Source organism: Actinoplanes couchii (assembly GCF_016862075.1).
In the GTDB taxonomy this organism is placed as follows: domain Bacteria; phylum Actinomycetota; class Actinomycetes; order Mycobacteriales; family Micromonosporaceae; genus Actinoplanes; species Actinoplanes couchii.
In genome coordinates this window covers 1-56735 of the sequence record NZ_BOMG01000089.1, presented here as the reverse complement: position 1 = coordinate 56735, position 56735 = coordinate 1, and the positions used below count along the sequence as shown (strand labels likewise).

Annotated in this window: 51 protein-coding genes and 1 tRNA gene; 24 read left to right on the top strand and 28 right to left on the bottom strand. The window is 70.6% G+C overall.

The features are described 5' to 3' along the window. Nucleotides 1–202: 202 nt before the first annotated feature. A tRNA-Gly gene (locus Aco03nite_RS35645) sits at nt 203–273 on the bottom strand. Nucleotides 274–456: 183 nt separating this feature from the next. Beyond that, entirely contained in the window at nt 457–963 is a 507-nt protein-coding gene (locus Aco03nite_RS35640; RefSeq protein WP_203803868.1) for a pyridoxamine 5'-phosphate oxidase family protein, read from the bottom strand. Nucleotides 964–1049: 86 nt separating this feature from the next. Here Aco03nite_RS35640 and dcd point away from each other — a divergent pair, with 86 nt between their 5' ends. After that, nucleotides 1050–1628 carry a dCTP deaminase gene (gene dcd, locus Aco03nite_RS35635; protein ID WP_203803854.1) on the top strand — a complete coding sequence of 193 codons (579 nt, stop codon included), beginning with the start codon at nt 1050–1052 and terminating at the stop codon, nt 1626–1628. Here the strand turns inward: dcd and Aco03nite_RS35630 are convergent. Then, complete coding sequence (locus Aco03nite_RS35630) at nt 1568–2095, bottom strand: YcxB family protein (protein WP_203803851.1); 528 nt, start codon at nt 2093–2095, stop codon at nt 1568–1570. The two genes, dcd and Aco03nite_RS35630, sit on opposite strands and share 61 nt — an antisense overlap. Nucleotides 2096–2153: 58 nt before the next feature. Between Aco03nite_RS35630 and Aco03nite_RS35625 the strand changes: the two genes are divergently transcribed. Next, the gene (locus Aco03nite_RS35625; RefSeq protein WP_203803841.1) at nt 2154–2459 is read left to right on the top strand and encodes a YciI family protein; all 306 of its coding nucleotides are present in this window, start codon (nt 2154–2156) and stop codon (nt 2457–2459) included. 14 nt (nt 2460–2473) lie between these two features. Here Aco03nite_RS35625 and Aco03nite_RS35620 read toward each other — a convergent pair whose 3' ends face one another. Beyond that, nucleotides 2474–3010 (bottom strand): phosphoribosyltransferase, encoded by a 537-nt coding sequence (locus tag Aco03nite_RS35620; protein WP_203803838.1) that lies wholly within the window; start codon nt 3008–3010, stop codon nt 2474–2476. Between the two features lie 140 nt (nt 3011–3150). On the opposite strand from Aco03nite_RS35620, the gene Aco03nite_RS35615 reads away from it, so the two are divergent. Beyond that, the gene (locus tag Aco03nite_RS35615) at nt 3151–4266 is read left to right on the top strand and encodes a PP2C family protein-serine/threonine phosphatase (RefSeq protein ID WP_203803835.1); all 1116 of its coding nucleotides are present in this window, start codon (nt 3151–3153) and stop codon (nt 4264–4266) included. On the opposite strand, the gene Aco03nite_RS35610 is transcribed toward Aco03nite_RS35615, so the two are convergent. Then, entirely contained in the window at nt 4263–4439 is a 177-nt protein-coding gene (locus Aco03nite_RS35610) for a hypothetical protein (protein ID WP_203803830.1), read from the bottom strand. The genes Aco03nite_RS35615 and Aco03nite_RS35610 overlap by 4 nt on opposite strands. Nucleotides 4440–4686: 247 nt before the next feature. Here Aco03nite_RS35610 and Aco03nite_RS35605 point away from each other — a divergent pair, with 247 nt between their 5' ends. Next, nucleotides 4687–6543, top strand: coding sequence for an acyl-CoA dehydrogenase (locus tag Aco03nite_RS35605; RefSeq protein WP_203803826.1), 1857 nt, complete (start codon nt 4687–4689; stop codon nt 6541–6543). A 153-nt stretch (nt 6544–6696) separates the two neighbouring features. Beyond that, on the top strand, nt 6697–8946 hold the full coding sequence (locus tag Aco03nite_RS35600; protein WP_203803822.1) for a S8 family serine peptidase: 2250 nt from the start codon (nt 6697–6699) through the stop codon (nt 8944–8946). Here Aco03nite_RS35600 and Aco03nite_RS35595 read toward each other — a convergent pair. Continuing rightward, the gene (locus tag Aco03nite_RS35595; protein WP_203803813.1) at nt 8918–9436 is read right to left on the bottom strand and encodes a SixA phosphatase family protein; all 519 of its coding nucleotides are present in this window, start codon (nt 9434–9436) and stop codon (nt 8918–8920) included. The genes Aco03nite_RS35600 and Aco03nite_RS35595 overlap by 29 nt on opposite strands. 116 nt (nt 9437–9552) lie before the next feature. On the opposite strand from Aco03nite_RS35595, the gene Aco03nite_RS35590 reads away from it, so the two are divergent. Continuing rightward, complete coding sequence (locus Aco03nite_RS35590; protein ID WP_203803799.1) at nt 9553–9837, top strand: DUF6458 family protein; 285 nt, start codon at nt 9553–9555, stop codon at nt 9835–9837. 43 nt (nt 9838–9880) lie between these two features. Here Aco03nite_RS35590 and trhA read toward each other — a convergent pair whose 3' ends face one another. Next, the gene (gene trhA / locus Aco03nite_RS35585) at nt 9881–10558 is read right to left on the bottom strand and encodes a PAQR family membrane homeostasis protein TrhA (RefSeq protein WP_203803797.1); all 678 of its coding nucleotides are present in this window, start codon (nt 10556–10558) and stop codon (nt 9881–9883) included. Between the two features lie 78 nt (nt 10559–10636). On the opposite strand from trhA, the gene Aco03nite_RS35580 reads away from it, so the two are divergent. The 3 genes from Aco03nite_RS35580 to Aco03nite_RS35570 are packed head-to-tail and all read left to right on the top strand — an operon-like array spanning nt 10637 to nt 12826. Further along, nucleotides 10637–11242, top strand: a complete 606-nt coding sequence (locus Aco03nite_RS35580) for a 5-oxoprolinase subunit B family protein (RefSeq protein ID WP_203803786.1) — start codon at nt 10637–10639, stop codon at nt 11240–11242. After that, nucleotides 11239–12075, top strand: a complete 837-nt coding sequence (locus Aco03nite_RS35575; protein ID WP_203803784.1) for a 5-oxoprolinase subunit C family protein — start codon at nt 11239–11241, stop codon at nt 12073–12075. Before Aco03nite_RS35580 ends, Aco03nite_RS35575 begins: the two co-directional genes overlap by 4 nt. Before the next feature lie 7 nt (nt 12076–12082). Then, nucleotides 12083–12826 carry a LamB/YcsF family protein gene (locus Aco03nite_RS35570; RefSeq protein WP_203803879.1) on the top strand — a complete coding sequence of 248 codons (744 nt, stop codon included), beginning with the start codon at nt 12083–12085 and terminating at the stop codon, nt 12824–12826. On the opposite strand, the gene Aco03nite_RS35565 is transcribed toward Aco03nite_RS35570, so the two are convergent. The 7 genes from Aco03nite_RS35565 to Aco03nite_RS35535 all read right to left on the bottom strand — a co-directional run bounded on the left by Aco03nite_RS35565 (nt 12814) and on the right by Aco03nite_RS35535 (nt 24144). Beyond that, nucleotides 12814–14628 carry an NHL domain-containing thioredoxin family protein gene (locus Aco03nite_RS35565; RefSeq protein WP_203803782.1) on the bottom strand — a complete coding sequence of 605 codons (1815 nt, stop codon included), beginning with the start codon at nt 14626–14628 and terminating at the stop codon, nt 12814–12816. The two genes, Aco03nite_RS35570 and Aco03nite_RS35565, sit on opposite strands and share 13 nt — an antisense overlap. A gap of 121 nt (nt 14629–14749) precedes the next feature. Beyond that, a complete protein-coding gene (locus Aco03nite_RS55075) occupies nt 14750–18832 on the bottom strand; it encodes an LppU/SCO3897 family protein (protein ID WP_275415934.1) in 4083 nt (1360 codons plus the stop codon). Nucleotides 18833–19176: 344 nt separating this feature from the next. After that, a complete protein-coding gene (locus Aco03nite_RS35555; protein ID WP_203803780.1) occupies nt 19177–19329 on the bottom strand; it encodes a hypothetical protein in 153 nt (50 codons plus the stop codon). A gap of 190 nt (nt 19330–19519) precedes the next feature. Next, a complete protein-coding gene (locus Aco03nite_RS35550) occupies nt 19520–20977 on the bottom strand; it encodes a dihydrolipoamide acetyltransferase family protein (RefSeq protein WP_203803877.1) in 1458 nt (485 codons plus the stop codon). Nucleotides 20978–20982: 5 nt separating this feature from the next. Continuing rightward, the gene (locus Aco03nite_RS35545; protein WP_203803778.1) at nt 20983–21960 is read right to left on the bottom strand and encodes an alpha-ketoacid dehydrogenase subunit beta; all 978 of its coding nucleotides are present in this window, start codon (nt 21958–21960) and stop codon (nt 20983–20985) included. Beyond that, a complete protein-coding gene (gene pdhA / locus Aco03nite_RS35540; protein WP_203803776.1) occupies nt 21960–23099 on the bottom strand; it encodes a pyruvate dehydrogenase (acetyl-transferring) E1 component subunit alpha in 1140 nt (379 codons plus the stop codon). Before pdhA ends, Aco03nite_RS35545 begins: the two co-directional genes overlap by 1 nt. 517 nt (nt 23100–23616) lie before the next feature. Beyond that, complete coding sequence (locus Aco03nite_RS35535) at nt 23617–24144, bottom strand: hypothetical protein (protein ID WP_203803773.1); 528 nt, start codon at nt 24142–24144, stop codon at nt 23617–23619. A gap of 601 nt (nt 24145–24745) precedes the next feature. On the opposite strand from Aco03nite_RS35535, the gene Aco03nite_RS35530 reads away from it, so the two are divergent. After that, nucleotides 24746–25000, top strand: coding sequence for a hypothetical protein (locus tag Aco03nite_RS35530; RefSeq protein ID WP_203803770.1), 255 nt, complete (start codon nt 24746–24748; stop codon nt 24998–25000). 26 nt (nt 25001–25026) lie between these two features. Here Aco03nite_RS35530 and Aco03nite_RS35525 read toward each other — a convergent pair whose 3' ends face one another. The 3 genes from Aco03nite_RS35525 to Aco03nite_RS35515 are packed head-to-tail and all read right to left on the bottom strand — an operon-like array spanning nt 25027 to nt 29789. Beyond that, nucleotides 25027–26229 carry a hypothetical protein gene (locus Aco03nite_RS35525; protein ID WP_203803767.1) on the bottom strand — a complete coding sequence of 401 codons (1203 nt, stop codon included), beginning with the start codon at nt 26227–26229 and terminating at the stop codon, nt 25027–25029. Nucleotides 26230–26262: 33 nt separating this feature from the next. Continuing rightward, nucleotides 26263–27921 (bottom strand): GTPase, encoded by a 1659-nt coding sequence (locus Aco03nite_RS35520; RefSeq protein ID WP_373872660.1) that lies wholly within the window; start codon nt 27919–27921, stop codon nt 26263–26265. Between the two features lie 2 nt (nt 27922–27923). After that, nucleotides 27924–29789 (bottom strand): P-loop NTPase family protein, encoded by a 1866-nt coding sequence (locus Aco03nite_RS35515; protein WP_373872659.1) that lies wholly within the window; start codon nt 29787–29789, stop codon nt 27924–27926. A 212-nt stretch (nt 29790–30001) separates the two neighbouring features. On the opposite strand from Aco03nite_RS35515, the gene dnaK reads away from it, so the two are divergent. The 4 genes from dnaK (at nt 30002) to Aco03nite_RS35495 (ending at nt 34238) form a co-directional block, all read left to right on the top strand. Beyond that, nucleotides 30002–31873 (top strand): molecular chaperone DnaK, encoded by a 1872-nt coding sequence (dnaK, locus tag Aco03nite_RS35510; RefSeq protein ID WP_203803753.1) that lies wholly within the window; start codon nt 30002–30004, stop codon nt 31871–31873. Beyond that, a complete protein-coding gene (grpE, locus tag Aco03nite_RS35505; RefSeq protein ID WP_203803742.1) occupies nt 31870–32508 on the top strand; it encodes a nucleotide exchange factor GrpE in 639 nt (212 codons plus the stop codon). The genes dnaK and grpE overlap by 4 nt, the downstream gene beginning before the upstream one ends. 72 nt (nt 32509–32580) lie before the next feature. Further along, nucleotides 32581–33777: a molecular chaperone DnaJ gene (dnaJ, locus tag Aco03nite_RS35500; protein WP_203803739.1), complete on the top strand. Its 1197-nt coding sequence runs from the start codon at nt 32581–32583 to the stop codon at nt 33775–33777. Between the two features lie 20 nt (nt 33778–33797). Then, a complete protein-coding gene (locus Aco03nite_RS35495) occupies nt 33798–34238 on the top strand; it encodes a heat shock protein transcriptional repressor HspR (RefSeq protein WP_203803736.1) in 441 nt (146 codons plus the stop codon). A gap of 78 nt (nt 34239–34316) precedes the next feature. Here the strand turns inward: Aco03nite_RS35495 and Aco03nite_RS35490 are convergent, their stop codons facing one another. From Aco03nite_RS35490 to Aco03nite_RS35475, 4 genes are all read right to left on the bottom strand, one after another. After that, complete coding sequence (locus tag Aco03nite_RS35490; RefSeq protein ID WP_203803734.1) at nt 34317–34763, bottom strand: hypothetical protein; 447 nt, start codon at nt 34761–34763, stop codon at nt 34317–34319. Between the two features lie 186 nt (nt 34764–34949). After that, the gene (locus tag Aco03nite_RS35485; RefSeq protein WP_239145717.1) at nt 34950–36101 is read right to left on the bottom strand and encodes a cation:proton antiporter; all 1152 of its coding nucleotides are present in this window, start codon (nt 36099–36101) and stop codon (nt 34950–34952) included. A gap of 64 nt (nt 36102–36165) precedes the next feature. Then, on the bottom strand, nt 36166–36663 hold the full coding sequence (locus tag Aco03nite_RS35480; protein WP_203803730.1) for a cation:proton antiporter regulatory subunit: 498 nt from the start codon (nt 36661–36663) through the stop codon (nt 36166–36168). A 10-nt stretch (nt 36664–36673) separates the two neighbouring features. After that, nucleotides 36674–37885 (bottom strand): sugar efflux transporter, encoded by a 1212-nt coding sequence (locus Aco03nite_RS35475; protein ID WP_239145714.1) that lies wholly within the window; start codon nt 37883–37885, stop codon nt 36674–36676. A 109-nt stretch (nt 37886–37994) separates the two neighbouring features. Between Aco03nite_RS35475 and clpB the strand changes: the two genes are divergently transcribed. After that, nucleotides 37995–40583, top strand: coding sequence for an ATP-dependent chaperone ClpB (gene clpB / locus Aco03nite_RS35470; RefSeq protein WP_203803728.1), 2589 nt, complete (start codon nt 37995–37997; stop codon nt 40581–40583). A gap of 47 nt (nt 40584–40630) precedes the next feature. Here the strand turns inward: clpB and Aco03nite_RS35465 are convergent, their stop codons facing one another. After that, nucleotides 40631–40807, bottom strand: coding sequence for a hypothetical protein (locus Aco03nite_RS35465; RefSeq protein ID WP_203803712.1), 177 nt, complete (start codon nt 40805–40807; stop codon nt 40631–40633). 347 nt (nt 40808–41154) lie between these two features. On the opposite strand from Aco03nite_RS35465, the gene Aco03nite_RS35460 reads away from it, so the two are divergent. The 5 genes from Aco03nite_RS35460 (at nt 41155) to Aco03nite_RS35440 (ending at nt 46126) form a co-directional block, all read left to right on the top strand. Beyond that, nucleotides 41155–42909 (top strand): hypothetical protein, encoded by a 1755-nt coding sequence (locus tag Aco03nite_RS35460; protein WP_203803710.1) that lies wholly within the window; start codon nt 41155–41157, stop codon nt 42907–42909. A 630-nt stretch (nt 42910–43539) separates the two neighbouring features. Continuing rightward, a complete protein-coding gene (locus Aco03nite_RS35455) occupies nt 43540–44175 on the top strand; it encodes a hypothetical protein (RefSeq protein WP_203803707.1) in 636 nt (211 codons plus the stop codon). A gap of 372 nt (nt 44176–44547) precedes the next feature. Further along, nucleotides 44548–44922, top strand: a complete 375-nt coding sequence (locus Aco03nite_RS35450; protein WP_203803704.1) for a hypothetical protein — start codon at nt 44548–44550, stop codon at nt 44920–44922. Nucleotides 44923–44972: 50 nt separating this feature from the next. Next, the gene (locus Aco03nite_RS35445; protein ID WP_014440216.1) at nt 44973–45350 is read left to right on the top strand and encodes an ArsR/SmtB family transcription factor; all 378 of its coding nucleotides are present in this window, start codon (nt 44973–44975) and stop codon (nt 45348–45350) included. A gap of 101 nt (nt 45351–45451) precedes the next feature. Then, nucleotides 45452–46126 carry a class II aldolase/adducin family protein gene (locus tag Aco03nite_RS35440; RefSeq protein WP_203803701.1) on the top strand — a complete coding sequence of 225 codons (675 nt, stop codon included), beginning with the start codon at nt 45452–45454 and terminating at the stop codon, nt 46124–46126. A gap of 158 nt (nt 46127–46284) precedes the next feature. On the opposite strand, the gene Aco03nite_RS35435 is transcribed toward Aco03nite_RS35440, so the two are convergent. The 4 genes from Aco03nite_RS35435 to Aco03nite_RS35420 all read right to left on the bottom strand — a co-directional run bounded on the left by Aco03nite_RS35435 (nt 46285) and on the right by Aco03nite_RS35420 (nt 51509). Then, nucleotides 46285–47382: a DedA family protein gene (locus Aco03nite_RS35435; protein ID WP_203803698.1), complete on the bottom strand. Its 1098-nt coding sequence runs from the start codon at nt 47380–47382 to the stop codon at nt 46285–46287. Between the two features lie 75 nt (nt 47383–47457). After that, a complete protein-coding gene (locus tag Aco03nite_RS35430; protein WP_203803687.1) occupies nt 47458–49956 on the bottom strand; it encodes a polynucleotide kinase-phosphatase in 2499 nt (832 codons plus the stop codon). Further along, entirely contained in the window at nt 49953–51311 is a 1359-nt protein-coding gene (locus tag Aco03nite_RS35425; protein ID WP_203803673.1) for a 3' terminal RNA ribose 2'-O-methyltransferase Hen1, read from the bottom strand. Before Aco03nite_RS35425 ends, Aco03nite_RS35430 begins: the two co-directional genes overlap by 4 nt. Nucleotides 51312–51359: 48 nt before the next feature. Then, nucleotides 51360–51509 carry a hypothetical protein gene (locus Aco03nite_RS35420; RefSeq protein ID WP_203803663.1) on the bottom strand — a complete coding sequence of 50 codons (150 nt, stop codon included), beginning with the start codon at nt 51507–51509 and terminating at the stop codon, nt 51360–51362. A 221-nt stretch (nt 51510–51730) separates the two neighbouring features. Between Aco03nite_RS35420 and fbaA the strand changes: the two genes are divergently transcribed. Then, complete coding sequence (fbaA, locus tag Aco03nite_RS35415) at nt 51731–52756, top strand: class II fructose-bisphosphate aldolase (RefSeq protein WP_203803660.1); 1026 nt, start codon at nt 51731–51733, stop codon at nt 52754–52756. 62 nt (nt 52757–52818) lie between these two features. Further along, complete coding sequence (locus Aco03nite_RS35410; protein WP_239145713.1) at nt 52819–53388, top strand: hypothetical protein; 570 nt, start codon at nt 52819–52821, stop codon at nt 53386–53388. Here the strand turns inward: Aco03nite_RS35410 and Aco03nite_RS54270 are convergent. Next, nucleotides 53385–53687, bottom strand: coding sequence for a hypothetical protein (locus tag Aco03nite_RS54270; RefSeq protein WP_275415933.1), 303 nt, complete (start codon nt 53685–53687; stop codon nt 53385–53387). The two genes, Aco03nite_RS35410 and Aco03nite_RS54270, sit on opposite strands and share 4 nt — an antisense overlap. A gap of 26 nt (nt 53688–53713) precedes the next feature. Beyond that, nucleotides 53714–54901 (bottom strand): LOG family protein, encoded by a 1188-nt coding sequence (locus Aco03nite_RS35400; protein ID WP_203803658.1) that lies wholly within the window; start codon nt 54899–54901, stop codon nt 53714–53716. Between the two features lie 57 nt (nt 54902–54958). Here Aco03nite_RS35400 and Aco03nite_RS35395 point away from each other — a divergent pair, with 57 nt between their 5' ends. Beyond that, the gene (locus Aco03nite_RS35395) at nt 54959–55948 is read left to right on the top strand and encodes an ADP-ribosylglycohydrolase family protein (RefSeq protein WP_203803656.1); all 990 of its coding nucleotides are present in this window, start codon (nt 54959–54961) and stop codon (nt 55946–55948) included. A 276-nt stretch (nt 55949–56224) separates the two neighbouring features. Continuing rightward, entirely contained in the window at nt 56225–56647 is a 423-nt protein-coding gene (locus Aco03nite_RS35390) for a DUF3151 domain-containing protein (protein ID WP_203803654.1), read from the top strand. Nucleotides 56648–56735 lie beyond the last annotated feature (88 nt).

The window sequence follows — 56735 nt, the reverse complement described above, 5'->3', positions numbered from 1 at the left end:
CCGACCAAGGTGCAAACCGCAACCCGACCAAGGTGCAAACCGCAACCCGACCAAGGTGCAAACCGCAACCCGACCAAGGTGCAAACCGCAACCGCTCCACAAACCGGTCTACCGTGACGCGGGGTCTGGGGGCTCGGCCCCCAGTAGAAATGCGAGGAGCCCCCGGTCCGCGGTCTACGCGGACAGAGGGCTCCCGGCTCCGAGCGGGTGACGGGAATCGAACCCGCGCTGTCAGCTTGGGAAGCTGATGTTCTGCCATTGAACTACACCCGCAAGCTGCCTCACTGTACCCGATTATCCGTCTCGTTGGCGGCACGGCCCCCGGGGTTCGCTGTGTTGCTCCGGTGCGGAGTGAACGATGCTGGTGGCTGGGGGTGTCGCCGGGACGGGGAGTGCCGGGGTGGGGGCGGCTCAGACAGGCGATCCGGTGGTCGGTGGATCAGGCGAAGGCTGGGATCAGCTGGCTACCGCCAACGGGCGGTGGGTGTGGCGTGGGGCCTTCCACGTGCGGGCGTACGCCGGCAGGAACGGGGTCGCCGCCAATGGGAGGGCTCCGGCTGGGCCGTGGTTGCGGAGCATGGCTGTCGCTATCGTCAGCTCGAAGAGGCGCCAGTCGACGTCGGGGGAGGCGTGCAGGGTGCCGGCCAGGTGGGCGATGGTGCGGGGGTCGCGGACCGGGACGGCTCGGCCGGTCACTGTCGCCTCGTCGTCGTTGTCCTCCGGTGGGTAGGCGTGCAGGGCGTAGCGGCCGTCGCGTTCCAGGTCGCGGCGCTTCGGGGAGTCGACGACGAAGCAGTAGAGGCCGGTCTCGGTGAAGACCGGCGACACCGGATGGACTCGGGGGCCGCCGTCGGGGCGGATCGTCGCGAGGTAGCCCATGCCGGGGCCGTACTGCTGCAGGAGCGCACGGATGCCGTCAGCGAGCGCCGGCTCGGCTGCGGCGAAATCGGACCAGGAAGCCATGGAGGCATTCTATCGAACATACGTTCGAGGCAGCCAGCGAACACGCCGATTCGGGCAGCTCCGGCCCGGGTCGGTATGGTGATCGGATGCTCCTCTCCGACCGTGACCTGGTCTCAGAGATCAAATCCGGTGGCTTCGCCCTGGAGCCCTACGAACCGTCGCTGATGCAGCCGTCCAGCGTCGACGTCCGGCTGGATCGATTCTTCCGGGTTTTCAACAACCATCTCTACACCCACATCGATCCGGCCGAGCAGCAGGACGAGCTGACCGCCCCGGTCGAGGTCGAGGATGGTCAGCCGTTCGTGTTGCACCCGGGCGAGTTCGTGCTGGCGTCGACGCTCGAGGTGGTCACTCTCGGGCAGGCGCTGGCCGCCCGTCTGGAGGGCAAGAGCAGCCTGGGGCGTCTGGGCCTGCTCACCCATTCGACGGCCGGCTTCATCGACCCGGGCTTCTCCGGCCACGTGACGCTGGAACTCTCCAACGTGGCCAATCTACCGATCAAGCTCTGGCCGGGGATGAAGATCGGGCAGCTGTGTGTCTTCAGGCTGTCCAGCCCGGCCGAGCACGCCTACGGGTCGAGCGTCTACGGCTCCCGCTATCAGAATCAGCGGGGCCCGACGCCGAGCCGGTCGGCACTGAATTTCCGGACCTGGCCGACCATCTGACGGCGCACGGGCCGGCCCCGGGTTGCAGCGACATCGAGGATCTGCTCGATCTCGGCGGCACTGAGCCCGCCCGTCGGCACCGGCAGCAGACGGGCGCCGCGCAGCCGGAAGAGCAACTGCCCGGAGAGTTCGTCAACAGAACGGACAGCCTGCCAGGCGTACGCGTGCCGGCTCTCGGGGTCAGCGCTGGCGATCCCGCCTTCGCTGATCTCGTAGCTGGTCACCCGCCCGGAGCGCAGCCCGCGCGCGGTGTGGTTGAGCAGGATCACCGGGACGGCCACGGCGAGCAGAGCCCCGCCGGCCAGCAGCACCGGGTCGAGTTCCCCGGTGACGGCCTGTGCGAGCAGGGCGTACAGCAGCAGCGCCCAACCGCCGAGCCGGGCGGCGAGCACCGGCCGTCGCAGGCCGTGCCGGGTGGCGGCCGCGTTCAGCGCCGCGTCCGGAACCGCGGTGATCTGGATCTGCATCCCGGAAAAGTAGCCCCGACCAGGGCAAATCGTCAGGGGCCGGATGGTCGGTTCTAGGATGGCGAACGTGTATCTGATGATCTCGACGTACCTGAAGCCGCTCGCTGAAGTCGATGCGGCCCGTGCCGATCACCTGACCTTCCTCGCGGGGCTGGAGGAGGCCGGTTACTCGGTCACCGCCGGGCGGATCGACCCGCCGACCGGCGGCATCATCCTGCTGGACGTGGACACCGAGGCCGAGGCCCACGCGCTGATCGCCGAGGACCCGTATGTCAAGCAGGGCCTCGCCGCCTACACCGCCACCGGCTGGCACCCGGCCCGCGGTGCGCTGGCCGGTTACCAGCGCATCCGGAAAGAAAGCTAGGGCCGGAAAGACAGCTAAAGATCCATCCCGGTCAGCAGGCTGCGGATGGACAGCTCGGTAGCGACCGGCGGTGGGCACTCGGCGACGATGACAGCCGTGCCCAGGTACCGATCGCCGAGCAGTTTCCGCAGACCGCGGGCCTGAGCCCCGGTGGCCGCCCAGTCGTCGACGACCAGGACGCGGTCATCGGGGCCGATCAGCCTCTCCCGTACGCCCAGGCGCTGCACGTCGCCGCGGTGGTCGCTGGGGACGTCGGCCCAGATCATCGGCTCGGCGATGGCCCGGCGGGCCCCGGCCCGGTACGCCTCGACGAAGCCCACCCCGAGCGCCCGTGCCACCAGCGGCCCGACCATGAATCCGGTGACCTCGGGCGACACCACGACGGTCGGCGCGGAGTCCGCGAACAGCCCGGCCAGGCCGTCGCCGAGTCCGTCGAGGATCCGCGGGTCACGCCACCAGCCGGAGCGGTCGCTGACGAGGTAGTCGCTTCCGGGGCCGAGGTCGGTCCAGCGGAAGGCCGTTCGGAGAAGATCACGGAGATCGTCGGTCACGGAGCCATCCTGTCACCGGCTGTCGCCCTGGTTGGACCGACCGAATGACGCCGGTACCTACGGCAGGTCAGAATGCGCTCAGCCTACGGGTCAAGTTGATACCCGACGTGCGGCTGATCGGGCATGCTGGTCGGCGAACCATGTCTACTTTCCTGGCGGGACGACGCCCGCTGAGCCCTGGGAACCGCGCCGGTGTCGGCGCGGCGCTCGTGCTGCTCGCCGTCGTGTCCGCCGTGGAGCTGGCCGAGGAGCCCCGGCAGGCGGATTTTGTCGGCCTGCTGGCGGCGGTGCCGTTCCTGGCCGCGGTTTTCGCGGTCTGGCAGATGGTGCTGGCGTCCGGTGTGCTCGCGACTGTGGTCGGTGCGGTCTTCGTCGGGATGGCCGGCCTGCAGACCGGCATGGTCGGCCTGGTCAATCTGATGGGCATCGTGCTGGCGACGGGGGTGGCGGCGGCCGGCGCGACGATCCGGGAGCGGCAGTCCGACCGGATCGCCGAGCTGTTGCGGCTGGCGGCGGTGGCCCAGCAGGCGGTGCTGCGGCCGATCGGTCCGCAGGTGGGCGCGCTGGCGATCTCCGGGCGCTACATCTCCGCGACCGCCGCCGCCGACATCGGTGGTGACCTCTACGAGGCGCTGAACACGCCGTACGGCGTGCGGATCATCATCGGCGACGTGCGCGGCAAGGGCCTGGACGCGGTACGCCTGGCGAGCATCGTGCTGGGTTCGTACCGGCACGTGGCGTACGAGCGGGCCGATCTGCGCACGATCGTGCAGGACCTGGACCGCGCGGTGGCCCGCAGTGTCGGTGACGAGGACTTCGTGACGGCGGCTCTGGTCGAGGAGCGCGGCGGCACGCTGACCATCGTCAACTGTGGACACCCGGCCCCGTTGCTGTTGCGCCGGGGCCAGGTGATCCCGCTGGAGCCGCCGGCGCCGGCGCCTCCGCTGGGTTTCATGCCGGAGGTGAAGGCCCGGGTGGAGCGTCTGGAGCCGGGCGACCGGCTGCTGCTCTTCACCGACGGGCTGGGCGAGGCGCGCCGGGAGGGCGAGTTCTTCCCGACCGCCGACCGCGCGTGGCGCCTCCTGGGCCACGGCACGGTCGGCGACGGGCTGGCGTCGCTGGAGACGGCGCTGGTGGATTGGGTGTACGGCCGTCTCGAGGACGACATCGCACTGGTGTTGCTGGAGTACGCCGGCCCGGACGGCGGCACTGCCGTCTCGGTACCGAGCTGGGAAGTCGGCGCGGCCGGTAGTTAGGCCGCGGCCTTGTCCTGAGCGTCCGGCGCCGGCGAGACGACCGGAACGGGCGCCGAGGCGACCGTGGCCGACTGGTTCGGCGTGTGCTCGGGCTGACGGTGCCGCCCGACGTAGTTGCGCGGCTGGTTCGCCTGGCGAGGTTCCGGGATCAGGCTTTTGATCGTGGCGAACATGGCATCCCCCTGCTCGTGGCTGTCTATCCATGGAAACGACCCGTGCGGGCCCGCGATACGCCGGCCGCGTGTCGAAGTAGGCAAATGGCCGAACGGCTGTATCGGTCGCCATCTGATCGGACGGACAACCGCCCCGTCCTGGTGGGCCCATCGGTAAACCCTGGCCGGGTTGTCGGTACCTACCGATCAGTAATACAGTGGGGTTACTGACGGGTAACTCGCGTCCGGGAGAGCGGGGCCAAGCACCATGACGCACTACAAGAGCAACCTTCGGGACCTCCGGTTCAACCTGTTCGAGGTCTTCGGGGCAGATCAGTCACTCGGCCGGGCGCCGTTCGACGAGATCGACGTGGAGACCGCCAACGACGTGCTCTCCGAGGTCGACCGGCTGGCCCGCGAGGACCTCGCCGCCAGCTACGTCGACGGTGACCGCAACCCACCGGTCTTCGACCCGGCCACGCACACCGCGCCGCTGCCGGAGTCGTTCAAGAAGTCCTTCGCGACGTTCATGGCGTCCGAGTTCTGGCGGCTCGACCTGCCGACCGGTCTCGGTGGCAACCAGGCGCCGCGCAGCCTGGTGTGGGCGGTCGCCGAGCAGATCCTGGGGGCCAACGCCCCGATCTGGATGTATTCGTCCGGTCCGTCCTTCGCGCACGTGACCTGGATCGAGGGCACGCCGGAGCAGAAGGAGTGGGCCAAGCTCTTCGTCGAGAAGCAGTGGGGCTCGACGATGGTCCTCACCGAGCCGGACGCCGGGTCGGACGTCGGTGCCGGTCGCGCCCGCGCCATCCCGCAGGCCGACGGCTCGTGGCACATCGAGGGCGTCAAGCGCTTCATCACCTCGGGTGAGCACGACCTGAGCGACAACATCATCCACTACGTGCTGGCGCGCCCGGTGGGTGTCGAGGGCGCCGGCGGCCCGGGCACCAAGGGCCTGTCGCTGTTCATCGTGCCGAAGTACCACTTCGACCCGGCCACCGGCGACCTGGGCGAGCGCAACGGCGTCTACGCGACGAACGTCGAGCACAAGATGGGCATCAAGGTCTCCAACACGTGTGAGATGACCTTCGGTGAGCACGGCACCCCGGCCAAGGGCTGGCTGCTCGGCGAGGTGCACCAGGGCATCCGGCAGATGTTCATGATCATTGAGAACGCCCGGATGATGGTCGGCACCAAGGCGATCGCCACCCTGTCCAGCGGCTACCTGAACGCGCTGGAGTACGCGAAGAATCGTGTCCAGGGCGCCGACCTGGTGCAGAACACCGACAAGGCGGCTCCCCGGGTCACCATCACCCACCACCCGGACGTACGCCGGTCGCTGATGCTCCAGAAGTCGTACGCCGAGGCGCTCCGGGCCCTGGTCATCTATACGGCGACCTGGCAGGACAAGGTCTTCATCGCGCAGGCCGCCGGTGACGAGAAGGCTGCCAAGATCGCCAGCAGCGTCAACGACTTCCTGCTTCCCCTGGTCAAGGGCGTCGGATCCGAGCGGGCGTACGAGTTGCTGGGCGCCGAGTCGCTGCAGGTCTTCGGCGGGTCCGGCTTCCTGCAGGACTACCCGCTGGAGCAGTACGTCCGGGACGCGAAGATCGACACCCTGTACGAGGGTACGACCGCGATCCAGAGCCTCGACCTGATCTTCCGCAAGATCGTCAAGGACGGCGGCCGGACGCTCGGCACCATCGCCGCCGAGATCCAGGGCTTCGTCGAGAGCGAGGCCGGCAACGGTCAGCTCAAGGACGAGCGGCTCGCCCTGGGCAAGGCGCTCGGCGAGATGCAGACCATCCTCACCGTGGTCCTGGGCTGGCTCGGCGCCGTGCAGAACGGGGAGGCCCGCGAGCTGTACAAGGTCGGCCTGACCTCCCGCCGGATTCTGCTGGCCCTCGGCGACGTGGTCCTGGCCTGGCTGCTGCTGCGGCAGGCCGAGGTGGCGCTGAACGCGCTGAACACCGAGGTCTCCGAGGCGGACCGGAAGTTCTACACCGGCAAGGTGGCCGCGGCCCGCTTCTTCACCCGCGAGGTCCTGCCCCGGATCGGTTCCGACCGCCGGATCATCGAGAACACCACCCTCGACCTGATGGACCTGGACGAGGACGCGTTCTGACCAGACTTTTCCCACTCTCCTGAAAAAGGGCGAGGCCCCGGCGGACAACGGCGTCCACCGGGGCCTCGTCTTTTCGGATGATACGGAGGCGTACCGGCGAGTCCTAAGATCGTCCTCGATCTCCTCAGTGGACTGATGTACGGGGGCCTGCTGGTGCGTCTTCTTTCCTCCTCGCTGGCCGCCGCCCTGATGGTGGGTCTCGCGGTGGGTCCGGCCTCGGCCGCGCCGATCGAGGACCTGCTGTGGCCGGGGCGCCTGGTGGTGGGCATGCTGCCGACCACCGATCCGGCGGCGGTCGTGAACCGGATCGGTGACCTGGCGCTGGGCAGCCGCCCGGTGCCGGGAATGGACGCGATCGTGGTCGACGTGCCGCCGGAGAGCCGCCTCGAAGCGGGCGAGCGGGCCAGGGCGGGCGCCGGGATCCGGTTCGCCCAGCCGGACGTCCGGGTGACCACCGGTGTCGTGCCCGGTGACGCCGCCACCGCCGGGTCGCTCGACACGAGCCGGGTGACCGCGGCCCGTACCTGGGGCGCCGGCAGTCCGGACACCGTCGTCGCGGTGCTCGGTACCGGGGTCAGCCCGGCTCAGGGACTTCCCGCCGAGCGGATCCTGCCGGGGCGCGACTTCGTGGACGGTGACACCGACGCCTCCGACGAGGACGGGCACGGCACGCTGGTCGCCGGCATCATCGCCGGCGGTGGTGACAGCGGGGTCTGCGGCGGGTGCCGGGTCCTGCCGGTCCGGGTGCAGGACGATCCCGGCAGCGGGACCGGCGTGGACCTCTCGGCCGGCATCGTGTGGGCGGCCGACCAGGGCGCCCGGGTCATCATGGTCGCCGGCACCGCCGATTTCTTCAGTTACCTGATGCGGGACGCCGTCCAGTACGCCCAGAAGAAGGGCGCCCTGATCATCGACGCGGCCGGCAACACCGGCACCTCGCAGCCGCAGCACCCGGGCACCTTCCCCGGTGTGCTCACGGTGGCCTCGGTGGACGGCGCCGGCCGCAAGAGCAGCAACACCAACGTGAACAACGGCTTCTACATCGAGGTGGCCGCCGCCGACAACCTGCGGGTGCCCGGCGCCGCGGGAGCCGACCGCTACCTGGCCGGTTCGCCCGCGTCGGCCGCGGTCGTCGCCGGAGCCGCCGCGCTGGCCTTCTCCGCCCGGCCCGGCGCGACCGCGGCCCAGGTGAGCGACGCGATCGTGGCGGGCGCGGTGCCCAGCCCGGAACGGCACTACGACCCGCCGATCCTGGACGCGGCCGACCTGATGAGCCGGTTCGGGGCCGCGGACACGGTGAACCCGGTCGTGGTGTCGACCGGGCTCACCGAGGGCCGGATCTCCGCGGAGCCGATCACGGTGGATCCGATGGTGACCGACGACCACGGGGTGGCCCGGGTCGCGGTCCTGGTCGACGGGGTCGTCGTGGGTGAGCGGAAGACCCCATGGGACCAGCCGATCCGGGTGGACGCCCCGGCGGACTGGAGCGGATCGCGGGAGATCACCGTCCGGGCGTACGACCACGCCGGCAACGTCGCCGAGAAGAGCACGACGGTCCGTTTCGACACCGTCGCGCCCACGGTCTCGATCGTCTCTCCGGTGCGGGGTTCGATCGTGCGCAATCCGGTCGACGTGGTCGTCACGGCGAGCCCCGACACGACGAGGGTGCTGGCTTCCGGCGTGGCGATGACCCGTGCGCCGGGCACCGACACCTGGACCGCGACGATCCGGGTCCCCCCGGGCGGGGGCGGGCTGTTCTCGGTCGACGCCTACGACGAGGCCGGCAACATCGGCAGCGCGAACTTCGAGGGCTGGGCCGACGAGCAGGCGCCGACCGCCACCGGGATCAGCCCGGCCGCGAACACCCGGGTCCGGGGCGCTGTCACGACGACGATCTCCGGGGTCACCGACGACGTCACCGGAGTCGCGTTTGCCGAGCTCTGGGCCAACGGGAAGCGCGTGGGCCGGGACACCACCGCGCCCTACTCGCTGAAGACCGCCGGCGGGGCGTACTCCGGCCGTCTCGATCTGCTCTGGAAGTTGACCGACAAGGCCGGGAACGTCCGCGCCTACACCCGGACGGTGATCGCGGACAACGCCGGGCCGACTGTCTCGATCACCAAGGCACCGAAGAACAGGGCCAGGGTCGAGGGGACCGTCGCGGTCTCGGTCAAGGCGTCCGACGCCGCCGGGGTCGCGCGGGTCGAGCTGCTGGTGAACGGCAAGGTGGTGGCGAAGGACGCGACGGCCGGTTACCTGTTGAAGGTCCAGGTGAACAAGCAGAGCAAGACCATGAAGGTCCAGGTCCGGGCGTACGACAAACTGGGGAACGTGAAGTCCACGACCACCCGGACCCTGGTACCGGAAGTAGGTTTCAGCCGCGGGCGGTGTGGGACCGGGTGAGGCGCATCGAGCCCGGTTCCGCCGAGGACCACGGCTTCTCCCCGGTGTGCACGGCCAGCCCGGCGGTCTTCATCTCCAGGACCGTGCCGGTGTACTGGTCGTCCGGCAGTAGCAGAGCGGACACTTCGGACATGGTCGGGTTGTGGCCGACCACCAGAACCGTGCGGATCGTGTCCGGAACCGCCTTCAGCAGTTCGAAGACCTCACCGCCCCGGCCCAGGTACATCGAGTCCTCGTAGTGCACCTCGGGCCCCGGGCGGGCCGACGGCGCCTGCCCCAGGGCGATGGCGACGCCCTGCCAGGTCTGCCGGGTGCGCTTGGCCGGGGAGCAGATCACCAACTCCGGGTGCAGTCGCTCGTCGGTCAGCCAGGCGCCGGCCGCGTCGGCGTCGGCGTTCCCGCGTTCGGTGAGCGCGCGGTCGTAGTCGTCGAAGTCGCCAGGGGTCTCGGCCTTGGCATGGCGCAGCAGAATGAGCGTCCGCGTGGTCATCCGAACAGCTTGCCTGATTGGGATTCGGCACGTGCGGGTAAACGCTGCTTCGACGCATTCATCACGGTCGAGCGATCGGCGCCCGGCCGAGCGGACACCCACCCGAGGAGGGTCCGATGGGCATCGGTGCGAGCATTTTTCTGATCGCTCTGGGCGCGATCCTGGCGTTCGCTGTGGAGGCGGACATCAGTGGCCTGGACATCGGTGTGATCGGCTGGATCCTGATGCTGGCCGGTTTCGCCGGTCTGCTGATCACACTGTTCTTCTGGAGCAACCGTCGCCGCACGACCGTGGTCACCCGGCAGCAGCAACAGCCCGTCGCCGGTCCTGGTTACACCTCCGAGTACCGCGAGGTTCGTCGCGACGACGTTCCCCCGCCGCCGCCTCCCGCGTACTCCTGACGAAGCCATGAGGTCCGGGCCCCTGATCGCAGGGGCCCGGACCTCATGCGTACAGAGCGAAGTAGACCGCGATGTGGTGGCAGATCGCCGCGACCAGCGTGCAGGCGTGGAAGAACTCGTGGTGGCCGAAGACGGTCGGCCACGGGTTGGGGCGGCGCAGCGCGTAGAAGACCGCGCCGATCGTGTAGATGGCGCCACCGACGAGCAGCAGCACCAGGCAGGTGACCCCGCCGACGTGCAGCACCTCGGGGATGATCGCGACCGCGACCCAGCCGAGTGCCACGTAGAGCGGGGCGCCGACCCAGCGCGGCAGGTGCGGCCAGATCATCTTCAGCGCGACACCGCCGAGAGCGCCGCCCCAGACCAGGCTGAGCAGCACGACCTGGGTGGTGCCCTCGAGCAGCAGCACACAGAACGGCGTATAGCTGCCGGCGATGAAGATGAAGATCATCGAGTGGTCGGCGCGGCGCATGATCTGGTAGCCACGCTCGCTCCACACCCGGCGGTGATAGAGGGCGCTGGTGCCGAACAGGCCGCACACCGTGATGCTGTAGATCAGGCAGCTGAGGAACGGGGAGATGCCTGGCCTGCTCAGCGCGATCGAACTGAGCACGGCGCCGCAGACCAGTGCGACGAAGAACGCGTACTGATGCAACCGACCGCGTAGTCGCGGCTTGCCGAGGTCGGTCGGCTTCATCCGGAACGGGGCTGAGGTCGTCACGGGATCCAGGTTACGGCACCGTAGGTTACTAGTGGGTAGTGATGCCGGATACGGTTGACTCCACCGGATGATTTCCCCATGAAGATACGACGGGTGGGGGCCTCCGGACTGCTTATCGAATGTCCGGACGCCGACCGGGTGGAAGACTGGCGGGCCGAGCTGTGGCGCCGCCGGGAGACCGGCGAACTGCGGGTCACCGAGATCGTCCCGGGCGCCCTGACGGTCCTCCTCGACGGCGTCGCCCCGGGCACGGAAGCGCTGCTCACGGCGTGGGAACCGGCTCCCGGCGAACGTCGTACCGGCGGGCCGGTGGTGAAGATCCCGACGGTTTTCGACGGCGCTGATCTGGACTCGGTCGCCGCACTCTGGCGGGTCACTCCGGACGAGACCGTGCGACGGCTGACCGAGACCCGGCTCACCGTCGCCTTCTCCGGCTTCGCGCCCGGTTTCGCCTATCTGCGTGGTTTCCCGGATGACTGGGCGGTCCCCCGGCTCGACGCTCCACGTCCTCGCGTGCCGGTCGGATCGGTCGCCCTCGCCGGTGGCTGGGCGGGCATCTACCCCACGGCGTCGCCCGGCGGGTGGCGGCTGGTCGGCACCACCGATCAAACCCTTTTCGACGTACGCCGGGAGCAGCCCGCCCTCCTCACCCCCGGCACACGGGTCCGGTTGGTGGCGAAGTGATCACCGTGCTGCGGGCCGGCCCGCTCACCACCGTGCAGGACCTCGGCCGTCCCGGCTGGGCCCACCTGGGCGTGCCCCGCTCCGGCGCCCTCGACGCGCCCGCCCTGGGGCTCGCCAACCGCTTCGTCGGCAACCCCGACGACGCGGCCGGGCTGGAGACCACGCTGCTCGGGTGCACCCTGCGGTTCGCCGCGCCGGCCCTGGTCGCGGTGACCGGGGCGCTCGCCGCGATCGACGTGGACCAGCGGCCGGTGGAACGGCCGGGCGGATGTCAGCTGTTCGAGGTACCGGCCGGTGGCGTCGTCGACATCGGGCCGGCGATCCGGGGCGTGCGGTCCTACCTCGCCGTGGCCGGGGGCATCGTCGTCGAACCGGTGCTGGGCAGCCGCTCCACCGACACCCTCTCCGGGCTGGGGCCGGACCGGCTCACCGACGGGGCCGTGCTGCCCGTCGGGACGGCCACCGGGGCGCCGGCGGTGGGGGAACCGGCCCGGATCGGCGGGGAGTTCGTGCTCGGACTGCGGCGCGGACCGCGGGACGACTGGTGTGATCTCACCGGGCTGTTCGGTACCCCGTACACCATCGGGCCGTTGAGCAACCGGATCGGCACCCGGCTGGCCGGCACCGCCCTGACCCGCGCGAAGGCCGGCGAACTTCCCTCCGAGGGCGTGGTGCTCGGCGCGGTGCAGGTGCCCGCCGACGGCCGGCCGATCGTCTTCCTCGCCGACCACCCCACCACCGGCGGCTACCCGGTGATCGGCGTGGTCGACGACGTGACCCCCCTTGCCCAGGCCCGTCCGGGGACTACCGTGAGATTCCGTGAGCTCGACTGACCACTGGATCGACCTGAACGCCGACCTCGGCGAGGGCTTCGGCGCCTGGCGCCTCGGCGACGACGACGCCCTGCTCGACGTGGTGACCTCGGCGAACGTGGCCTGCGGCTTCCACGCCGGCGATCCGTCCACGATGTACCGGGTGTGCCGGCGCGCCGCCGAGAAGCGTGTCGCGGTCGGCGCCCAGGTCGGCTACCGCGACCTGGCCGGCTTCGGGCGGCGGCGGATCGACTACGACCGGCACGAGCTGCGCGACGACATCCTGTACCAGATCGGTGCCCTGGAAGCGTTCTGCAAGGCCGCCGGCGACCGGGTGCGGTACGTGAAACCGCACGGCGCCCTCTACAACACCGCCGCCGTCGACGTGGTCCAGTCGTCCGCGGTGATCGACGCGGTGCTCGCCTACGACGCCGGCCTGCCGGTGCTCTGCCAGCCCGGATCGGTGCTGGCCGCGCGCGCCCTGGAGGCCGGGCTCACGGTGATCGGCGAGGGCTTCGCCGACCGCGGTTACCTGCCCGACGGCCGTCTCGTGCCCCGCAACCGGCCGGACGCGATCGTGCACGACCCGGACGACGTGGTGGCCCGGGTGGTGCGGATGGCCGTCGACGGCGAGGTGATCGCCGTCGACGGTACCGTCACGCCCTGCCCGGTCCGCTCGATCTGCGTACACGGCGACACCCCGGGCGCGGTCGACCTGGCCCGCGCGGTTCGCACCGCCCTGGCCGACCACCTACCGGTTCAGTCCTTCTGATCGCTTCCGGTCTCGTCGATGCCGCGCAGGATCAACGGCAGGCGCTGCGGGCCCTCGCGGTCGATCACGATCGGCACGCCCCAGTCCTGCCGGGTCAGGTGACAGGCGCCGAACTCGGCGTCCACGTCGCACGTCGCGGCCTGCGCGACAACCTGCAGGACCCCTTTCGGTACGTCCGGGTTGAGCACGAGTCTGCGCGACAGGTCGGTGGTGACACCCTCGCCCTCCAGCAACAGCTCGGCCGGTGACGCCGACACCGTCAGGCGCAGCGGCGAACCGAACTGGCTGTCCAGCTTCTGCCCCGGCGCCGGCGTGAAGATCACGTCCAGGGTGACCTCGCCGGGCGCCAGGTGCGACGGCGGGCGCTCGGTCCGGTGCCGCTCCCCGGTCACCGTCTTGACGACGCCGGGCGCCAGCCGGGTCAGCCGGTGCGCGGCCGACTCCACCACGATCACCGTCCCGTCCCCGGTGACCAGGACGTCGCTCGGCTCGGCCAGCCCGGAATCCACCGTGGAGACCTCGCCGGACGCCGGATCGAAACGCCGGACCGCGCCGTTGTACGTGTCCGCCACCAACACCGAACCGTCGGCCAGAGCGGTCACCCCGAGCGGATGCTGGAACAACGCCTCGGCTGCCGGGCCGTCCACGTGACCGAAATCGAACAGTCCCTGACCCACCGCGGTGTGCATCACCCCGGCCTCGACATAGCGCACCGCCGAGGTCTCACTGTCGGCGATCCACAACCGTTTCTGATCAGCGCTCACCGACAGGCCGGACGGCTGGGCCATCCACACGTCCGGGATCGGGCCGTCGCGCAGCGCCTCCACCGTCGTACCGGCCCAGACGCCCACCGTGCGTTTGATCGGGTCGAACCACCACAGCTGGTGGATGCCCGCCATCGCGATCACGATCTTGTCCTCGAACCACGCCACGTCCCACGGCGACGACAGATCCGCCGCCAGGGCGTCGTGCGCATGATCGTCGACCGTCGACCGCCACGGCCGGCCCGAACCCGCCACCAGGGTGATCTCCCCGGTCGTCAGGTTGATGCCGCGCAGCTGGTGGTGGACGGTGTCGGCGACCACCACGTCGTAACCGGCCGTGGACGCCACCGCCGGCGGCAACAGGGTCAGGCCCTGCGGCTCGCTGAACGGCTCACCCCGGGTGCCGGACCCGAACCGGCGGACCAGCGTCTCCCCGTCCGCGGACAGCTCCACCACCGAGTGCCGGGCCGAATCCGAGACCAGCAGGTTGCCGGTCGGCAGCTCGATCACCTTGCCCGGGAAGCGCAGCAGACCCTCCGGCGCGGGCGGCGGAACGTACGGCCCGTCGCCGCGGTGCAGGGTGCCACTCGCCTCGTGCTTGGTGATCAGCTCGCCGATCAGGCGGGACAGCCCCTCGGCATGCCCCTCGCCCGCCATCGACGAGACCAGGTAGCCCTCCGGGTCGACCACGGCCAGCGTCGGCCAGGCCTTCGCCGCGTACTGCTGCCACAGGTGCATGTCACCGTCGTCCACCACCGGGTGGTGCACGCCGTACCGCTCCACCGCGGCGGCCAGCGCCTGCGGGTCACGCTCGTGCTCGAACTTCGGCGAATGCACGCCGATCACCCCGAGCGCGTCGCCGTACTTCTCCTCCAGCGGGCGAAGCTCGTCCAGGACGTGCAGACAGTTGATGCAACAGAACGTCCAGAAATCCAGGACCAGGATCTTTCCGCGCAGATCGGCCAGAGTGAGAGCCTTACCGCCGGTGTTCAGCCAACCGCGACCCTTGAGTTCGGGCGCACGCACGCGAAATTCCATCCCGCCATGGTGCCCTACCCGCATGAACGAACCAGGCCCCGGCTCTGCCGAGCGGGACCTGGTTCACGTTCTACTGCCGGTCGGTTGTTCCTCTTCGGTCTCAGATGTTCTCCGTCAGGCCTCAGGTGTTCTTCTTCAGGCAGAGCACCTGGTCACCGCTGTCCTTCGGGATCACGATGTACGGCTGGGTGGCGTCACCGCACTGGTCCTTGGACGCGACGATGCTCGTCACCTGGAAGGTGTCCGGGTCGGTGCACGCCGCCACCACCGGAGTGGTGCCGTTGCGCTTCACACACTGCCCCTGGGACACCTTGAACTCGTCGTCACCGGAGATCAGGTAGACCAGGCCGAACACCACCGCCAGCAGGATGCCGGCACCGAGCACGACGGCCAGGGCCACCGGGATCGTCCGTACGTTCGTCTTCGCCGGAGGCGGCGCCGGGGTCTCCGACTTGAACTGGTCGAACTTGTCCTGCTCGTCGGACGGGCCGGGCCAGCTCGTGGTGTCCTCCGGGCCGGGCGGCGTCACCGTGGCCCGGGCCGCCGGGCTCCCCGGAAAGGCGTTGGTCTGGTCACCGGGCATCGGCGGCAGCGCGGGCGCCGGGACGTACGGCGAGTCACCGCGGCCGGACACGTCGGTGGTGTGCTCGCTGTACTGGTCCGCCGGAGCGCCACGACCCGCGTCGAACGGCGGGCCGATCGGCGAACCGAACTGGTCGTTGCCACCACCGAACGGCGGGGCCGAACCGGGGAACTGCGGCGAGCCAGGCATCGCCGAACCCGCACCCGGCGCCGGGAACTGCGGCGAACCCGGCATCGCGAACGGCGAATCGGCCTCCGGCGGGGTCACCCGGGCGCTCGCGCTGGCGCGGGCGGACGCCCGGGCCGGGGACTGCGGGGCCACGCCCGGAAGAGTGCCGTCACCGGGCTGCGGGAACCCGCCGGACTGCTGCTCACCGTCGTTCTGCGGCGTCCCGAAGACACCACCCTGCGGTGCACCGAACCCGCCGTCCTGCTGCGGCGTGCCGAACCCACCGTCGTTCTGCGAGCCGCCGAAGCCGCCGCCCTGGGGTGATCCGAAACCGCCGTCGTTCGGGGGCGGGGTGAAGCCGCCGGACGGCTCCTCACCGCGCTGGCCGAAGCCGTTGTCGTTCGAACCGCCGAAACCACCGGGCTGAGCCTGGCCACGCTGCGGCAGACCGAAGCCACCGGACGGGTTCTCACCCTGCGGCGCTCCGAAACCACCGCCCTGCGGCGTGCCGAACCCGCCGGACGGACTCTCGCTCTGCTGCCCGCCGAAACCGCCCTGCGGAGAGCCGAAGCCGCCGTCGCCCTTCGGAGAACCGAAGCCGCCGTCGCTCTGCGGAGCGCCGAAACCGCCATCGTTCTGCGGGGCTCCGAAGCCGCCGGACGGCTTCTCGCTCTGCGGGGTGCCGAAGCCGCCACCCTGCGGCGAGCCGAAGCCGCTGTCGTTCTGGGGTGATCCGAAACCGCCGGACGGGCCCTCGTTCTGGGCGCCGAAACCGTCGTTCTGCGGCACACCGAAGCTACCGACCGAAGCCGCGCCACGCTGCGGCAGGCCGGACTGGTTCTCAGCCGGCTGGCCACCGAAAGGAGTCTCTTCGGAACGGGAAGAGCTCGCCGAATCTCCCTCCGAGTCGTCGGGGGCGGACGCGGCGGGACGGCCGTAGACACGAGCCTGCGGCGCGGACGCGGCGGGCGGCGGCATCTCGGCGGCCTCGGTCGGGCTGACCCGGCCGGGCACCGAGGCGCTGGCCGTCACCGGACGGGCCGAGCCGACCGCGGGCTTGGCGCCGGGCTCACGCGGCTGCGGAACCGACGACGCGCCCTGCTGGTCACTGCCCGGCGTGCCGGACTGCTCGCCACCCAGAGACGCGGAGGCCGCACCGGGGAAAGCCCCGGAGCCTCCGGAACCCGCGGCACCGGAGAAAGCCCCGGAGCCCGCAGTACCGGAGAAGGAGCCGGCGGCACCGGGGAAGGCCCCGGACGAGCCGGAGAAGGAGTTGGAGTCGGCCGAGCCGCCGAAGGAGTCCGAACCGCCGAACGACGAGCCGGCCGAGGATCCGGAGGAGTCACCGTAGGGCGAACCGGCCGACTCACCGTAGGGCGAGGAGGCCGCGGGGGCACCGTAGGCGCCACTGACCGGAGCGGCTCCGGCGGAGCCGAACGTCGAGGCGCCCGGGTTGCCGCTGACCGGCGAGGACCCGGCAGAGCCGAAGGTCGAGGACCCGGACGTGCCGTTGAACGCGGAGGCGTCCGGCGAACCGCTGAAGTCCGAGGAGGCGCCGAACGAGGACCCGGGCGTGCCACTGACCGAGGCGGACCCGCCGAACTGCGGCGTTCCCGGCGTGCCACTGACCGGCGCGGATCCCCCGAACGGTGAGGCGCCGGCCGAGGAGTCACCGAACGGCGAGGTGCCGGGCGAGGAACCGGACGGCCCGAACGACGAGGAGCCCGGGGTGGTCGCACCGAACTGTGCGGAATCGGACGAGCCGCCGGCCGCAGCGGAGTTACCGAAGGGCGACCCGCTGGCCGGTGAGGACCCGAACTGTGACGAGCCGGGTGCACTGCCGAAGGGCGAACCCGTGGCGGGCGAAGAACCGGACGGCCCGAACGACGAGGAACCCGGGGTGGTCGCGCCGAACGGCGACGAACCCGGATCGGCCGGGGCTGGAGCGTTGGACGACAGACTTCCCCCAGAGGCAAGGGCCGCACCGGGCACACGCTGCGGGTATCCGGCAGCGGAAGCGGGCGGCTGGTCCGCGGCGGACGAGGCGGAAGTGGACGATCCGGCCGCATGTGAGCCGGAGGTGGGCGAACCGGCCGCATGGGAGCCCGATGCGGACGAGTCGGCCGAGTGGGAGCCGGTTGCGGGCGAGCCGGGTGCGGAGGACGCGAACGGCGAGGTCCCGAACGGCTGCTGGCTACGAATCGGCAGGTCCAGGCTGGGCTGAGCCCCGGACGGCGTGCCGAAGGCCGGCTGCGAGGCCGCCCCGAAGCCAGGAGTGGCAGACCCGGACTGCGTCCCGAAACCGGGCGTGGCAGAACCAGGCGTCCCGAAACCCGGCGTGGCAGAACCAGGCGCGCCGAAGCCGGGCGCGGCAGAACCGGGCGTGGCAGAACCAGGTGTGGCGAAACCAGGCGTGGCAGAACCGGACGGGGTGCCGAACTCGAGCCCGGTGGGCCCGGACGGGGTGCCGAACGCGGGCTGCGAAGAGCCCGGCGACCCGGCCGGGTCGGTGCCCGGACCGGCGGGTGCGCGCAGCGGGAACCCGCCACCGTCGCCACGCCGGGACGGGAACGAGTCGGCGGCCGGCCGGGAGGCGTCAGCCGACGAGTCGGAGGACTTGGCGGTCTGCTGCATCCAGCTGTTCTGTGCGGGCCCGGCGGTGAACCCGCTCTGCCCGGTGGAACCGGTGGACGTGTCCGGCAGATCGGAGAGGCTGGCGCCGGGAACCCGCACCGGCTGGTCACCGAAGGCCGAGAAGGAGCGGCCGAGACCGCCGTCCTCGGGGGCGGTGGCGCCGGGCGTGCGGGTCGGCAGCCCGTTGGCCGTGGTCTTGGGCGCCGCGAAGCTGGACGGAGTCTCGGCGGGCGAACCACCGAAGGAGGAACCGGGCGGGCTGGCAGCCGGGGTCCGCGTGGGCAGACCGGAGGCCCCGAACGGAGACGGCGCCTGCTCACCGGCACCCTGCGGGGCGGCCGGTGGCGAGAAAGAAGCAGCCGGCGGCGGGAAGGACGCGGCCGAGTCGGAACCCGAAGGCGCCCAGGCGGGCTGCGCTCCGGACGACGGCGCGGGCGTGGACCCGTACGGCGGAGGTGGTGTCCCGGGTTGTCCGTTGGAGGGCGAGACCGTGCCGTAGGGCGAGGCCGCCTCGGGAGCCCCGTAGGGCGAGGCGTTCCGCTGCGGCAGGTCACTCTCCGGTGCGGGCACACGGGCCGACCCGTACGACGTGCCGCCGGTGGGGTTGGGCCCCGCGCCGAACGAGGAGACCGTCGGAACCACGAACGGCGAACCCCCACCGGGGGCGCTGGCCGGCGGTGGCCCGTAGGAATTGGGGAAGCCCTCAGCGGGTGACGGGGCCGATGCGCGGCCCGCGGTGCGCTGGTCGGGCCCACCCGACGTCGGTCCGCCCGACGTGGCCTCGGCCGGCTGACCGGCGTGCTGCCCCTCGGACGTCATATGCGCCTCCTCATCGATGCGGCCGTGCCAGCTTTGCACGGACGCGACCCCAGCGGCGACTTTCCGCCGTTGGGTCGTGCCAGCTTCCGGTACCCGCCGTGTCGGGCTGAATGCCCGCCGTGCCGGACCGGAATGCTGCGGCCACCGATGGCCCCGGTTTCCCCGGGCCGACCGGCCGAGCCGGATCAGGGACCGTGCCCACGGTACCGGGCGCTCGCGGCGGGAGGAATCCCGGTATACGCCCCGGAGGGACCGTAGGCGGATCTTCGAAAGTGTGATTTGACACGAAACGGCCCGCCCGAGTCACCCGGGCGGGCCGTTTCGAGAGGTGGAAGCGGGGCGGGTCAGGAGACCCAACGCCGCTGGGCGATGACGGCGATCTCGTCGCGCATCGCCTGGGTCGGAGCGCCGGCGAGAGCGCGGTCGATCGCGCGGTTCTGGCGGCTGATCATCCGACGCTGACGGAAGCGGTCGATCATGGTCTGGGCGGTGCTCATGACGTGCTCTTTCCTCCGGCGGTGACCGGTTTCGCTTTGACGAGCGTCGCCGACCGCTTGTGGCGGTGGCGCGCGTCCCGCTGTTGAGTCCATTATGCGCGGACGAGCGGGACGCCGCCACCGATTTAGGGGGTGAGCTGGGTCATGTACCTAAGGATCGAAGGCCTCTGGCTGAAAGAGCCGAATGAACCTAGGTCCAACTCAGGATTGCCGTCGACGGGTCCTCCAGGAACGTGCCGATGTCGCGCAGGAACCGGGAGCCCAGTTCGCCGTCGATGATCCGATGGTCGAAGGACAGCCCCAGGGTGGTCACCTGACGGGGGCGGATCCGGCCCTTGTGCACCCAGGGCATCGGCCGGATCGCACCGAACGCCAGGATCGCCGACTCACCCGGGGGCAGGATCGGGGTGCCGGAGTCGATGCCGAACACGCCCACGTTCGTTATCGAGAGCGTGCCGCCGGTCATGTCCGCGGGCGGGGTCTTCCCCGACTTGGCGACCTGGACCAGCGTGTTCAGTGCCTCGGCGAGTTCCCGCAGACCGAGCCGGCCGGCGTCCTTGATGTTCGGGACGATCAGCCCGCGGTCGGTGGCGGCGGCGATACCCAGGTTCACGTAGTCCTTGACCACGATCTCGCCGGTCTCGCCCGACCAGGTCGAGTTGACCATCGGATGGCGGGCCGCGGCGAGCAGCACCGCCTTCGCCACCAGCAGCAGCGGCGAGATCCGGACGTCGGCGAACTCGCGCCCGGCCTTCAGCTTCGCCAGCGTCTTCATCGACCGGGTCACGTCCACGGTCAGGAACTCGGTGACGTGCGGCGCGGTGAACGCCGACGCCACCATGTTCTGCGCGGTCAGCTTCCGCACCCCCTTGACCGGGATGCGTCGTTCCCGAGACCCAAGGTCAAGAGCTTCAGGCCCGCTTGCCGGTACGACCGGAGCAGCCGCCCGCCGCACGTCGTCCCGGGTCACCGAGCCCAGCGGCCCGGTCCCGTCGACACCGGTGAGGTCGACCCCGAGGTCCCGGGCGAGTTTCCGCACCGGCGGCTTGGCCAGCACCGCACCGGCCCGTCCGCCTACGACGACCGGAGCCGCGACGACCGGTTCCGGGCTGACCGGCGCGGGAGTGGAAACGACAGGCGCGGGAGCAGGAACGACGGGAGTGGGAGCGGGCGCCACCGGGGCGTGACCGTTCTCGTTCCCCGTACCGACGCGGGGTCGTCTCTTGGCGCTCGTGGTGCGCGGACCGTAACCGACCAGGACCGCCGTGCGCCCGCCCGGCGCCGGTCCACCGATCAACCCGGCCCCGGCCTCCTCGGACGAAGCCGCCGAAGCCGACGAAGCCGGAGAGGCCGGAGAGGCCGAAGAGTCCGGAGAAGAAGGTCCGGGAACGGGAGGAGCGGTGGGATCGGTGTCGATCGCGATGATCGGTTGGCCGACCTCGCACACCGCCCCGGCCTCGTGGAAGATCCGGGTGACCACCCCACCCCATTTCGCCGGGATCTCGACGGCGGCCTTGGCCGTCTCCACCTCGACGATCGGCTGGTTCAGTTCGATGGTGTCGCCGACCTTGACGAGCCAGGCCAGGATCTCGCCCTCGGTCAGTCCCTCGCCGAGGTCGGGCAGGTTGAACTCCTTGATCCGGGACATCGCGGTCACCAGCCGAACGAACGGTCGACGGCGTCCAGCACCCGGTCCAGGTCCGGCAGGTACTCCTCTTCCACCCGGGCCGCCGGGTACGGGATGTCGTACCCGGTCACCCGCAGCACCGGCGCCTCCAGTGAGTAGAAGCACTCCTCGGTGATCCGGGCGGCGATCTCGGCGCCCAGGCCCACGTTGCCGGGCGCCTCGTGCACGACGACCGCGCGCCCGGTCCGCCGGACCGATTCGAAGATCACCGGGTAGTCGATCGGGGAGAGCGAGCGCAGGTCGATGACCTCCAGCTCCCGCCCGTCCTCGGCGGCCGCCGAGGCGGCGTCGAGCGCGACCCGGACCATCGGCCCGTAGGCGAGCAGGGTCGCGGCCGTCCCGGGCCGGACGATCCGGGCCGAGTGCAGCGGCGTCGCCGCCGGCAGAGCGGAGGAGAGGTCGACCTCACCCTTCTCCCAGTACCGCCGCTTCGGTTCGAAGAAGATCACCGGGTCGTCCGAGGCGATCGCCTGCTGGATCATCGAGTACGCGTCGGCCGGGTTGGAGCAGCTCACGACCTTGAGGCCGGGCGTGTGCGCGAAGTAGGCCTCGGGTGATTCGGAGTGGTGCTCGACCGCCCCGATGCCACCACCGAACGGGATCCGGATGACGATCGGCAGCCGCACCTTGCCCTGGGACCGGTAGTGCATCTTCGCGACCTGGGCGACGATCTGGTTGTACGCCGGGAAGACGAACCCGTCGAACTGGATCTCGCAGACCGGCCGGTACCCGCGGATGGCCAGCCCGACCGCGGTGCCGATGATGCCGGCCTCGGCCAGCGGAGTGTCGATCACCCGGTTCTCGCCGAAGTCCTTCTGCAGGCCGTCGGTGATCCGGAAGACGCCGCCGAGCTTGCCGACGTCCTCTCCCATGATCACGACCTTGGGGTCGTCCTCCAGCGCACGCCGGAGCCCGTGGTTGAGTGCCTTGCCCAGAGTGATCATCAGTGCCCGCTCCCCTCGAAGGAGGCCTGGTACTCGGTGAACACGGCGCGCTGCCTGTCGAGTTCGGGCGAGCCGTTCGGATAGACGTGGTCGAAGAGCGTGACCGGTTGCGGGTCGGGCATCGCCAGCACCCGCTCGCGCAGATCCAGGGCCTTGGTGGTGGCCTCGTCGTCGACCTGGGCGAAGAAGTCCTTCTTGACGATCTTCTGTTTGGTGAGGAACGCCCGGAGCCGGCTGATCGGGTCCTTGGCCTTCCACGCCTCGACCTCGCTCGCGATGCGGTAGCGGGTCGGATCGTCGGAGCTGGTGTGCGCGCCCATCCGGTAGGTGTAGGCCTCGATCAGGGTCGGCCCCTGGCCGGTGCGGGCGTTGTCCAGCGCCTGCCGGGTGACCGCGTAACTGGCCAGCACGTCGTTGCCGTCCACCCGGATGCCGGGGAAGCCGTACCCGCCGGCCCGCTGGTAGAGCGGAACCCGGGTCTGGCGCTCCAGGGGCTCGGAGATCGCGTACTGGTTGTTCTGACAGAAGAAGACGATCGGCGCGTTGAAGACCCCGGACCAGACGAACGCCTCGTTGACCTCGCCCTGACTGGTCGCGCCGTCCCCGAAGTAGGCGATCACGGCCTCGCCGTCGGCGGAGCCGGTCTTGCCGTCCATGGTGACGCCCATGGCGTAGCCGGTCGCGTGCAGCGTCTGCGAGCCGATGACGATCGTGTACTGGTTGAACCGGAATTCGTTGGGATCCCAGCCGCCCTGGTCGACGCCGCGGAACAGGCCGAACGGCATGATCGGGTCGATCCCGCGGGTGTAGAGGACCCCGTGCTCGCGGTAGGTGGGGAACGCCATGTCCTGCGGCCGCAACGCCCGCCCCGAGCCGACCTGGGCCGCCTCCTGACCGAGCAGACTGGCCCAGATGCCCAGTTCACCCTGTCGTTGCAGGGCGACCGCCTCGGTGTCGAGGCGGCGGACCGTGACCAGATCCCGGTAGAGCTCGCGGTACTCCTCGTCGGTGAAGTCGACGGAGTACGTGGTGCCGTCAGCGGTGGTGACGCTGTCGAAACGCTCGCCGTCGGGGGTCAGCAGTTGGACGAAGCCGCCGGCCGGTATGTCGGTCCCGGCAACGCTCTCGCCTTTCGCCATCCGTTTCTCCTGTTTCCTCTTGCGCCCGCGGCGGGTGTTGCCCGGCCACGCGGCTGACCTCTGGAAAACCGCGCCTGGCCCGGGTGGGGCGACCGCGCGGCGGTCCGGCACGGTGACTTATCGGTGCCGGGACGGGCCGCTTGACCTTGCTGGTAGGCGAAAGGTGGCGGCGGCGTGCCGTCGAACCCATCCTGACAGAGAGAGTGAGCGTGATCACAGAGCAGATAGAGATTTTTTGATGACTGATTGTTAAGAGTATTTGTCCGTTTTAATAGTTTTTGTGCATGCACTTTGGTACGAATGCCCCTTGCGTGCCGCTCCCCGACGCCCCATCGGTCGTTTCTCCCCAGTGACCGGAACGGATCCAAGACGATCTTTGTCACCGTCTTTGTCTCTGGGGGGACACCCGCGTGCCGCAGCAGCCCGACGACGACTTCGCGCCGCCGCCCAAGGTGCTGCGCAAGCGCCGGAACGGGGTGTATCGCGAGGATCTCGGCTTCTCCGGCCCGACCCGCCGCTACGTGCTGATGGTCGCGCTCCTGGTCGGGCTCGCCTCGCTGCCGACCCTCGCGGTGATCACCGCCGGGTCGCGGGAACTCACCGGCCAGGACCGGCCCGGCGCGATGGACGTCCCGTTCCTCCCGCCCCCGGCGACCGGGCCGGTCATCCCGTCGTCGATCGGCCCACCGGGCCCGGTGTCCCCGGCCGGTCCAGCGTCCGGTTCCTCCCACAGCGGGCCCGTTCCCACCGGGCCCGTGATGCCGTCTTCCCCCGGTCTGTCCGGCCCCTCCGGTTCTCCCGGCTCTCCCACGGATCCCTCCGCCGGCCTCCCGGCCAGTCCCGGGTCGTCGTCCGGCGTCCTGCCCGGTTCCTCCACGGGGCCGGTCACCGGGCCGTCCGGATCCCCCGGCTCCTCGTCCCACTCCTCCGGCGGGTCTTCTACCGGGCCGGTTCCCCTCGACCCGGTGCCGACGTCGTCGTCCCCACCGCCGGGGTCCGCGATGCCACCGGGTTCCGGCGCGACCCAGGGCCCGTCGATCGCCATGCCGAAAGATCAACCGCCGCTCGGGTACGACGGGAGCACCGCCGCCCCGGCCCCCGGCACCCGAAAGGCGGATCCACCCAAGAGTTCGAGCCGACGCGACACCCACGCGGACCGTCCCCTGCGAGCCCAGCCCCGCCGAGAGCAGCCCCGAGGTGACCGGTCCGGCCCGCGCATCGCGCCTCGTCATGCGTCCAGCGGCCACCCGCCGGCGCGGACCCGCCCCGCGAAGCCATCCGACGGGGACCGGACCCGCCCCGCGAAGCCATCCGACGGGGACCGGACCCGCCTCGCGAAGCCGGCTCGCGACGGGGACCGGAGCCGGCCCGCGAAGCCGGCCCGGCCCGGGCGACAGTCCCGGCTGGTGGACTTCCCGTCCGTTTCTGATCTGCCACCGGTGCCCGCCGGCCGGGATCGCCCGAAACATCCGCGCTCCGGCGATCGCCACGGGGATCGGTCCGATTCCGATCACCCCGGACCGGATCCCGGCGTTGATCCGCGAGGCAGACCACGCCACTACCGGGAAGATCCGCCCGACCCCGCCTGTGACCAAGCCCACGAAAGCCGGTCCACCGACCGGACCCGATCCCGCCGGAGGTCAGCCGTGCCCGAACGTCCGAACAACATCCGCTCGTCCCGGGTGCTCGAACAGAGTTACTCCGGCGGAGACCTCAACGTGGTCCGCCGTCTGCTCGCCGAGTCGAACACCGAGGAGACCCGGCTCAACAACAGCCCGTACCGGGGCCAGCACCGGGCCGAACACGCCGGCCACCCGGAGGCGTCCTCCCGCGACCGCAGCTCCCGGGTGGGCCGGCACCACGCCGACCCGGCCGAGGACCACCACACCAACCGCCGCTGAGTCCTCCCGCTGAGCCCGCCGCGGGGTCACTCGTCGCGGTTGGCCTCCAGCCAGGCGTCGATGGCGGCACTGTCGTTGGGGTCGACACCCTCGGAGATCAGCTGGGCCACCGCCGCCGTGGCCGGGCTGCGGCGCTCACCCGTCGTGTAGAGCCGGGCGAACTCCGGGATCAGCTCCTCCACCGCGGTCTGGATCTCCTCGACCGCGGCGGCCGGCAGCAGGCGGCGGCGTGACGTGTACGCCGACCAGGCCCGCACCACCCGGGGCATCATCGCCGCGTCGTCCAGGTCGAGAACCGCCCGCCGGTGCACCCAGTCGAGCAGGAACAGGCCGGCCACCGCGGGACTCCAGCGCAACGGGTCACCGTCGGGCAGGCCGCGGGCGTGGTCGAACACCAGGCTCAGGCAGAACTCCATCGACGCCACGTCGGCCGACGTCGGCGGACCGTCCGGCAGCTCGAAGCGGGCCGCCTCCGGCGAGGACAGGAAGTCCCGCAACAGGTCACCGCCGGAGGGCCGGGCCGGTTCGTCGAGCGGGGGCGTGGTGACGGCGGGCAGCAGGGCGAGCCGGGCGGCGGCCAGCGCCCGGTCGGTGGCGAGCGAACCGTCCGACGGCAGGTCGCCCAGCTCGTCGGTGACCCGCAGGTGCCGGCCCACCTCGTCGCGCAGTCGCCCCGGGTCCTCACTGCGGAACCAGCACAGCTCGTCGTCGTCGCAGATCTGCCGCACCTGGGCGAGCAGGGCCCCGGCCGAGGTGGCGACGAAGACGTCCTTGGTGATGCCGATGTTGTGGTCGACCAGGGCCACCACCGCGTGCTCCGGGCCACCGCCGACGGTGTCCTCGTAGGCGTACGTGACGAGGTAGGAGGTCTGGTCGCCGTAGATGTCCCCGTACGCCCAGCAGCCTGTGGGTCTGACCCGCCCGAGCTGCGTCACCCAGGACGGGGCGCGGCTGCCGTGACCGACCTGGGACGCGCCCTCCGCATCGGGGACCAGGGCGGCGAAGACCTCGCGGATGGTGGCCGCGGCGGCGCTGTCCGGGTCGGTGGTCGCGGTCAGGAAACGCCCGACGAAGTCACGGACGGCCTCGGCCCGGTCCTCCTCGGCGACCGAGTAGACACTGCCGAGCAGCGCGGTGCCGAGCATCTCGGCATCGAGCGCGCAGCCCAGTTTCGTGACGTCGCGGGCCGCGTGCAGCACGGCGTCGTACGCGGTCCGGGGTGCGGGCATGCCGCGAGCCTACGCCCGCGGCGGCCACATGAACTACTCCGAGCGCACGACGCCGAGCGCTTCCCTCGCCTGGGCGTACGCGTGGAGAACCTCACGCACCGGCCCGACCACGTGACCACGCCCGACCTCGGTGATCGCCGATCGCAACCGCTGTTCGGCCCGGCGGCGGGCCCGGCGCGCGCCGGCCTCGATGACCGGCCGCAGCAGCAGCCACAGCAGGAACCCGCCGGCCAGCCCGGTGAGCAGCAGCAGCGTCGGCAGCGGGACCGTGCCCACCTCGACACCGTCGATTTCCGGCAGGCCGAGGGCGGCCATCGCGTACCCGGCGATCAGCCAGACCAGGCCGGCTCCGGCCATCGCCAGCAGCACCCACTGCAGGACTCCGACGGCCCGCCACCACGCCGGCGGTTTCTCCAGGCCCAGGTCGGTCTGCGCGACCGCACGATCCAGCGCGTCCGGCAGATCGGCCGCCCGGGAGCGGGCGGCGCTGTTCAGCGCGGGCGTCCAGACCTCCGGCAGCGGCGCCGCGGCCCGGGCCGCGACGGCGCGCACCGACAGACCGACCGCGGACTTCTGCGCGGCGTCGGCCTCCGGCACCGAGGTACGCGGCACGACGTCGGTGGAGACCGAGTCGGTCTTGACCGGCTCGGCCAGGTGCAGTTTGCGCAGCGGGTCCGGGCGCAGCCGGCGCAGGCCGCGGACCAGTGGCCAGCCGGTGGCCGCCGCGGCCCGGTGCCGATAGGCCCCCGCGGTCGCGTCCGCCACCCCGGGCACCCCGGCCGACGCGGACAGCGAGTCGCACAGCTGCCGGACGGTCGTCCGGTCCACCTCGTCCTCGGCGGCCGGCGGGCCGATCATCGAGCCCAGCTGGTCGCCGATCGCGTCCAGGTCGGCGGCCAGCCGGCGCAGCGCGGCCTGCCGGTTGGCGACCGTGACCTCCAGCGCGGCGCGCAGGTCGCTGAGCATGCCCGGCTGTTTCGCCGAGGAGGCGATCACCGGGGTGTCGTCCAGGCCGTCCTCACCGAGGAGCCGTTTCAGGTCGCCGAGCACCACCTCGGTGTCGGCGGGGCTGAGCCGGTCGGCCTGGTTCAGCACCACGATCGTGACGCCGGAGTGGGTGGCGAACTGGGAGAGGTAGGCCTGGTGCAGGACCCGGTCGCCGTACTTCTGCGGGTCGACCACCCAGACGATCTGGTCGACCAGGCCGAGCAGCCGGTCCACCTCGAGCTGGTGGCCGCGCTCGATCGAGTCGAAGTCGGGCAGGTCGAGCAGGATCAGCCCGCGCATCGAGGCCTCGTCGTCGCCGTCCAGCGCGCTCTCCCGGACGAACCGCTGCCGGGGCAGCACGCCGACCCAGTCGAGCAGCCGGTTCGCCGGCTCGAGCGGGCCCCAGACGACGGCGTGCGCGTTGCCGGTGGTCGGGCGGCGCACGCCGACCGGCGAGAGCTTGAACCGGGCCAGCGCATTGAACAGGCTCGACTTGCCGCTGCCGGTGCTGCCGGCCAGCGCCACCACGGTGTGGTCGAGGGAGAGCGTGAGCCGGCCGCTGGCCCGCTCCACCAGGGTGTGCGCCGTGACCAGCTCACCGTCCGGCAGGTACGGGTCGACGATCCGCAGGAACCGGGACAGCGCCTCGAGCCGGCGGGTCAGGTCATCGGTGTCGATCTGGTCGTTCCGAACCGTCTGTGCCACGTTCACGACCCCGACCCGGTCAAAGCAAGTTCCTCTCTGGCTTTCTCCACCTCGGCGGCGGTCTCCCGGAGCAGTCTGCTCCGTGCCGCCTCCAGGTGCACCGGCGCGGTCAGCTCGGTGAACCGGGCGGCATCCTCGGCGAGGAGTTTCTCCATCCGGGTCAGCAGCTCGGCCCGGGCCCGGGTGGCGAGGGTGCGGATGGCCTGGTCGCCGAAGATCGCCTCGAGCACCTTCTGCCCGGCCACCGCGCTGCCGGCGCCCGCCGCGACCTCCAGGCCGGTGGGGATGAAGGCGGTCGCGGTGAACACCGTGATCATGACGGCCAGCCCGGCCCCGTTCACCGCGTAGGCGGCGCCCCGGGCCACCGCCCGTTTGTCGCCGCCCTCCTCGCGGACCAGGTCCAGGACCCACTGCTGCCAGTCGCGGACCAGGCGATCGGCGCGCTCCGGCAGGTCGGCGGAGGCGTGCTGGAGATCCGGGTTGAGCAGGGCCTCGCCGGCCGGGTGGGCCTGCCAGGCGGCGTACGCCTGCTCGGCCGCGTCCGTCGCCACCCCGCGCATCAGGGTGACCAGCTGGGACTCCATCGCGACCCGCAGGTTCTGACCGGGGGTGGGCCGGCCGCTGACCGCGGCGACGAGTTTGTCCCGCAGGTGACCGACCCGGGACTCCAGCCCGCGCACCAGGTCACCGGTGCCGACGAACTCCTGCCAGCGGGCCATCACCTCGCCGCGCAGCAGCCGGCCGTCACGCAGACCGTCCTCGGCGACCCGCCGGGCGGTCCGGTAGGCCGCATCGACCCGCTCGTCCAGGGCCTGCGCCGTCCGGATCTGGTCGTCGACGGCGTCGGCCAGGCCGGTCACCGCCGGGGCGAGCGCGGCGAGAGCCCCGTTCAGGGTCTGCCGGACCACCGTGAAGCGGGCGTTCGCGTCCTCGGCGAGCTGGGCGAACCAGACCCGCATCGGGCCGATCGCCGAGTCCGGGAGCAGGCCGCGCTGGTCCAGGGCGGTCTCCGGCAGCACGAACAGCGGCGCCGAGCCCAGCTCGTTGGCGGTCAGCATCTCGCCCAGGTGGGCGGCGATGTCCCCGACCGCTTCCGGTGGCACCCGGTCCAGGACCAGGGCGATCACCGTGCCGCGCAACCGGGCTGTGGTGAGCATCTCCCACGGGACGGCGTCGGCGTACCGCGCGGCGGTGGTGACGAACAGCCACAGATCGGCGGCGGCCAGGAGCTGAGCGGCGAGTTTGCGGTTGTGGTCGACCACCGAGTCGATGTCCGGCGCGTCCAGCAGGGCCAGCCCCGGGCCGATGGTCGGGGCGGCGACCACCTGGATCGCGTCCGGCGCGCTGCTCGACTGGCCGGTCCGGGTCAGGCCGGGCAGGATCCCGCCCGGACCCGGCGCGTAGTACTGCAGGTCGTCCGGGTGGGTCACCAGGACCGGGGACCGGGTCGTCGGCCGGAGCACGCCGGCGGTGCTCACCGGGGCCTGCACCAGGCTGTTGACCAGGGTGGACTTGCCGGCGCCGGTGGAACCGCCGACGACCACCAGCAACGGGGCGTCGAGCCGGGCCAGCCGGGGCAGCAGGTAGTCGTCGAGCTGGGCGGTCAGCGCCTTGCCGACCCGCCGTGCCTCGTCCGCGGCGGGCAGCTCCAGTGGGTACGACACATCGCCGAGCGCCGCCCGCAGCCGGCTCAGCCCGGTCGCCAGGCGTGCCAGCTGGGGTGGGACTTCCAGGTTCGCCGGACGAACCTGGCCACCGCCCGTACGATCTGATGGGTCTATGGCCGCCTTCACCTGCTGCTTCTCATCCGTTTCGGCGGGGACGGCGGATTGGGCCGACGGACCGACCGCGTCTCCGTGCGTCGTCACGGGTCAAGCGTGCACGATCTATGCATCCAGGACAACCGGGTCCGGGAATGCCGTGACCTGACAGGTATGTGCCGGTGCCACTCCGGAGCACCGACTTGCGCCCGTCGGACTCAACTTCGATTTGACGATGCGTGGCACCGTGGCATCATTGAGTCGGTTCCACTCAACCTTTGTAATCATGTGAACCCCAGCGGTGAGAAGCGAGGAACACCATGGCACGTGCGGTCGGCATCGACCTCGGCACCACGAACTCCTGCGTCAGCGTTCTGGAAGGAGGCGAGCCCACCGTCATCGCCAATGCGGAGGGCTCACGGACGACCCCGTCGATCGTCGCCTTCGCCCGCAACGGCGAGGTGCTGGTGGGCGAGGTCGCCAAGCGCCAGGCGGTGACCAACCCGGACCGGACCATCCGTTCGGTCAAGCGGGAGATCGGCACCACCTGGTCGATCGACATCGACGGCAAGCAGTACACGCCGCAGGAGATCTCCGCGCGTGTGCTGATGAAGCTGAAGCGGGACGCCGAGGCCTACCTGGGTGAGCAGATCACCGACGCGGTCATCACCGTCCCGGCGTACTTCAACGACGCGCAGCGCACCGCGACCAAGGAGGCCGGTGAGATCGCGGGCCTGAACGTCCTGCGCATCGTCAACGAGCCCACCGCGGCCGCGCTGGCCTACGGCCTGGACAAGGGCACCAAGGAACAGACCGTCCTGGTCTTCGACCTCGGCGGCGGCACCTTCGACGTCTCGCTGCTCGAGCTCGGCGAGGGCGTCATCGAGGTCAAGTCGACCTCCGGCGACAACCTGCTCGGCGGCGACGACTGGGACCAGCGGATCATCGATCACCTGGTCAAGACCTTCCGCGGCGAGCACGGCATCGACCTCTCCCAGGACAAGATGGCGCTCCAGCGTCTGCGCGAGGCGGCCGAGAAGGCCAAGATCGAGCTGTCCGCGGCGACCACCACCAGCATCAACCTGCCGTACATCACGGCCGGCGCCAACGGCCCGCTGCACCTGGACACCACGCTCAGCCGGGCCGAGTTCCAGCGCATGACGCAGGACCTGCTGGACCGCTGCAAGGGCCCGTTCGAGGCCGCGATCCGCGACGCCGACATCAAGCTCTCCAACATCGACCACGTCATCCTGGTCGGTGGCTCGACCCGGATGCCCGCCGTCACCGAGCTGGTCAACGGCCTGATCGGCCGCGAGCCGAACAAGGGCGTCAACCCGGACGAGGTCGTCGCCGTCGGCGCCGCGCTCCAGGCCGGCGTGCTCAAGGGCGAGGTCAAGGACGTCCTGCTGCTCGATGTCACCCCGCTGTCGCTGGGCATCGAGACCAAGGGCGGCATCATGCATAAGCTGGTGGAGCGCAACACCACCATCCCGGCGCACCGCTCCGAGGTCTACACCACGGCCGACGACAACCAGCCGTCCGTGCTGATCCAGGTGTACCAGGGCGAGCGCGAGATGGCGTCGAACAACAAGAAGCTCGGCACCTTCGAGCTCAGCGGCATCGCGCCGGCCCCGCGTGGCGTTCCGCAGATCGAGGTCTCCTTCGACATCGACGCGAACGGCATCGTGCACGTGTCCGCCAAGGACCTGGGCACCGGCAAGGAGCAGAAGATGACGATCACCGGTGGCTCCGCGCTGCCGAAGGACGACATCGAGCGCATGATGCGCGACGCTCAGGACCACGCGGACGACGACAAGAAGCGCCGCGAGGACGCCGAGGCCCGCAACCTGGCCGAGCAGCTCCAGTGGCAGACCGAGAAGTTCCTGGCGGAGAGCGGCGACAAGCTCCCCGAGGAGGGCAAGACCAAGATCGGTGAGGCGCTCGGCGAGCTGCGTGGCGCGCTCGGCGGCACCGACATCGAGAAGATCAAGTCGGCCCACGAGCGGCTGTCCCAGGTCTCCCAGGAGGCCGGTTCGCTGCTCTACTCGCAGGGTGAGGCCCCGCAGGCCGGTCCCGGTGCCGCCGGCGCGGGCGCGCCCGGTGGCGCCACCGGGCGCGGCACCCCCGGCGGCCAGCAGGCCGGCGGCGACGACGTGGTCGACGCCGAGATCGTGGAGGACGACAAGAAGTGAGTGCCAAGGACGACGACAACGACGGTCAGACGGCCGAGCGGGAAGTCATCCAGGGCGAGATCGACGAGCCGGCCGAGGAGACCACCGCCGACGAGAAGGACACGAAGGCGGCCAAGCCGGCCGGCGCACACCGCGCCCCGGACGAGGACGAGGACGACGACGTGGCCGAGGAACCGGTCGAGGAGTCGAAGCCCGCTTTCACCGCCGAGTTGGAGGCGGTGCGGAGCGAGCTCAAGGAGCGGACCCACGACCTCCAGCGTGTGTCCGCGGAGTACGCCAACTACCGCAAGCGGGTCGACCGCGACCGGGGTGCGGCGGCCGAGCAGACGACCGGCAAGGTCCTCACCGACCTGCTGCCGGTCCTGGACGACATCGACCGGGCCCGTGAGCACGGTGACCTGGTCGGCCCGTTCGCCTCGGTGGCCGAGCAGCTCACCGCGGTGACCGGGAAGCTGGGCCTGGTGGCGTTCGGCGAGAAGGGTGATCCCTTCGACCCGAACCTGCACGAGGCGGTCGCGCACCTGACGTCCGCCGACGTCACCGAGCCGACCTGCGTCGAGGTGATGCGCCGGGGCTACACGCTGGGCGAGCGGCTGCTCCGCGCGGCGTTGGTCGCGGTCGCCGATCCGGAGTGAAATCAGTGATCGTGTCCCGCTCGCCGGTTCGCCGGCGGGCGGGACGTCGCCAAGTCGAGGAGGTGGACTGAGATGAGCTCGAAGGACTGGCTCGAGAAGGACTTCTACGCCGTGCTCGGTGTGACGAGGTCTGCCTCCCCCGACGAGATCAAGAAGGCGTACCGGAAGCTCGCCCGCGATCTGCACCCCGACCGCAACCCTGGCAACAAGGAAGCGGAGGAGAAGTTCAAGGCGGCCTCCGAGGCGTACGACGTGCTCGCCGACGACAAGAAGCGCAAAGAGTACGACGAGATGCGCTCCCTGTTCGGCTCGGGCGCGTTCCGGCGCGGTGCCCAGCGCGGTGGTGGCACCCAGTTCGACCCGTCGGATCTCTTCGGCGGCTTCTCCGGCGGTGCCGGGGCGGCGGGTGCCGACCGGAGGTTCGGTGGCAGCGGCTTCTCCGACATCTTCAGCTCGATCTTCTCCGGCGGCCAGGCCCAGGGCGGCCCCGGCCCGGCACGTCGCGGGCCGCAGCGCGGGCGGGACGTGGAGACCGAGGTGACTCTCGACTTCGCCCAGGCGGTTCAGGGCACCACCCTGCCGCTGACGCTGCGGACCCCCGGTGCCTGTGACACCTGCCGGGGCAGTGGGGCCAAGCCGGGGACCACGCCGCGATCGTGCGCGAAGTGCCACGGGACCGGCCTGATCTCCAGCAACCAGGGGTCGTTCAGCTTCTCCGAGCCGTGCCGGGACTGTCAGGGTTCGGGCAGCATCGTGGACGAGAAGTGCCCGGAGTGCCACGGATCCGGCGGGGTCACCAAGACCCGCACGATCAACGTCCGGTTCCCGGCGGGTGTCGCCGACGGGCAGCGGATCCGGCTCAGCGGCCGGGGCGAGCCGGGTGACCGCGGCGGTTCGGCCGGCGACCTGTACGTGCAGGTCAAAGTTCGTCCCGACGACCTGTTCGGACGCAACGGCGACGACCTCACGCTCGTCGTTCCGATCACCATCGCCGAGGCCGTGCTCGGCACCGACCTGAAAGTGCCCACCCTGGACGGTCCGGTCACGCTGCGGGTGCCACCCGGCACACCGAGCGGCCGGAAACTGCGGGCCCGGGGCAAGGGCGTCGTCCGTAAGGAAGGTCAGGCCGGCGACCTGATCGTCACGGTCGAGGTGCAGATCCCCTCGGGGGTCTCCGACGAGGCCAAGGACGCTCTGGAGAGTTTCGCCAAGCTCACCCCGCCGCCCGCGCGGGACCGGCTCGACGCCCGTCTGCGCCGAGCTGGTTAGACCCTCACGGGAGGTGGCACATGCATGAAGAGATCAGCATCTCGGTGGAGCAGGCCTCCGACGCGAAGGTTCTGATCATCTCGGTGGCCGCGCGGCTGGCCGGGATGCACCCGCAGACCCTCCGGCAGTACGACCGGCTCGGGCTGGTTCAGCCCGGCCGGGCCGGTGGCGGCGGCCGACGGTACAGCGCGCGTGACGTGGCGCTGCTTCGCGAGGTCCAACGGCTCAGCCAGGACGACGGTGTCAACCTGGCCGGGATCAAACGCATCATCGGCTTGGAGCAGTTGGTCGGCGATCTGCAGCAGCGGGTCGCCGAGCTGGAACAGGAACTACAGGCGGCGTACGACCGGGCGGCCCGGATCGAGGCGATGAACCCGTACGGGAGTCGCGATCTGGTCCGTCAGGAGAACCACTCGACGGCGCTGGTGGTCTGGCGGCCCCGGCGATCCCCGGACAGGTAAAAAGAAATAACGGCGGCCCCTCTCTCGGAAGGGGCCGCCGTTACTGCTCGTAGTGGCAGTTGTTATCACTCAGCGCCATCAGCGCCGGTTGAACAGGCCCAGTCTGCGCGGGTAGCGCACCAGGCCGCCCTCCATCCAGTCGTGGTGGTCGAAGAGCTCCGGCCGGGTCATCAGTACCCGGCAGTTGTGCGCCCAGATCTGCATCGGTTCGTCGCCGATCTGCTCCGCACGCTCGGTGAACTTCTTGAGCCGGCGCTTGCGCTGCCCGCTCGCGTTCTGCCGCACCCCGTCCGCGGCGTAGATGTACATGCAGTGCTGCGCGAACCGCCGGGCCGGGCACTGCCGGTCCATGGCCAGTTCGAACAGTGTCGGGCCGAGCACATCGCCGGAGATCAGCAGATCCCAGTCCTTCGGCATGCTGTGCAACGGCACCGTGTCGGGGCTGTACGCCCAGGCCTGCAGCTCGTCAGGCCGTGGATCGACAGGATTACCGAAACCGAGGAATGTAGCTTCACGCACGCTCACGCCGCCGCCTCACTCAACCGTTCGCGTCACGGCCGGCGTTCCCGCGCCGGCCATGGTGTCGAACGTCCCAATACTCAGAGTCGTCGCCGCGCAACGGTAGCGTGTGGAGTCCAGTGACGGAAGTGTCAAGGCTTCACATTCGGATACTTGACAGTAACTTAGGGCGTTCGTCGCGGGAGATGCACGTCACTCCGGCGACGGCAGCGGTTTCTGGGCCGCCCGCTGCGCCGCCATCCGCTTGCGCAGCATCTCCTTGAACCAGGCGTAGTCGGTCAGACGGGCCAGCATCGGGCCGGTGACCACGGTGATCAGCACGTAGGCGGTGGCCAGCGGCGCCAGCTGCGGATCCGCTCCGTAGACCACCGCGAGACCCGCGATGACCACCGAGAACTCACCGCGCGGCATCAGCGCCAGCCCGGTCCGCCACCGGCCGGGCAGCGCGATCCCGGCCCGCCGGGCCGCCAGATAGCCGGTCAGCACCTTGGTGGCCATGGTCAGCACGGCCAGCCCGAGCGCCGGGAGGATCACCTTCGGCATGTCCGACGGGGTGGTGGAGAGTCCGAAGAAGACGAAGAACACCGCGGCGAACAGGTCCCGCAGCGGGGACAGGATCTCGGTCGCGTGGTGCGCCACCGGCCCGGAGATGGCGATGCCGACCAGGAACGCGCCGACCGCCTCGGAGACCTTCAGCTCACCGGCCACCCCGGCGATGAACAGCGTCAGGCCCAGCACGCTGAGCAGTAGCGCCTCCGGATCCTTCACCGACATGAACCGGCTGATCTCCCCGCCGTACCGGATCGCCACGACCAGGACCGCGACCACCGTGACCACCGCGACGCTCAGCGTGCTGAGCCCGCCGGCCAGCCCCAGCCCGGCCAGCACCGCGGTCACCAACGGCAGGTAGAACGCCATCGCCAGGTCCTCGATGACCAGCACCGAGAGGATCACCGGGGTCTCCCGGTTGCCGACCCGGCCCAGGTCGCCGAGCACCTTCGCGATCACGCCGGACGACGAGACCCAGGTGATGCCGGCCAGCACCAGCGCGGCTTTCCAGTCCCAGCCGAGCAGCAGCGCGAACGCCGCCCCGGGCAGAGCGTTGAGCAGCATGTCGATCAGACCGGCCGGGGCCGCCGACCGGAGGTTGCCGACCAGCTCGTCGGCCGAGTACTCCAGGCCCAGCATCACCAGCAGCAGGATCACGCCGATCTGGGCGCCGATCGCGATGAACTCCTCGCTCGCCGAGAGCGGGATCAGCCCGCCCTGCCCGAACGCCAGACCGGCCAGCAGATAGAGCGGGATCGGTGAGAGACCGAAACGACGGCCCAGACGACCGAGCATGCCGAGACCGAAAAGAAGCGCGCCGATCTCGATGAGCAGGATCGTCGTGTGGTGTTGCACGTGCTCAGTTGTCGTCGTCGCCGGCCAGGATGGCGGTCACGCCGTCCAGACCCTGGCGGGTGCCGACCGCCACCACCACGTCGTTCGCCTCGAACCGGAACTCCGGCTTGGGCGAGGCGATCACCTCCCGGTCGCGGAGCACGGCCACGATGGAGGACGTGGTGCGACTGCGGGCCTGGGTGTCGCCCAGCCGCCGGCCCACGAACGGGGAGCCGGCCGGGAGCGCGATCTGCTCGGTCAGCAGCCCGGCGGCCTGCTGGCGCAGACCGGCCAGCTGTCCCAGCATCAGCGAGGCGCCGAGCACGTCGGCCAGAGCCTCCGCCTCGTCGTCGGTGAGCGGGATCGAGGCCAGGCTGGAGTCGGGATCGTCCACGTCGTACAGCACCAGGTCGCGGCGGCCGTTGCGGTGGGACACCACCCCGACGGTCCGGCCCGATGAGGTCACCAGGTCATGGCGGACGCCGATTCCCGGCAGCGGAGTCTGTTCCACCCGTACGCGCACGATCTCTACGTTAGCCCTCAGTGGGGCGGCTCACGTCGGCAACCGGACGAACCGCCGGATTCATCGGCGTCACCCGGGGTCGCGCCAGAACCAGCAGGAGCAGTCCGAGCGCGCTGAGCCCCAGGTTGAGGCCGAAGGCGAGGCGGAAACCGTACTCCTGGGCGAGCCCGAACAGCGGCGCTGCCATCACCAGCCCGATCGGGAAGCAGTTGGTGAACATCGTGGTGGCACGGCCCGGCGAACGCGGCATCATGTCCTGCACGTAGGAGATGCCGAGCCCGGACGTCGCGGCGATGAAGAGCGCGTTGAGGATCTGGCCCACCGCCAGCACCCACACCGAAGACGCGGTGAACGCGACCAGGTAGTAGGCGACCGAGCAGAGCGCGCCGGCCAGGATGATCGGCCGGAGCGGGATCCGGGTGGAGAGCATGCCGAAGGCGAGCATCAGCGGGATCTCCAGGAACGCGCACAACCCGAAGAGCAGCCCGGCGTCGCGGACCGTGCCGCCCAGCTCGGTGCTCAGATACAGCGGCAGCGCCTGACCGCTCAGGTTCATCGTGGTCTGCAGCAGGGCGAAACCGGCCAGGATCAGCCAGAGGATCCGGGGCACCCGCTCGGCCTTCTCCGGCTCCGCCGTCTCCCGGGGCTCGCGCGCCGGAGCGTCCAGGGCGGGCAGGAACTTGGCGGTGCCCAGAGCGGCGAGCAGGTAGAGGATCGCGGCCGTGCCGTAGACGTGGCGGAAGTCACCGACGTCCAGCAGGAACGCCGCGAGTGACGGGCCACCGACCCAGGCCACCGAGAAGACGGTGCGCAGCGTGCTGATCCCCATCGCCGCGTGCTTGGGATCCTCGTTCTGCAGCGCCTGCCGGGCGTACGCGAAGGATTGTGGGTAGAGCGCCCCGGCGGCGGCCGTGACCGTCGCGGTGACCGCGAGAAGGACCCAGTAGTCCCGGATGAAGGCGGTCAGGCCGCTGGCGGCGAAACCGGCCAGCGCGGCGGCGATGAGCAGGGTGCGGCGGATCGGCCAGCGGTCCGAGATCCGCCCGATGTACGACGACACGGTGACCCCGGACACCGCCGCGACGACCATGAAGAGCGTGGTCTGGATCGGGTCGGCGTGCACCGCTGTGCTGAGGAACAGCCCGAGGAACGGCCCGACGACCGCGGTGGCCACACCCGAGGTGAGGAACACCAGGCCGAGGGGAAGAAGGCGACGGGACAAGGCAAAGGACACCTTCACGATGCGTACGTTACGGCGACTCGACCCCGCGCGCTAAAGTTGAGCGCGCTACGCTCAAGTCTGCACATCAGTTGGCCTCACAGGGGAGTCCATGAGCACCGAACGCCTGACCACCAAGAGCCGCGAAGTGATCACCTCCGCGGTCGCCGACGCCGGCCGCCGTGGCCACGCCACCGTCGAGCCATGGCACATGCTTCAGTCACTTCTCGACACCGGCGGATCGACCGCCACCGCCCTGCTGCGTGCGGTCGGCGCCAACCCGGCCGACATCCGCCGCGCCGCGGTCCGCGCGATCGAGCAGCTGCCCTCCGCGCGGGGCGCCAGCACCGTCGAGCCGAGCCTGTCCCGTGAGTTCGTCAACGCGATCGGCTCCGCCGACCTGATCGCCAAGCCCCTCGGCGACGAGTATGTGTCGACCGAGCACCTGCTGGCCGGTCTGGCCCGGGTCGGCGGCGCGGTCTCGCAGACCCTGAAGGACGCGGGCGCCACCGAGGAGGCCCTGGTCGGCGCGTTCCCGCAGGTCCGCGGTGGGGAGCGGCGGGTCACCACGGCCGACCCCGAGCAGACCTACAAGGCGCTGGAGAAGTACAGCGTCGACCTCACCGCCCTGGCCCGGGACGGCAAGATCGACCCGGTCATCGGCCGGGACACCGAGATCCGCCGCGTGGTCCAGGTCCTTTCCCGGCGTACGAAGAACAACCCGGTCCTGATCGGTGAACCGGGTGTCGGCAAGACCGCGATCGTCGAGGGCCTGGCCCAGCGGATCGTGGCCGGCGACGTGCCGGAGACCCTGCGCGACAAGAAACTGGTCTCGCTGGACCTCGGCGCGATGGTCGCCGGCGCGCAGTACCGGGGGCAGTTCGAGGAGCGGCTCAAGAGCGTGCTGGAGGAGATCCGCGGCTCCAACGGCCAGGTCGTGACGTTCCTCGACGAGTTGCACACCGTCGTCGGCGCCGGCAAGGGCGAGGGCTCGATGGATGCCGGCAACATGCTCAAGCCGATGCTGGCCCGCGGTGAGCTGCGGATGGTCGGCGCGACCACGCTCGACGAGTACCGCGAGCACATCGAGAAGGACCCGGCCCTGGAGCGCCGCTTCCAGCCGGTCGTCGTCGGCGAGCCGACGGTCGAGGACACCATCGGCATCCTGCGCGGGCTCAAGGGCCGTTACGAGGCGCACCACCGGGTGCAGATCACCGACGCGGCGCTGGTCGCGGCGGCCAGCCTGTCGGACCGCTACATCAGCGACCGGTTCCTGCCGGACAAGGCGATCGACCTGATCGACGAGGCGGCGTCCCGGCTGCGCATGGAGATCGACTCCCGCCCGGTCGAGCTGGACCAGCTGCAGCGCCAGGTCGACCGGATGCGGGTCGAGCGGCTCGCGCTGGAGAAGGAGACCGACCCGGCGTCCCGGGCCCGGCTGGAGCGCCTGATCGCCGACCTGGCCGACCGCGAGGAGGCGCTGACCGCGCTGAACGCCCGGTGGGAGCGTGAGCGCGGCGGACTGAACCGGGTCGGTGAGCTGAAGAAGCAGCTCGACGAGGCGCGTGCCGCTCAGGAGCGGGCCCAGCGCGACGGCGACCTGCTACAAGCTTCCCGGCTTCTGTACGAGGTGATCCCGGCTCTCGAGAAAGAGGTCGAGGCAGCCGCCGAGACCGAGGAGGAGCACGCCGAGCCGCCGATGGTGAAGGAGGAGGTGGCCGCCGACGACATCGCCGAGGTGGTCTCCTCGTGGACCGGCATCCCGGCCGGCCGGATGATGGAGGGCGAGACCGCCAAGCTCCTGCGCATGGAGGAGTCCCTGGCCGGCAAGGTGATCGGCCAGCGGGAGGCGATCGCCGCGGTCTCCGGCGCGGTCCGCCGGGCCCGGGCCGGCATCGCCGACCCGGACCGCCCGACCGGCAGCTTCCTGTTCCTCGGCCCGACCGGTGTCGGCAAGACCGAGCTGGTGAAAGCGCTCGCCGGGTTCCTCTTCGACGACGAGCGGGCGATGGTCCGGATCGACATGAGTGAGTACGGCGAGAAGCACTCGGTGTCCCGGCTGGTCGGCGCCCCGCCCGGCTACGTCGGTTACGAGGAGGGCGGCCAGCTGACCGAGGCGGTGCGCCGCCGGCCGTACAGCGTGGTGCTCCTGGACGAGGTGGAGAAAGCCCACCCGGACGTCTTCGACGTGCTGCTCCAGGTGCTCGACGACGGGCGGCTCACCGACGGCCAGGGGCGCACTGTCGACTTCCGCAACGCGATCCTGGTCCTCACGTCGAACCTGGGCTCGTCGACAGCCGACTTCACGATGAGTGACGAGGAGCGGCACGACGAGGTGCTGGCCGCGGTCCGGGCGCACTTCAAGCCGGAGTTCCTGAACCGGCTCGACGACATCGTGGTCTTCCACGCCCTCACCAAGGAGGACCTGACCGCGATCGTCGACATCCAGCTGGCCCGGCTGCGGGACCGGCTCGCCGAGCGGCGGCTGATCCTGGAGGTGGCGCCGCCCGCGGTGGAGTGGCTGGGCGAGCACGGGTACGACCCGATCTACGGCGCCCGGCCGCTGCGCCGGCTGGTCCAGTCGTCGATCGGCGACCTGCTGGCCAAGGCGCTGCTCGGTGGCGAGATCCAGGACGGGGACACGGTGGTCGCCGACCTGAACGAGACCAAGGACGGACTGACGGTCTCCAGACGCTTCTGACAGAAAGAAGGCCCCCTGCTCGTGCAGGGGGCCTTCTTTTACAAGTTTTACTTGTCCGCGTCTCTGTGCCGGTAGGCCTGTGTCATCAGCACATCCGTGAAGGCGTGCTCGCCCTCCGCGGACCAGATCCGGATGCCGTTGCGGTGCAGTTCGTACCGGACGTCGGTGAAGCGCGTCCTGGTGTCGTCGTGGTGCACGACGTCGAGAGTGTCGGCGTGGGGCATGGGGACTCACCGGTCCTTGTCAGGTCTGGGGCGGCCGCGGTGTGGTCACGCGGCCTGCGTGATCGGCGTGGCGCCGTCCGCTGGTCTGCCTCGGCCCCGGAACGGTGTGCGCGGGGCGGGCGACTCGTGCGGGCACGGCGTGCCACTGGAGCTGGCTGCTTCCAGGTAGGCGCCACACATCGAAGTTTAGGGGCCGTCGTCCAGCGTGACGCCACCCGAACGGGCGACGTTTTGCGGGCATTTGGGGTCATCGTCGCCCGATGTTTCCACATCGTCGCCAACCGTGAGGCGCGGTCGCGGGATCTGGCGTGCGACAGATACCGTGAATTGATCCATTGGAGGGCACTGTGACCGTACCGACATATCAGGTCCCCGACTCGGCCCCGAGACGGCCGCTGACGGTGACCTTCTCGACCATATTGCTGTTCGTGATCGCCGGTGTGCAGCTGGTGAACGCTGTCCTGGTGCTGCAGATCATGGACCCGATGACCGACGCGTACATGCAGATGGGTGGCGCCGACGCCGACGAGCTCGGCGACGACCTGCACTCGGTCATCAGTTTCGTGCTGGTCGGTACCGCGATCGTCTACGCGCTGATCGCGATCGTGCTCGTCGTGCTGGCGATCTTCAACAACCTGGGCAAGAACGGATCCCGGGTCACCACCTGGGTCTTCGGCGGCCTGGGCCTGTGCTGCAACTCGCTCGGACTGGGCGGCACCGCGGCCGGCACCCTCGCCGGGAACACCACGTCGAGCGGCTTCGACGAGGCACAGCTCGAATCCTCCCTTCCCGGGTGGTACGACGCCGCCGGCACCGCCACCTCGGTGATCGTCGTGCTGGCCCTGCTCGGCGCGATCATCCTGCTGGCGCTGCCGGCGTCGAACGCATACTTCCGCCGGCCGGTGGCGTGGAACCCGGCGATGCCCTACCCGCAGTACCCGGGCCAGCCCGGCTACCCGGGGCAGCCCGGATACGGCGCACAGCCCTACCCGGGTCAGCCCGGGTACCCGGGGCAGCCCGGCAATCCCGCGCAGTCCGGCTATCCGGGGCAGCCCGGTAACCCCGCGCAGCCTGGTTACCCGGGGCAGCCCGGTAACCCCGCGCAGCCTGGTTACCCAGGGCAGCCCGGCTACCCGGGACAGCCCGGCGATCCCGCGCAGCCGGGGTACCCGGGGGCGCAGGGCCAGCCGGGGTATCCGCAGGCCGCCTACCCGCCCTACCCGGGGCAGCCCGGTGCGACCAGCCACCTCGGTACACCCGATCAGTACGGACGTCCCGGCGAGCCCGCTCCCGGACTGCCGCCGTACCCGGGTCAGGCCGGCACTCCGGCTCCGGGAAGCGGCACGCTGCCCTACGGCGTGACCGGTAACCAGCCCTACGGCGCCACCGGCACCCCGCCGCACGGCATTCCGGTCTCCGGGGCGCCGCAGTCCGCTCCGGAACCGACCAGCGACCCGTGGGCGGCGCAGCCGGACCCCACTCCGGCGCCGGTTCCGCCGGTGTCGTCGGTGCCACCCGCACCGCCGTCATCCGAGCCGACCAGCGACCCGTGGGCGTCCACGCCGCCGTCGACCGAGCCGACAAGTGACCCGTGGGCATCCGCGCAGCAGCCGTTCCCGGCCTCGCCGTCACCGTTCGCCCCGCCGGCGCCCATCTCGCCGTCCGGGCCGTCCGCACCGGCCTCTCCGGCCGGCCCGTCCGGGTTCTCGTCCCCGGCCGCGCAGTCCGGGTTCTCCTCGCCGGCCGCGCAGTCCGGGCTGTCCTCGCCGGCCTCACCGTCGGGGCTGTCCTCGCCGGCCTCACCCTCTTCGCCGTCTTCGTCGGCGGATGCGGTCAGGGCTGCCGAAGCGGCCGCGCCCACCTCTCCCGCGGGGCCCTCCTCTCCGGAGCCGGCCAGTGACCCGTGGGCGGCCCAGCCTCCCGCGGCTCCGCCCACCACTCATCCCGCGGCTCCGCCCGCCACTCATCCCGCGGCTCCGGCCGACCCGCCCGCCACTCCCTCCGTGGATTCGTCCGGGCCATCCGCGACTCCTGCCGCGGACCCGGCCGGACCGTCCACTCCTCCCGCTGACCCGCCAGTGACGCCACCGGCCGATCGGTGACACTGCCAGCCGATAGGCAGGCGGGACGCCCCGCCTGATCGATTCGCGGACCCGCCGGTGGTGCCGCTCGCCAATCGGTGTTGTCGGCCGATCGGTGACGCTGCCAGCCGGTGGGCAGGCGGGAGGTCCCGCCTGATCGATTCGCGGACCCGCCGGTGGTGCCGCTCGGCAATCGGTGAGGCCGTCGGCCGGTAGGCAGGCAGGGCGTTCCGCTTGATCGATTTGCGGACGCGCCGCTCGCCGATCGGTGATGCCCTCGGCGATGGGGAGTCGGGGCGTTCCGCCTGATCGACTTGTGGACCCGCTGGCCGTTAGGTGATGCCGTCGGTCGGTGGGGAGCCAGGGTGCCCCGCCTGATCGACTTGCGGGCGTGCCAATGGTGCCGCTGGCCGGTCGATGATGTTGTCGGTCGGTGGGGAGTCGGGGCGTCCTGGCTGATCGATTTCGGACCGGTCCATTCGTGAGGTGGGCCGGTCCGGCCACTTCCGCAGCCGGTACGCGATAGGTTCTTGCCAGCCGAACCCGCGGGAGCCATCGATGTCGTACGCCGTCCAGCAGCCGCCTGTCGCAGCGCCGATCGCGGCCCGCCGCCCGGCTGCCGTCACGACCGCGGTTGCCCTGCTCTGGGCCATGGCCGCCGCCGGTCTGACCTACGCGATCAGCATGGTCGCGGTCACTCCGGGTGTAGTGAGCCGGTTTCGGGACGCCACTTCGGGTTCGACCGCGGCGGAGAATTACGTCACGGTGATCTGGCTGGTCGGGGCGCTGGCCCCGGTTCTGGCCCTGCTGTTCGTAGCCCTTTTCGTCGTCCTCGGCGCCGCTCTGCGCCGGGGCAGCCGCTCGGCCCGCCTGATCGCGGTGGGCGTGTGCGCGCTCGGTCTGGTGACCGGGTTGGGGACGTTGGGCATTCTGGCCGTTCAGCGGGCCGGTGACCCGGTGTCCGGCTCGATCGCGGAGGCGCTTGATCAGGCGTACCCGTCCGGCTGGATCACGCTGAACTTCGCGGTGGCGATTGCTCAGGTGGTGGGTTACCTCGTGGTGGGAGCGCTTCTCATGGTGGCGCCGCGAGAATATTTCGCGAGCGCGCCGGCCTTTTTGGCACCCGGCCAATTCGTGGCACCGCCGAGCCAGTCGGAGTGGGCTGCCCCACAAACGAAGCCTTTTGTTACCGGCGGGTCCGAACCCGATCAGTTCTCACATCCGGCGGTTCTGCCGAAGTCGGCGCCCGGCCAGGAAGACGAGTACTGGTCACGACCGCACGAGTGAGCGGTTCCGTATCGACGACTGTGGGTCACTCGAACGGGTACGGTCCGTTTCTGGCGGTGTCACTCGATCGGCTGTCCGGATAGATCGAGATCGGCCGTACGGTGCGTGTTTCCACCCCGTACGGACAAAGGTCATTCCGTCGGTTCACAGCCTCTTCACAGCGCACCTACCAGGTGATCCCGAGCATGGCGCGGGTAACCTTCGGGCATTACCTGCTTTGAGCAGCGTCTATGGTCCGAGGATGGGGCGAGACCGACCGGGGGATCGGTAAAGGTTCTTTACAGAGCCGGGCAAAGCCGTGCGTCAATAGTTCCGTTCCGCCCTGGCGGGGCGAAAGATTCCGGTTTTTGTACAGCCAGTACGCTCGATGTCATGGAAGCACGGCACGACCTGGGTAAATTCATCACTGAATTGTCCGTCGCGCAGCGTGGCGTCGTGCTTTCATCGGGTCGTGGGGTGTGCGGCGAACTGATGATCGCGCAGTGTGGCGTGATGGTCTCGACGCGTTCCGTGCTGAGCCATCGTCCGAGATCGGTGGCTCGAAAGAATCGACGAATTCGCAATGTGGCCGTGCTCACCCCGAGAGCGGGGATCGAGACCTCGACACGGATGGGTAGCGACCAGATGGCGACTGAGGCGTTGCAGGAGGCAGAGACCGAAGTCGTCGTTGCACGATCGGTGGACCCGATGAGGGTGTCGGGTTGGCCGTCTCGGCGATCGATGTCGGCCTTACGGCCTGAAAGTTAGCCGGTTCGTTCCTGCTGACATGCAGGAGAATCGATGCAGTTGGTGGAAGGATGGAGATCGTGGGAACTGCGTTGGCGGAAATGACGATGCCTCAGATCTCGCCGCTTGCCGGCGAGCCAATTGAACGCGCTGACGCTGAGCGCCTGGCGGGAGTGCTGAAGGCGCTCGCCGACCCGGCCCGGCTAAGGCTGCTCAGCCTCATTCAGTCCGCAACGGACGGTGAGGCGTGCGTCTGCGACCTGACGGCCCCCCTGGGCCTTTCGCAGCCCACTGTTAGTCACCACCTTCGGATCCTCACCGAGGCTGGTCTGCTCGAGCGGGAGAAGCGGGGTGTGTGGGCGTACTACCGGCTGGTGCCGACCGCAATCGCCACCATCGCCGACCTGCTCACCCCGCCGCGGAAGCGGGCCACGAAGAAGGCCCGCTGAAGCGCGACCGGGTAATGCCTGGCGTCACTGAATTTATGGGGGCGTGACGCCAGGCGGAGGACCCCGGCCCCGCGACGGCCGGCGGACCTGAGGAGGAACGGGTGAACTACGTCCCCGGTGACCTGCGTGACCAGCTCGCTCATGTGGGTTACGACGTGGTGCAGGCGGGCCTCGTGTGTGGATCGGGCGGCAATCTCTCCGCCCGCATTCCCGGCGAGGACGCCATCTGGGTGACCGCGAGCGGATCATGGCTGGATCGGCTCAGCCGCAACACCTTCGCACCGGTCCGGATCGCCGACGGGGGCCCGGCCGTGGTCGGGAGTGTCCTGCCGCCACGGATCGAGCCGACCAGTGAAGTGGCACTGCACCTCGCGCTCTACCGGGCGAGGGCGGACGTGAACGCCGTGGTGCATCTGCACCCGCAGACAGCGTTGTTGCTGGACGCGCTCGGCGAACGCATCCGGATCGTGACCACCGATCACGCCTTCTACCTGCGGCGGGTGTCCACCGTGCCGTTCCGGCTGCCGGGCACCACCGAGCTGGCCGCCCTGACCGCCGCGATGGCCGCCGACGGCACCAACTGCCTGGTGCTCAGTCAGCACGGCTGCGTGGTGATGGGTGACTCCGTCGAACTCGCCCACAAGCGGGCCCGCAACCTGGAGGAAGCGGCTTCGCTGACGTACCGGGCGCTGTCGGCGGGCCGGCTGGACGACCTGCGGGAGTGCCCGGAGGAGTTCCTGGAGAGACTGTCCGGGTCCACCAGCGTCACGGTGTAGACGAAAGCCGAGAAGCCGGCACGGCGTGGACGAAGCCGAGAAGCCGGCAGGGCGTGGACGAAGCCGAGAAGCCGGCACGGTGTAGGCGGATACGACAAGCGGTGTAGGCGGATACGAGAAAAGGCCGGCCCGAGGGCCGGCCTTTCGTGTCTCCCGGGTCAGTCCCGCGACGGCCACTCCTGCTGCGGCTGCTGCTGGCCGTACTCCTGCTGGGGCCACTGCTGCTGCGGCGGGTAGCTCTGCGGGGTCGGCTGGTGCCCCTGCTGCGGGTAGGCCGGCTGCTGCGGCTGCCCGTAGACGTTGCCCTGCCGCTGCGGTTGCTGCGGCTGCGGCTGGGGCTGCTGGCCGTAGACACCCGGCTGCTGCGGGGCCTGCCCGTAGACACCGGACTGTTGCTGCTGCGGCTGCCCGTAGTCACCGGCCCGGTGGAAGGTGGTCGCCTCGTCGTACCGCTCCTGCTGGTTCTGGTTCTGGTGGTGCGGGTGGAACTCCTCGTGGACGGCGTCGGCCACCCCGGCCGGGCTCGCGATGGCGACGGCGCCCAGCGACTCGGCGACACCCGGCCCGGTGAGCGTGCCGTTCTTCTTCGCCTTGCGCTCGCGCAGGAGCTCGATCCCGATCGGCAGCACCGAGATCAGCACGATCAGGACGACCACCGGCAGGATGTAGCGGTCGATCTTGTCGCCGATGGCGGCGTAGATCTGCTCGGCCAGCAGGTAGCCGAGCAGGATGATGCCGTCGGTCCACAGGATGGCGCCGACCACGTTCCAGAGGAAGAACTGCTTGGCCGGCATGCCGAGGGTGCCGGCGACCGGGTTGAGGAACGTCCGCACGATCGGGATGAAGCGGGCCAGCACCACGGCCTTGGCCGGGCCGAACTTCTCGAAGTAGTACTCCGCCTTCTCGACGTACTCCTTCTTGAAGAGCTTCGACTCCGGCTTGTCGAACATCCGGCGCCCGTACTTCGCACCCAGCCAGTGGCCGAGCTGCGCGCCGATGATGGCGCAGAGCGGCGCGCCGATCAGCAGGCCGACGATGGAGAGCTGAGCACCCTCACCGAAGATCGAGTTGGCCACCTCGGAGGCCGCGACACCCGCCAGGAACAACAGGGAGTCACCGGGGAAGAAGAAGCCGACCAGCAGGCCGGTCTCGGCGAAGAGGATGGCCAGGACACCCGGCAACCCGAAGGCCGAGAGCAGGTCCTTCGGGTCCAACGGGTTGAGAGCTAGCTGCTCGACGAGCGCTTGAGGGTCCACGAGGAGCCAGGGTACCGGCCCGGAAAGGGCCGGTACCTGAATGAATGCTGTGTACTCCGGGAAGTAACCCGGCGGTCACAGACGGGGGTCGACCGGCTCCGACTCGGCGGCCAGGATCGCGAAGACCAGTTCGTGCACCCGCCAGGCCGGGGCGCCCTCGGCCAGCCGGTCCAGCGCGGCCAGGCCCAGTCCGTGCTCACGCAACGCCAGCGCCCGCTTGCGGCCCAGATTGCGCTGCCGAAGTCGGTCCAACTGCTCGGGACGGGTGTATTCCGGACCGTAGATGATCCGCAGGTACTCCCGGCCACGGCATTTCACACCCGGCTGCACGAGACGCCCGTCACGGCCCGTCCCACCCAGCCCGATCCACGGCTTGACCACCATGCCCTCGCCGCCGGCCCCGGTCAGGGCGAGCCACCACTCGGTCGCGGCGGCCTCCGCGGCCGGATCGGCCAGGTCGACGATCATCCGCCGGGTCGGCGTGAACAGCTGAGGGTCGGCCGACACGAGCCGGTCGGCCAGCGCCAGATGCCAGCCGTGATCCTTCCCGGCGTACGACATCCCGGAACCGGCCAGGAACGCGAACGGGGCCAGGGTGACCCCGTCCAGCCCGTCGGTCGGCTTCACGTACGCCCGGTACGCCGCCGAGAAGCCGTCGATCTCGGTGGACCGCTGGGTCAGGCGCTCCCGCAGCCCGGTGACGTCGAGCCCGCGCCCGGCCACCTGCTCCAACACCGACAGGGCGGCCGGCAGCGCGGCCCGGCCGGCGGCGCCCACCGCGGCGTACTGATCGCGGATCAGGCTGCCCGCCTTGACCGACCAGGGCAGCAGCTCGGCATCGATCAGCAGCCAGTCGGTCTCCAGCTCGGCGAGGATCGGGGCGGCGGCGGCCCGCACCCGGTCCAGCAGCGGCCCGGTCATCTCGGGGCCGAAGAACGGGCGGCCGGTCCGGGTCCAGATCGCGTCACCCTCGCCGGAGGCGGAGATCCGCACCACGGCCCGCGAGCCCATGTGCTTCTCCTCGCACACCACCCGGTCCACCCCGGCGGCCCGCAGGTCGGCGAAGGCCGTCGACGGGTGCTCCAGATAACCGTCCACGGTCGAGCTGCTGCACGGGGCCATCGTCGGCGGCAGCCACACCAGGGTCTCCGGGTCGACCGAGAACCGGCCCATCACCTCCAGCGCCGCGGCCGCGTTCTCGGCCGGGACCGTGGTCCGCCCGTACCCGAAATCGATGTGTCGCCGTCCGATGACGTCCGCGATGTCCAGACCCTGCTCGGGACGCTCCGGCGTGGTGAAGATCGGCCGGACCGGCTCGTAGTACTCCTTCGCCGCCGGGACCGCGACCAGCTCGCGCGACGGCCAGCGCAGCGCGGTGAGGGCGCCGCCGAAGACGCAGCCGGTGTCCAGACAGATGGTGTTGTTGATCCACTCCGGGGTGGGGGTGGGCACGTGGCCGTAGACGACGGCGGCGGAACCGCGGTACTCCCGGGCCCACGGGTAGCGGACCGGCAGCCCGTACTCGTCGGTCTCGCCCGTCGTCTCGCCGTACAGCGCGAAGCTGCGCACCCGGCCGGAGGCCCGCCCGTGGTACGCCTCCTTGAGCCCGGCGTGCGCCACCACCAGCTTGCCGTCGTCCAGCACGTAGTGGCTGACCAGGCCGTCGATGAAGGTGCGCACCTCGGCGACGAACTCGTCCGGCTCGGCCGCCAGCTGCTCCAAGGTCTCCGGAAGACCATGGGTCAGCTGTACGTTGCGCCCGTTCAGCTTGCGGGCCAGCTTCTGCTCGTGGTTGCCCGGCACACAGATCGCGTGGCCGGCCGCGACCATGCCCATCACCAGGCGCAGCACACCCGGCGAGTCCGGCCCGCGGTCGACCAGGTCGCCGACGAAGACGGCCTTCCTGCCCTGGTCGGGGTGAACGGCGTCCACCGGCCGGCCCGACTCGTCCCGGACGATCTCCCAGCCCAGCGTGCCCAGCAGCGACTCCAGCTCGGCCCGGCAACCGTGCACGTCACCGATGATGTCGAACGGCCCGTGCTCGTCCCTGCGGTCGTTGAACAGCTTCTCGTAGCGGATCTCGGCCGCCGAGATCTCGTCCACCCCGCGCAGCACGTGGATCTTGCGGAAGCCCTCCTTGGCCAGCTGCCCGATGGATCGCCGCAGGTCCCGGCTCATCCGGGAGAGGACACGACGGTCGAACGTACGATCCGGGCGGGCCTCGGTCCGTTCCCAGGCCACCGACTCGGGTACGTCCAGCACGATCGCCACCGGCAGCACGTCGTGCTCACGGGCCGTCTTGACCAGCCCGGCCCGGGCGTGCGCCTGCAGGTTGGTGGCGTCCACCACGGTCAGCCGCCCGGCCGCCAGCCGCTTGCCGGCCACGTAGTGCAGCACCTCGAAGGCGTCCGCGGAGGCCGACTGGTCGTTCTCGTCGTCGGCGACCAGACCGCGGAAGAAGTCCGAGGAGAGCACCTGGGTCGACTTCCAGTGCTGCCCGGCGAAGGTGGACTTGCCGGAGCCGGAAATGCCGACCAGGGCGACGAGCGACAGCTCGGGAACGTCGATGATCATGCGGACACCACCTTGAACAGAGCGAGCTGGGTCGGAGCGCCGGTGGTCTCGTCGGCCTCACCGACACCACGGACCGTGACGGTGTAGCCGTACCTCTCCGCGGTCGCGGTGGCCCATCGGGCGAACTCGGCCCGGGTCCACTCGAAGCGATGGTCCGAGTGGCGCATCCCGGTCAGGCCCTCGTAGTGCACGTTGTACTCGACGTTCGGCGTGGTGACGATCACCGCGCCGGGCTTGGCGTGACCGAAGACGGCCGCCTCCAGCGCGGGCAGCCGGGGCAGGTCGACGTGCTCGATGACCTCCATCAGCACCGCCGCGTCGAAACCGCGCAGCCGGTCGTCCCGGTAGGTGAGCGCGGTCTGGATCAGCTTGATCCGGTCCTTCTGCCGCTCCGGCAGCCGGTCCAGGTGCAGCTTGCGTTCGGCCTGCTCCAGCGAGCGGGTGGCCACGTCGGCGCCCACGATCTCGGTCAGGTTCCGGTCCTTGACCAGGGCGGTCAGCAGAGCGCCGGCGCCACAGCCCAGGTCGAGCACCCGGGCCGCGCCGACCTCGGTGATCGCGGCCAGCACCGCCTCCCGGCGCTGTTCGGCCAGCGGCGCCCGGCGGGGCACCGGCAGCTCGGCCTCCTCCTCGGTGGCCGGCGGCAGGTCCGCCTCCAGCATCTGCAGCGCGGTGGTGGCCAGCGACCGGCGGTGCGCCAGGTAGCGCCGGGCGATCAGCACCTTCTCCGGGTGCCCGGCCAGCCAGCCCTCGCCGGAGCGCAGCAGCTTCTCGATCTCGTCCGGGGCGACCCAGTAGTGCTTGTTGTCGTCCAGCACCGGGAGCAGCACGTACAGGTGGTTGAGGGCGTCGGCGACCCGCAGCTCGCCGGTCAGCGTCAGATCCACGTACCGGCTGCCGCCGCCGAGCTCCGCCTCGAACGGGATCGGGGTGGCGGTCACCGCCCAGCCGAGCGGCGCGAACAGACGGGTCACCAGGTCGGTGGTGCCGCGCAGCACCGGAACCCGGACCTCCAGCGGGATCGCGGTCGCGGCCAGCTCCGGCCGGTCCTTCGAGGCGCCGCGGAGGGCGCTGCGGAAGACCTTCGCCAGGGCACTGGCCAGCAGGCTGGAGGCAGCGTACGGCCGGTCGTTGACGTACTGGCTCAGCTCGAAGGCGTCCCGCTGCGCTCGTAGCCGCTGAGGATCCACGTCCAGCATCAGCGCGGCGGTGCACCGTTCGTCGGTCGCCTCGGGGTACATGACGTACGCCGTACCGGTCGGAACGTCGAACGAGTGCACCTTTCCGGGATGCTTGACCAGCAGGTATCCCAGATCGGTCGCAGGCTTGCGAGTGGTCGTCAGTGTGAGCAGCACGGGTAGAGCGTGTCAGTGCTCCACAAATCCGGCGATCGAATTCCGCGCTCAGCGGTACTCGTCGTCGAACTCCACTTCCCGGTTCTCCTCGTCGGCGGCGGGGGCCGGGTCGTCGTCCTGCCAGCCGCGCACCGTGGCCGCCTGCTCGGCCGCGTCGGCCTCAGGCGTCTCCAGATCGATCTCCACCGGATTCGTCACGCCACGCTCCTTCCGTCCGTAGCCGCTTCCTCTTCATGGTGCGGCTTCCCCGCCCCGGAGGGCTCCCAAACCGGTATCCCCCGGACTTCTCGCCGTGATCCGGATCCGGATTTCGGGGTGATTTCAGTTACGCACCGCGACTGCGGAATACTGCCTGCAGGAGGACAGTGCGGTCCTGCCCTCTGCCGCCCGCGTGTGTCAATGAGCAAGGAGCGCATCCGATGCCTATCGCTTCCCCCGAGGTCTACGCCGAGATGATCGATCGCGCCAAGGCCGGCGCGTTCGCCTACCCGGCGATCAACGTGACGTCCTCGCAGACCCTCAACGCGGCCCTGCAGGGCTTCGCCGAGGCCGGCAGCGACGGCATCATCCAGATCTCCACCGGTGGCGCGGAGTACGTCTCCGGCCCCACCATCAAGGACAAGGTCGTCGGCGCCGTCGCGCTGGCCGAGTTCGCCCACCACGTCGCGAAGCAGTACTCGATCAACGTGGCGCTGCACACCGACCACTGCCCGAAGAACCACCTCGACGGGTTCGTCCGTCCGCTGATCGACGTCTCGGCGGAGCGGGTCGCCCGGGGTCAGGCCCCGCTGTTCCAGTCGCACATGTGGGACGGCTCGGCCGTGCCGCTGGACGAGAACCTGCAGATCGCCGAGGAGCTGCTGGCGAAGACCGCGGCTGCCAAGATCATCCTCGAGATCGAGGTCGGCGTCGTCGGTGGCGAGGAGGACGGCGTCTCCGCCGCGATCGACGACAAGCTCTACTCCACCGTCGAGGACGGCCTGGCCACCGCTGCCGCCCTGGGCCTGGGTGAGAAGGGCCGCTACCTGACCGCCCTCACCTTCGGCAACGTGCACGGCGTCTACAAGCCGGGCAACGTCAAGCTCCGCCCGGAGATCCTGAAGGAGATCCAGGACGCGATCGGCGCGAAGTACGGCAAGGACAAGCCGCTCGACCTGGTCTTCCACGGTGGTTCCGGCTCGCTGCTGTCGGAGATCCACGGCGCCCTGGACTACGGCGTGGTGAAGATGAACATCGACACCGACACGCAGTACGCGTTCTCCCGCCCGGTCGCCGACCACTTCTTCAAGAACTACGACGGTGTTCTGAAGATCGACGGCGAGGTCGGCAACAAGAAGGCGTACGACCCCCGCGCCTGGGGCAAGCAGGCCGAGAACGGTCTCGCCAAGCGGGTCGTCGAGGCCGCGCAGCACCTCCGTTCGGCGGGTACGTCCCTCGGGAAGTAATCACTGAATCGACGACAGCGGCCGGTCCCTTTTGTAGGGACCGGCCGCTGTTGTGTTGCGGGGTGACACAGCGGCACGGGTACCATCGACCGATCAAGATCGGCAAGGCGGTGGACGTGCTCGTGATCGAGGGCTGGAAACCCGAGTGGCATCACGATGCCGAAGATCTCGCGGCCACCCATCGACACATGTTCGTCCGGCTCATCGGGCGCAAACTGCGATCGAGCCATCTCATGTGGGACGTGGCCGAGCGGGGCTGGTTCGCCGACGGCCCGGTGATCCTCGACTTCGGACCGAGCAGAGTGGAGATCACCCACCGTAAGTTCGACGAGTGCGCGATCACCTGGGACCAGATCGACATGGCCAGGCCGATCGATCTGTACGAGCACTTCGACTGGCGCTCCGACCCGCACGCCGCACTGCGCAACGCCCGGGGCCGGCAGCTCCGGGCGGTCAACATCATCGAGCGGACCACCGCGGCCGACTGGCGTCCCCGGGTGCTGCACGCCGTCGAGTTCCTGTTCGACGGCGCGCGCCTCGCGATCTACAACGCGATGGACGAGAACGGCCTCACCGACGTCCCCGAGACCGACCTGCCCGCGGCCCACTGGCGCCGCGTGCACGTCGCCTAGCTGCCGCCGCCCCCGCCTCCGTCACCACCACCGCCGCCTCCACCACCGTCGCCTCCCCAACCGGAGCCGCCCCCGCTGTCGCCGCCGCCCCACCAGGAATTGCCGCTGTGGTGATGGTCGGAGGACGAGGATCCGTCGTGGGTGGTGCCGTCCGAGGTGTAGTAGGCGGAGCCGCTGCTGTTGCTGCGGTGACCGCGCTTGCGATAGGAGTAGTTGGTGGGGCGGCTCCGCATCTTCCCGAACACCACCATTCCGACCAGTAGAGCAGCGACGATGATGATGACCACGGCGATATCCATGGATGCAGTGTGAGGTAGCTGCACAACTACTGAGAGAGAGCGGCCACCGCCTCGTCCAGGGAGTCGGTGACGACCACCAGACCGGACTGGTCCCCGTGCGGCGACCGGGCCAGCAACGACCGCAGCAGGTCCGCCACCGGCAGACCCGACCAGTGCTCGGTGCCGAGGAAGACGTAGGCCCCGGACGGCCCGTCGGTCACGTAGAACGTCTTCGTCGCCGCCTGGAAGATCTCCTGCACGGTGCCGGCCCAGCCCGGCGCGAAGACGATCCCGCCGCGGGCCAGGCGCAGGATCGAATCCTCCCGGACCGCGTTGGAGAAGTACTTGCCGATCTGACCGGCGAACAGGTTGGCCGGCTCGTGACCGTAGAGCCAGGTCGGCAGGGCCAGCCCGCCGTGCCGCAGCCGCCCGGCCACGTCGAGATCGGCCAGCGGGTAGCTCCGCCGTACCGAAAGGGCCGTCGCGGTGTAGGGGTCGTGGTCCATGAAGTGCGGCGCCACCGACAGCAGATCGATCGCGTCGCCCAGCTCCGCGGCGGTCCGGGACGCGAAGTAGGCGCCCAGGTTGGCCGCCTCCATCACCCCGGGACCGCCGCCGGTCACGATCAGCCGATCACTCGCGGCCAGCCGCTGCGCCAGAGAGGCAGCCATCCGGTACGGGTCCGAGCCCCGTGCCGCCGCATGCCCGCCCATGATCCCGATCGCCCCACCGGGACCGTGCGCGTGTGCCCACTCGTTGAGCGCCTTGCCGAGCGCGTTGTCGATCCCGGCGTCGTGCAGCCGCTGCGACAACGCCTCACGGATGTCCGGGACCGCACCGCCGTGCGCCACGAAATGCTGATAGACCAGCGTGTCGAACATCCCGGCGAAACCGTGCCCGGCGAAACCGGCGGACAGGTCCTCGGGTGTGTAGAGCAGCGCCGGATGGGTCGGGTAGGGCCGCTCGTCGAACGGCGGGATCACGTGGGCGCCCCGGCGGATCAGGTCGATCTCCGCCTCCGGGCCGGCCAGATGACAGCCGACGAACATGGTCTCCCGTACGTCCACACCGGTCAGGTCCGGCGGATCCCGGTCCAGGCGCAGGCCCAGGACGCAGAGGCCGGCCAAGGTGTTCTTGGCCAGGTGCACGTCCAGTTCGGCACGGGTTTCGATCTCGTCGGCGGTCGCGTCGAACGGCGCGTCCCCACCGAGCACTGGTTGCAAGGGATCGGGCATGAAGTCCATCTTGCTCTCGGAAGGCGAGTCGTTGACGTACTCCCTAGAGTTGACCGCATGCGAGCTGCGTCGGGTTCACTTTTCGGGTTGGCGTACGGGGACTCCCTCGGAAAACCGACCGAGTTCCAGGAGTACGCGGCGATCGTCGCGCGGTACGGCCCGGGTGGCCCGCGAGTGCTGGTCGGTGAACCGGCGCTGGTGACCGACGACACCCAGATGGCGCTGGCGGTCGGCGAGGCCCTGTTCGAGGTGGGCCGGATCACCCCGGCGGCCTTCGAGCCGGTGCTGCGCCGCCGCTTCCTGGAGTGGGCGGCCAGCCCGGAGAACGACCGGGCTCCCGGCATGACCTGCCTGCGCGCCTGCGCCGCCCTCGCCGACGGCCGCCCGTGGACCCGGGCCACCCAGACCGGTTCGAAGGGGTGCGGCGCCAACATGCGGGTCACCCCGGTCGGGTTGAAGCCGGGGCTGACCGAGGACGAGCGGGCCGGCGCGGCACAGCTGCAGGCCGCCCTGACCCACGGCCACCCGACCGGCCTGGCGGCAAGCGAGCTAACCGCGTGGGCGGTGTATTTGCTGGCCGGCGGCCTGGCCCCGGCCGACCTGCTGGCCGCACTCCGGGAGCGCTGCTCCGAACAGCGCAAGGTCTACCGCGGCGACTGGCTCGGCGACCTGTGGCAGCAGCCCACGGTCACCTCGCCGGAGGAGTTCATCGCCCGGGGGTGGGACGAGACCGCCGCCGCCCTGGACCGGGTCGCCGACGCGCTGGCCTCCGGTGACCACACCGGCGACCCCTGCCTGGCCACCGGCGCCGGCTGGATCGCCGAGGAGGCGCTGGCCACCGCCCTCTACGTCTACCTGCAGTCCCCCGACGAGCCGGTGGCCGTCGTCGGCCGGGGCGCGGCCTCCTCCGGCGACTCCGACTCGATCGCCTGCCTGGCCGGCGCGTTCGCGGGGGCGTCGCTGGGCCTGTCGGCGTGGCCGGCCGACTGGCAGACCCAGATCGAGTACTCCGACCGCCTGTTCAAACTGGGCATGGCCTGGGACTGACGTCCAGCCCTCGACCCGACCCGACCCGACCCCGACCTGGCCCCGACCCGACCTGGCCCCGACCCGACCCGACCCGGCCCCGACCCGACCTGGCCCGGGCCCGACCCGGCCCGACCTGGCGCCGACCCGACCCGGCCCCGACCTAGATTCCGGGATCGAAGCCGATTCCGGGGATCGGTGGTTCCTGGGCTGGTCCCAGGACTGATCCTGGGCCCGGGCCGGGGGAAACGCGGCCCGCGGCGGAATGAACCCCGCCCGGCCGGGTTGAATGAGGGCATGCAGAACCTCCTTCCCGGGCCGCCGCCCACTCGACTGCCCGCCGACGCCGCCGCCGACAAGGCGCTCGCCGAGGCCGCCGCCGCGGGTGGCGGTGCGGCCTTCAAGGCGGTCGCCGCCGACTACCCGTCCTACAGCGCCGCGTGGGCGCCGCTCGCCGTCGCCGCCCTGGCCGACGGCGAGACGATCACCGCCTACGCCTTCGCCCGCACCGGTTACCACCGCGGTCTGGACGCGCTCCGCCGCAACGGGTGGAAGGGCCACGGCCCGATCCCGTGGGAGCACGAGCCCAACCAGGGTTTCCTGCGCTGCCTGCACGTCCTGTCCCAGGCTGCCGCCGCGATCGGTGAGGCGGACGAAGCGGCCCGCTGTGCCGAGTTCCTCCGCGACAGTGACCCGGCCGCGGCCGACGCCCTGAGCTGACGACATCGCCGGTGGCGGGGTCTCCCGCCACCGGCACACCCCGGTCGACGGTGAAGGCCGGCACACCCCGGCTGGCGGTGAAAGCCGG

Excerpts from the sequence above, each read along its gene's own strand:
- Aco03nite_RS35625 (WP_203803841.1), top strand. The coding sequence starts at position 2,154 with ATGGCGAACGTGTATCTGATGATCTCGACGTACCTGAAGCCGCTCGCT.
- Aco03nite_RS35450 (WP_203803704.1), top strand. The coding sequence starts at position 44,548 with ATGGAAGCACGGCACGACCTGGGTAAATTCATCACTGAATTGTCCGTC.
- dnaJ (WP_203803739.1), top strand. The coding sequence starts at position 32,581 with ATGAGCTCGAAGGACTGGCTCGAGAAGGACTTCTACGCCGTGCTCGGT.
- Aco03nite_RS35390 (WP_203803654.1), top strand. The coding sequence starts at position 56,225 with ATGCAGAACCTCCTTCCCGGGCCGCCGCCCACTCGACTGCCCGCCGAC.
- Aco03nite_RS35455 (WP_203803707.1), top strand. The coding sequence starts at position 43,540 with ATGGCCGCCGCCGGTCTGACCTACGCGATCAGCATGGTCGCGGTCACT.
- Aco03nite_RS35555 (WP_203803780.1), bottom strand. The coding sequence starts at position 19,329 with ATGAGCACCGCCCAGACCATGATCGACCGCTTCCGTCAGCGTCGGATG.
- Aco03nite_RS35485 (WP_239145717.1), bottom strand. The coding sequence starts at position 36,101 with ATGCTCGGTCGTCTGGGCCGTCGTTTCGGTCTCTCACCGATCCCGCTC.
- Aco03nite_RS35605 (WP_203803826.1), top strand. The coding sequence starts at position 4,687 with ATGACGCACTACAAGAGCAACCTTCGGGACCTCCGGTTCAACCTGTTC.
- Aco03nite_RS55075 (WP_275415934.1), bottom strand. The coding sequence starts at position 18,832 with ATGACGTCCGAGGGGCAGCACGCCGGTCAGCCGGCCGAGGCCACGTCG.
- Aco03nite_RS35580 (WP_203803786.1), top strand. The coding sequence starts at position 10,637 with ATGAAGATACGACGGGTGGGGGCCTCCGGACTGCTTATCGAATGTCCG.
- Aco03nite_RS35535 (WP_203803773.1), bottom strand. The coding sequence starts at position 24,144 with ATGGCGATCGACGGGCCCTGGGTCGCGCCGGAACCCGGTGGCATCGCG.
- Aco03nite_RS35615 (WP_203803835.1), top strand. The coding sequence starts at position 3,151 with ATGTCTACTTTCCTGGCGGGACGACGCCCGCTGAGCCCTGGGAACCGC.
- Aco03nite_RS35565 (WP_203803782.1), bottom strand. The coding sequence starts at position 14,628 with ATGGAATTTCGCGTGCGTGCGCCCGAACTCAAGGGTCGCGGTTGGCTG.
- dcd (WP_203803854.1), top strand. The coding sequence starts at position 1,050 with ATGCTCCTCTCCGACCGTGACCTGGTCTCAGAGATCAAATCCGGTGGC.
- Aco03nite_RS35445 (WP_014440216.1), top strand. The coding sequence starts at position 44,973 with ATGGAGATCGTGGGAACTGCGTTGGCGGAAATGACGATGCCTCAGATC.
- fbaA (WP_203803660.1), top strand. The coding sequence starts at position 51,731 with ATGCCTATCGCTTCCCCCGAGGTCTACGCCGAGATGATCGATCGCGCC.
- Aco03nite_RS35590 (WP_203803799.1), top strand. The coding sequence starts at position 9,553 with ATGGGCATCGGTGCGAGCATTTTTCTGATCGCTCTGGGCGCGATCCTG.
- Aco03nite_RS35545 (WP_203803778.1), bottom strand. The coding sequence starts at position 21,960 with ATGATCACTCTGGGCAAGGCACTCAACCACGGGCTCCGGCGTGCGCTG.
- pdhA (WP_203803776.1), bottom strand. The coding sequence starts at position 23,099 with ATGGCGAAAGGCGAGAGCGTTGCCGGGACCGACATACCGGCCGGCGGC.
- Aco03nite_RS35430 (WP_203803687.1), bottom strand. The coding sequence starts at position 49,956 with ATGATCATCGACGTTCCCGAGCTGTCGCTCGTCGCCCTGGTCGGCATT.
- Aco03nite_RS35465 (WP_203803712.1), bottom strand. The coding sequence starts at position 40,807 with ATGCCCCACGCCGACACTCTCGACGTCGTGCACCACGACGACACCAGG.
- Aco03nite_RS35395 (WP_203803656.1), top strand. The coding sequence starts at position 54,959 with ATGCGAGCTGCGTCGGGTTCACTTTTCGGGTTGGCGTACGGGGACTCC.
- Aco03nite_RS35610 (WP_203803830.1), bottom strand. The coding sequence starts at position 4,439 with ATGTTCGCCACGATCAAAAGCCTGATCCCGGAACCTCGCCAGGCGAAC.
- Aco03nite_RS35630 (WP_203803851.1), bottom strand. The coding sequence starts at position 2,095 with ATGCAGATCCAGATCACCGCGGTTCCGGACGCGGCGCTGAACGCGGCC.
- Aco03nite_RS54270 (WP_275415933.1), bottom strand. The coding sequence starts at position 53,687 with ATGGATATCGCCGTGGTCATCATCATCGTCGCTGCTCTACTGGTCGGA.
- Aco03nite_RS35400 (WP_203803658.1), bottom strand. The coding sequence starts at position 54,901 with ATGCCCGATCCCTTGCAACCAGTGCTCGGTGGGGACGCGCCGTTCGAC.
- Aco03nite_RS35640 (WP_203803868.1), bottom strand. The coding sequence starts at position 963 with ATGGCTTCCTGGTCCGATTTCGCCGCAGCCGAGCCGGCGCTCGCTGAC.
- Aco03nite_RS35595 (WP_203803813.1), bottom strand. The coding sequence starts at position 9,436 with ATGACCACGCGGACGCTCATTCTGCTGCGCCATGCCAAGGCCGAGACC.
- Aco03nite_RS35495 (WP_203803736.1), top strand. The coding sequence starts at position 33,798 with ATGCATGAAGAGATCAGCATCTCGGTGGAGCAGGCCTCCGACGCGAAG.
- Aco03nite_RS35525 (WP_203803767.1), bottom strand. The coding sequence starts at position 26,229 with ATGCCCGCACCCCGGACCGCGTACGACGCCGTGCTGCACGCGGCCCGC.
- clpB (WP_203803728.1), top strand. The coding sequence starts at position 37,995 with ATGAGCACCGAACGCCTGACCACCAAGAGCCGCGAAGTGATCACCTCC.
- dnaK (WP_203803753.1), top strand. The coding sequence starts at position 30,002 with ATGGCACGTGCGGTCGGCATCGACCTCGGCACCACGAACTCCTGCGTC.
- Aco03nite_RS35550 (WP_203803877.1), bottom strand. The coding sequence starts at position 20,977 with ATGTCCCGGATCAAGGAGTTCAACCTGCCCGACCTCGGCGAGGGACTG.